44 protein-coding genes (1 of these 44 cut by a window edge) are annotated in these 54,400 nt (G+C 73.2%); 30 read left to right on the top strand and 14 right to left on the bottom strand.

What is annotated here, in order from left to right:
* Positions 1–415: 415 nt before the first annotated feature.
* From ACZ66Z_RS26230 to ACZ66Z_RS26200, 7 genes are read left to right on the top strand one after another with little or no spacing between them, the layout of a single operon-like run.
* Positions 416–2,122 carry a class I adenylate-forming enzyme family protein gene (locus tag ACZ66Z_RS26230; RefSeq protein WP_469937822.1) on the top strand — a complete coding sequence of 569 codons (1,707 nt, stop codon included), beginning with the start codon at positions 416–418 and terminating at the stop codon, positions 2,120–2,122.
* A gap of 10 nt (positions 2,123–2,132) precedes the next feature.
* Positions 2,133–3,563, top strand: a complete 1,431-nt coding sequence (locus ACZ66Z_RS26225; RefSeq protein WP_469937821.1) for a KamA family radical SAM protein — start codon at positions 2,133–2,135, stop codon at positions 3,561–3,563.
* Complete coding sequence (locus ACZ66Z_RS26220; protein ID WP_469937820.1) at positions 3,560–4,603, top strand: ATP-grasp domain-containing protein; 1,044 nt, start codon at positions 3,560–3,562, stop codon at positions 4,601–4,603. Before ACZ66Z_RS26225 ends, ACZ66Z_RS26220 begins: the two co-directional genes overlap by 4 nt.
* 5 nt (positions 4,604–4,608) lie before the next feature.
* A complete protein-coding gene (locus tag ACZ66Z_RS26215) occupies positions 4,609–5,826 on the top strand; it encodes a phenylacetate--CoA ligase family protein (RefSeq protein WP_469937846.1) in 1,218 nt (405 codons plus the stop codon).
* Positions 5,823–7,124, top strand: a complete 1,302-nt coding sequence (locus tag ACZ66Z_RS26210; RefSeq protein ID WP_469937819.1) for an MFS transporter — start codon at positions 5,823–5,825, stop codon at positions 7,122–7,124. The genes ACZ66Z_RS26215 and ACZ66Z_RS26210 overlap by 4 nt, the downstream gene beginning before the upstream one ends.
* The gene (locus ACZ66Z_RS26205; RefSeq protein ID WP_469937818.1) at positions 7,121–8,020 is read left to right on the top strand and encodes an SDR family NAD(P)-dependent oxidoreductase; all 900 of its coding nucleotides are present in this window, start codon (positions 7,121–7,123) and stop codon (positions 8,018–8,020) included. The genes ACZ66Z_RS26210 and ACZ66Z_RS26205 overlap by 4 nt, the downstream gene beginning before the upstream one ends.
* Entirely contained in the window at positions 8,020–9,276 is a 1,257-nt protein-coding gene (locus ACZ66Z_RS26200; protein ID WP_469937817.1) for an AMP-binding protein, read from the top strand. The genes ACZ66Z_RS26205 and ACZ66Z_RS26200 overlap by 1 nt, the downstream gene beginning before the upstream one ends.
* A 107-nt stretch (positions 9,277–9,383) precedes the next feature.
* Here ACZ66Z_RS26200 and paaI read toward each other — a convergent pair whose 3' ends face one another.
* On the bottom strand, positions 9,384–9,827 hold the full coding sequence (gene paaI / locus ACZ66Z_RS26195) for a hydroxyphenylacetyl-CoA thioesterase PaaI (protein WP_469937816.1): 444 nt from the start codon (positions 9,825–9,827) through the stop codon (positions 9,384–9,386).
* A 196-nt stretch (positions 9,828–10,023) separates the two neighbouring features.
* On the opposite strand from paaI, the gene ACZ66Z_RS26190 reads away from it, so the two are divergent.
* Positions 10,024–12,441 (top strand): SpoIIE family protein phosphatase, encoded by a 2,418-nt coding sequence (locus ACZ66Z_RS26190; protein WP_469937815.1) that lies wholly within the window; start codon positions 10,024–10,026, stop codon positions 12,439–12,441.
* A 67-nt stretch (positions 12,442–12,508) separates the two neighbouring features.
* Here the strand turns inward: ACZ66Z_RS26190 and ACZ66Z_RS26185 are convergent, their stop codons facing one another.
* From ACZ66Z_RS26185 to ACZ66Z_RS26170, 4 genes are all read right to left on the bottom strand, one after another.
* Positions 12,509–13,600, bottom strand: coding sequence for a PP2C family protein-serine/threonine phosphatase (locus tag ACZ66Z_RS26185; protein WP_469937814.1), 1,092 nt, complete (start codon positions 13,598–13,600; stop codon positions 12,509–12,511).
* Positions 13,601–13,744: 144 nt separating this feature from the next.
* Positions 13,745–14,662 (bottom strand): DMT family protein, encoded by a 918-nt coding sequence (locus ACZ66Z_RS26180; protein WP_469937813.1) that lies wholly within the window; start codon positions 14,660–14,662, stop codon positions 13,745–13,747.
* 441 nt (positions 14,663–15,103) lie between these two features.
* The gene (lanKC, locus tag ACZ66Z_RS26175) at positions 15,104–17,704 is read right to left on the bottom strand and encodes a class III lanthionine synthetase LanKC (protein ID WP_469937812.1); all 2,601 of its coding nucleotides are present in this window, start codon (positions 17,702–17,704) and stop codon (positions 15,104–15,106) included.
* Between the two features lie 337 nt (positions 17,705–18,041).
* Positions 18,042–18,425: a hypothetical protein gene (locus ACZ66Z_RS26170; protein ID WP_469937811.1), complete on the bottom strand. Its 384-nt coding sequence runs from the start codon at positions 18,423–18,425 to the stop codon at positions 18,042–18,044.
* A gap of 261 nt (positions 18,426–18,686) precedes the next feature.
* On the opposite strand from ACZ66Z_RS26170, the gene ACZ66Z_RS26165 reads away from it, so the two are divergent.
* From ACZ66Z_RS26165 to hypE, 15 genes are all read left to right on the top strand, one after another.
* Positions 18,687–20,387, top strand: a complete 1,701-nt coding sequence (locus tag ACZ66Z_RS26165; RefSeq protein ID WP_469937810.1) for a hydrogenase maturation protein — start codon at positions 18,687–18,689, stop codon at positions 20,385–20,387.
* 57 nt (positions 20,388–20,444) lie between these two features.
* Positions 20,445–21,527, top strand: a complete 1,083-nt coding sequence (locus tag ACZ66Z_RS26160) for an NADH-quinone oxidoreductase subunit B family protein (protein ID WP_469937809.1) — start codon at positions 20,445–20,447, stop codon at positions 21,525–21,527.
* 91 nt (positions 21,528–21,618) lie between these two features.
* Complete coding sequence (locus tag ACZ66Z_RS26155) at positions 21,619–23,403, top strand: nickel-dependent hydrogenase large subunit (protein WP_026057905.1); 1,785 nt, start codon at positions 21,619–21,621, stop codon at positions 23,401–23,403.
* Positions 23,400–23,957, top strand: a complete 558-nt coding sequence (locus tag ACZ66Z_RS26150; RefSeq protein ID WP_469937808.1) for a hypothetical protein — start codon at positions 23,400–23,402, stop codon at positions 23,955–23,957. Before ACZ66Z_RS26155 ends, ACZ66Z_RS26150 begins: the two co-directional genes overlap by 4 nt.
* A complete protein-coding gene (locus ACZ66Z_RS26145; protein WP_469937807.1) occupies positions 23,954–24,613 on the top strand; it encodes a DUF5947 family protein in 660 nt (219 codons plus the stop codon). The genes ACZ66Z_RS26150 and ACZ66Z_RS26145 overlap by 4 nt, the downstream gene beginning before the upstream one ends.
* On the top strand, positions 24,610–25,248 hold the full coding sequence (locus tag ACZ66Z_RS26140; protein ID WP_469937806.1) for a DUF6084 family protein: 639 nt from the start codon (positions 24,610–24,612) through the stop codon (positions 25,246–25,248). The genes ACZ66Z_RS26145 and ACZ66Z_RS26140 overlap by 4 nt, the downstream gene beginning before the upstream one ends.
* Positions 25,245–26,642 carry a hypothetical protein gene (locus ACZ66Z_RS26135; RefSeq protein ID WP_469937805.1) on the top strand — a complete coding sequence of 466 codons (1,398 nt, stop codon included), beginning with the start codon at positions 25,245–25,247 and terminating at the stop codon, positions 26,640–26,642. The genes ACZ66Z_RS26140 and ACZ66Z_RS26135 overlap by 4 nt, the downstream gene beginning before the upstream one ends.
* A complete protein-coding gene (locus ACZ66Z_RS26130) occupies positions 26,639–27,169 on the top strand; it encodes a hydrogenase maturation protease (RefSeq protein WP_469937804.1) in 531 nt (176 codons plus the stop codon). The genes ACZ66Z_RS26135 and ACZ66Z_RS26130 overlap by 4 nt, the downstream gene beginning before the upstream one ends.
* Positions 27,166–27,306, top strand: coding sequence for a DUF6893 family small protein (locus ACZ66Z_RS26125; protein ID WP_469937803.1), 141 nt, complete (start codon positions 27,166–27,168; stop codon positions 27,304–27,306). Before ACZ66Z_RS26130 ends, ACZ66Z_RS26125 begins: the two co-directional genes overlap by 4 nt.
* Positions 27,307–27,443: 137 nt before the next feature.
* Positions 27,444–27,839, top strand: a complete 396-nt coding sequence (locus ACZ66Z_RS26120) for a hydrogenase maturation nickel metallochaperone HypA/HybF (RefSeq protein WP_469937802.1) — start codon at positions 27,444–27,446, stop codon at positions 27,837–27,839.
* Between the two features lie 2 nt (positions 27,840–27,841).
* Positions 27,842–28,537, top strand: coding sequence for a hydrogenase nickel incorporation protein HypB (gene hypB, locus ACZ66Z_RS26115; RefSeq protein ID WP_469937801.1), 696 nt, complete (start codon positions 27,842–27,844; stop codon positions 28,535–28,537).
* Positions 28,534–30,972 carry a carbamoyltransferase HypF gene (gene hypF / locus ACZ66Z_RS26110; protein WP_469937800.1) on the top strand — a complete coding sequence of 813 codons (2,439 nt, stop codon included), beginning with the start codon at positions 28,534–28,536 and terminating at the stop codon, positions 30,970–30,972. The genes hypB and hypF overlap by 4 nt, the downstream gene beginning before the upstream one ends.
* A gap of 10 nt (positions 30,973–30,982) precedes the next feature.
* Positions 30,983–31,300: a HypC/HybG/HupF family hydrogenase formation chaperone gene (locus ACZ66Z_RS26105; protein WP_469937799.1), complete on the top strand. Its 318-nt coding sequence runs from the start codon at positions 30,983–30,985 to the stop codon at positions 31,298–31,300.
* Positions 31,297–32,481 (top strand): hydrogenase formation protein HypD, encoded by a 1,185-nt coding sequence (gene hypD, locus ACZ66Z_RS26100; RefSeq protein WP_469937798.1) that lies wholly within the window; start codon positions 31,297–31,299, stop codon positions 32,479–32,481. Before ACZ66Z_RS26105 ends, hypD begins: the two co-directional genes overlap by 4 nt.
* Positions 32,482–32,530: 49 nt before the next feature.
* On the top strand, positions 32,531–33,571 hold the full coding sequence (gene hypE / locus ACZ66Z_RS26095) for a hydrogenase expression/formation protein HypE (RefSeq protein WP_469937845.1): 1,041 nt from the start codon (positions 32,531–32,533) through the stop codon (positions 33,569–33,571).
* A gap of 216 nt (positions 33,572–33,787) precedes the next feature.
* Here hypE and ACZ66Z_RS26090 read toward each other — a convergent pair whose 3' ends face one another.
* The 6 genes from ACZ66Z_RS26090 to ACZ66Z_RS26065 form a co-directional block, all read right to left on the bottom strand.
* Positions 33,788–34,045: a DUF6400 family protein gene (locus tag ACZ66Z_RS26090; RefSeq protein ID WP_469937797.1), complete on the bottom strand. Its 258-nt coding sequence runs from the start codon at positions 34,043–34,045 to the stop codon at positions 33,788–33,790.
* 263 nt (positions 34,046–34,308) lie between these two features.
* The gene (locus ACZ66Z_RS26085) at positions 34,309–35,268 is read right to left on the bottom strand and encodes an ABC transporter substrate-binding protein (protein WP_469937796.1); all 960 of its coding nucleotides are present in this window, start codon (positions 35,266–35,268) and stop codon (positions 34,309–34,311) included.
* 1 nt (position 35,269) lies between these two features.
* On the bottom strand, positions 35,270–37,264 hold the full coding sequence (locus ACZ66Z_RS26080) for an ABC transporter permease subunit (protein ID WP_469937795.1): 1,995 nt from the start codon (positions 37,262–37,264) through the stop codon (positions 35,270–35,272).
* Between the two features lie 214 nt (positions 37,265–37,478).
* Positions 37,479–38,576: a quaternary amine ABC transporter ATP-binding protein gene (locus ACZ66Z_RS26075; RefSeq protein WP_469937794.1), complete on the bottom strand. Its 1,098-nt coding sequence runs from the start codon at positions 38,574–38,576 to the stop codon at positions 37,479–37,481.
* Positions 38,573–40,099, bottom strand: a complete 1,527-nt coding sequence (locus tag ACZ66Z_RS26070; RefSeq protein ID WP_469937793.1) for a GMC family oxidoreductase — start codon at positions 40,097–40,099, stop codon at positions 38,573–38,575. The genes ACZ66Z_RS26075 and ACZ66Z_RS26070 overlap by 4 nt, the downstream gene beginning before the upstream one ends.
* Positions 40,096–41,607: an aldehyde dehydrogenase family protein gene (locus ACZ66Z_RS26065; RefSeq protein WP_469937792.1), complete on the bottom strand. Its 1,512-nt coding sequence runs from the start codon at positions 41,605–41,607 to the stop codon at positions 40,096–40,098. Before ACZ66Z_RS26065 ends, ACZ66Z_RS26070 begins: the two co-directional genes overlap by 4 nt.
* 413 nt (positions 41,608–42,020) lie before the next feature.
* Between ACZ66Z_RS26065 and ACZ66Z_RS26060 the strand changes: the two genes are divergently transcribed.
* From ACZ66Z_RS26060 to ACZ66Z_RS26040, 5 genes are all read left to right on the top strand, one after another.
* Positions 42,021–42,275: a zinc finger domain-containing protein gene (locus ACZ66Z_RS26060; RefSeq protein WP_469937791.1), complete on the top strand. Its 255-nt coding sequence runs from the start codon at positions 42,021–42,023 to the stop codon at positions 42,273–42,275.
* 286 nt (positions 42,276–42,561) lie between these two features.
* A complete protein-coding gene (locus ACZ66Z_RS26055) occupies positions 42,562–43,200 on the top strand; it encodes a hypothetical protein (protein ID WP_469937790.1) in 639 nt (212 codons plus the stop codon).
* A gap of 112 nt (positions 43,201–43,312) precedes the next feature.
* Entirely contained in the window at positions 43,313–43,537 is a 225-nt protein-coding gene (locus ACZ66Z_RS26050; RefSeq protein WP_469937844.1) for a ferredoxin, read from the top strand.
* Positions 43,494–44,918: an NAD(P)/FAD-dependent oxidoreductase gene (locus ACZ66Z_RS26045; RefSeq protein ID WP_469937789.1), complete on the top strand. Its 1,425-nt coding sequence runs from the start codon at positions 43,494–43,496 to the stop codon at positions 44,916–44,918. The genes ACZ66Z_RS26050 and ACZ66Z_RS26045 overlap by 44 nt, the downstream gene beginning before the upstream one ends.
* Before the next feature lie 24 nt (positions 44,919–44,942).
* A complete protein-coding gene (locus ACZ66Z_RS26040; protein ID WP_469937788.1) occupies positions 44,943–46,178 on the top strand; it encodes a cytochrome P450 in 1,236 nt (411 codons plus the stop codon).
* Positions 46,179–46,284: 106 nt separating this feature from the next.
* Here the strand turns inward: ACZ66Z_RS26040 and ACZ66Z_RS26035 are convergent, their stop codons facing one another.
* Both ACZ66Z_RS26035 and ACZ66Z_RS26030 read right to left on the bottom strand, forming a co-directional pair.
* Positions 46,285–47,571, bottom strand: a complete 1,287-nt coding sequence (locus tag ACZ66Z_RS26035; RefSeq protein WP_469937787.1) for a phytase — start codon at positions 47,569–47,571, stop codon at positions 46,285–46,287.
* A gap of 225 nt (positions 47,572–47,796) precedes the next feature.
* Positions 47,797–49,932, bottom strand: a complete 2,136-nt coding sequence (locus ACZ66Z_RS26030; RefSeq protein WP_469937786.1) for a M4 family metallopeptidase — start codon at positions 49,930–49,932, stop codon at positions 47,797–47,799.
* Positions 49,933–50,111: 179 nt separating this feature from the next.
* On the opposite strand from ACZ66Z_RS26030, the gene ACZ66Z_RS26025 reads away from it, so the two are divergent.
* Both ACZ66Z_RS26025 and ACZ66Z_RS26020 read left to right on the top strand, forming a co-directional pair.
* Positions 50,112–52,847 (top strand): helix-turn-helix transcriptional regulator, encoded by a 2,736-nt coding sequence (locus tag ACZ66Z_RS26025; protein ID WP_469937785.1) that lies wholly within the window; start codon positions 50,112–50,114, stop codon positions 52,845–52,847.
* 292 nt (positions 52,848–53,139) lie between these two features.
* Positions 53,140–53,964, top strand: a complete 825-nt coding sequence (locus ACZ66Z_RS26020; RefSeq protein ID WP_469937784.1) for a S1 family peptidase — start codon at positions 53,140–53,142, stop codon at positions 53,962–53,964.
* Between the two features lie 37 nt (positions 53,965–54,001).
* Here the strand turns inward: ACZ66Z_RS26020 and ACZ66Z_RS26015 are convergent, their stop codons facing one another.
* On the bottom strand, positions 54,002–54,400 hold the 3' end of the coding sequence (locus ACZ66Z_RS26015; protein WP_469937783.1) for a glycoside hydrolase family 64 protein. The gene runs 1,269 nt beyond the window's last position; the window shows 399 of its 1,668 coding nt (coding positions 1,270–1,668); its start codon lies off the right edge, out of view; the stop codon is at positions 54,002–54,004.

Here is a 54,400-nt window from a genome sequence, read left to right as displayed (position 1 = left end):
AGGTACTGGGGCCCCTCCCAAAACACACCCACCCCCCCCCCCCCGCCGCCGGAGAACCGCTCCCCCCGTCCCGTCCTTCCGGCGACCGCCGCCGGGAACCCGTTCCGCCGGTGTCCCCCGTCCCCGCCGGGCCCCGGCCCCGCATGCGCGCGTCCTCCGAACCGCCGCCGGTCGCCCCCGCCGGTGGTCGCGGCGCCGCCCGAATCCGCCGACCCCCTCACCGCGTTCCCGGGTTCCCGCGAACCGACCGCGACGCGTCACGACGCCCCCGCGCTCAGCCCGTGCGCCGTACCTCACGACCGCACGGAAAAGGCAGCCGAACCACGAGTTCCGCAGAGAAAAGCAAGCCTTCGAACAGTCGCCGGGCCCCGGCCCCACCAGGATCCGTCCCGGCGACGCCCAACGGGAGACCCTCATGAGCGACCACACGCCCATCGCCCCTCTCGCGGCCAGACAAGGGCTGATGACCGAGCCCACGCTCGGAGCCGGCAACTTCCTCGACCACGCCATCGCCGTCAACCCGAACCGCGCGGTCCCGTACGCCTACACCCACCGCCTCGACCACCGGGGCGCGGTCGAACTGCGCGGTCACAGCCTGCTCGACATCGCCGCCCTGCGCGACCACTACGCCACGTGGTACCGGGCCAACGGCGTCCGGCCCGGCGACCCGGTCGGCGTGGTGGTCGGCGAAGGCCTGGAGCCCCTGCTCCACTTCCTCGCGCTCGCCGCGCTGGGAGCCGTCCCCGCCCTCGTCAACGACGCCATGCCGCACGAGGTGATGGTGCGCTACCTGGACCACGTGGGCGTCGTGGGAGTGGTCGCGGACGACCCCACGCGTCTGGCCGCCGCCTACCGCGAGACCCCTCGCCGCCGCCCCCGCTTCCTCGCCATGGCCGCCGAACTCCAGGCCTTCGACGCCACGTCCGCGGAGCTCCCCGCCGTCTACCCGTACCGGCACGCCGCCGACGACGTGGTCGCGCTCATCCACTCCTCCGGGACCACCGGGACGCCGAAGTCCACCAAACTGGCGCACCGCCAGTTCTGGGAGGGCAAGCAGCCGCGCATGGTGCGCTTCCCCGCCGAGGACGACGACCGGCTGATGTCGCTCATGCCGCACACCCATGCGGGCGGACTCAGCTACTTCCTCACCGCCACCCTGCTCGGCCTGCCGACGGTGGTCATGTCCGACTGGCGGCGCACGGTCGTCGAGCCGGTGATGAAGGCCTTCCGGCCGACCATGGTCGCCTCCTTCCCCCGCACCTTCGTGGAGCTGGCCACCGGCGAACTCCCGGTCGAGGGCGCGGCGAAGGTGCACTCCTGGTTCAACACCGGAGACAGCGCCCACTACGGACACATCCGCCGGCTGGTGCGGCTCGGCGAGCGGCCCGCCGGCCTCGTCCGGCCCTGGCTGCTCCCCAGCGAGAAGGAGGAACAGCCGCCGCTGCCCGGCTCGCAGTTCATCGACGGCCTGGGCTCGTCCGAGATGGGCATGGCCCTGTTCGGGCAGATGACCACGCCGGAGAGCGGCCGGGACGACCGCTGCGTCGGCAGACCCCTGGAGGTCGTGGAGAAGGCCGCGGTGCTCGACGAGGACGGCCGGGAGGTCCCCGACGGCACGGTGGGGCTGCTCGGCGTGATCACGCCTTCCCGCACCCCCGGATACTGGAACGACGACAGGCTCACCAGCACGTTCGAACGGAACGGCTACTGGCTCACCGGCGACGTGGCCAGGCGTGACGCCGAGGGGCGGTTCTACCACCTCGACCGTACGGTGGACGTCATCGACACCGCGGACGGTCCGGCGTACAGCCTGCCGATCGAGGAGGTGCTGCTCGCCGACTGCGCCGCGCTGGTCCGGGACTGCTCGGTGGTCGGCGTTCCCGCCGGCCCGGGAAGGGGCCAACTCCCGCTCGCGGTGGTCCGGTTGCAGGAGGAGGCCGCGGAGAGCACCGCGGAGGAGGTCCAGGAGGCGGCCAACAAGGCCCTGACCGCAGCCGGGCTGACCCCCCTGGCCGCGGTGAGCATCGCCCGCACGCCGGAGGACTTCCCGCTCGGCCCCACCGGAAAGGTGCTCAAACGAGAGCTCCGGACGCGCTTCGCCACCCTCCTGACCGGCCGTTAGGCGGGCCCGGATGATCCCGCAGCCGTACCCGTACGCGCGGACCCCGCTGACCGAGCCGGACTGGCGACGGCTGCCGGGATGGCGAGGCGTCACGGAACGCGACTGGCGCGACGCCCAGTGGCAGAGGGCCCACTGCGTGAAGAACCCGCGTCAGCTCGAGTCCGTCGTCGGCGACCTGCTCACCGACGACTTCTACGGCGACCTCGCCGCCGACCGGGCGGAGTTCGCCACGATGGCGATGCTGATCACGCCGCAGATGCTCAACACCATGGCGCCCCGGGCCGCCCTGGAACCGGGGGCGTTCACCGAGGCGTTCCTCGCCGACCCGATCCGCCGGTACATGCTGCCGGTGCGCTCGGACCGGCACCCGCGGTGGCCGAGCCACCCGAAGGCGGGACGGGACTCGCTGCACGAGGCCGACATGTGGGTGGTGGAGGGCCTCACCCACCGCTATCCGAACAAGGTCCTGGCCGAGCTGGTCGCCACCTGCCCGCAGTACTGCGGGCACTGCACCCGGATGGACCTCGTCGGCACCTCCACCCCCCAGGTCACCAAGGCCAGGCTCGTGCTCCGCCCGCGGGACCGGCAGGAGCAGATGCTGGACTACCTCAAGCGGACCCCCACCGTGCGCGACGTGGTGGTGTCCGGCGGAGACGTCGCCAACGTGCCCTGGCCCCAGCTGGAGGCGTTCCTCATGCGACTCCTCGACCTGGGATCGGTCCGTGACATCCGCCTGGCCAGCAAGGCCGTGATCGGCCTGCCCCAGCACTGGCTCCAGCCCGAGGTCGTCGAAGGCGTGGGGCGGGTCGCCTCGGTCGCCGCCCGACGGGCGGTCAACCTCGCGGTGCACACCCACGCCAACCACGCGCAGTCCGTCACCCCCCTGGTCGCCGAGGCCGCCCGTGCCCTCCTCGACGCGGGCGTCCGGGACGTCCGCAACCAGGGGGTGCTGATGCGCGGGGTCAACGCCACCCCCGAGGACCTGCTCGACCTCTGCTTCGCCCTCCAGGGCGAAGCGGGCGTCCTCCCCTACTACTTCTACCTCTGCGACGTGATACCCCACGCCGAGCACTGGCGGACCCCCCTCCACCAGGCCCAGCGGCTCCAGGAGGCGATCATGGGCTACCTCCCCGGCTACGCCACCCCGCGGATCGTGTGCGACGTACCGCACGTCGGCAAGCGCTGGGTGCACCAGGCCGTCGCCTACGAACGCGAACGCGGCATCTCGTACTGGACGAAGAACTACCGGACCGGGCTCGAAGTCCGGCAGTCGCCCGACGCGAGCCTCGATGACGCGCTGGCCAGGCGCCACCCGTACTACGACCCGCTGGACACCCTTCCCGAATCCGGCCGCCGCTGGTGGGCGGAGCGAACCCCCGCCCAGGGCGGTCGGACCGGCGCCCCGCACCCCCGCCCCACCGCACCGGAGGTCACCCCGTGAACCCCTCACCGGCCCGCCCCGCCACCGGCCCGCTGCGCCGGATGTGCTGGATCTTCCCCGACCGGGAATCGACCCGGACGGCCGAGATGTGGCACGCCGTGTTCTGGGGCCTCTACGCCGAGGCCGCCGAGGACCTGGGCATGAGCTGGACCCGGCACTCCCCCGACGCGGTGACGGTGGACTGCACGGAACCCGGACGCCCCCGGGTCTACGTGGACGACGAGCCCGTCACGCCCCGTGACACGCTCTTCGTCACCGCGCTCTACTCGCTGCCGTACCAGCAGGCGGACGTCTTCAACCAGTACGCCCTGTGCTCGGTGCTGCAACAGGCCGGCTTCTACCTGCCCTTCCCTCCCGAGACCTCGCTGATCGGCAACGACAAACTCGCCACCCTGCTCCACCTCGGCGGTTCCCCGGTCCCCCCGATCCCGACCGTCCGCATCGGCACGGGACGGGACGTGAGCAGGCACCTGTACGAGGTGGCCCTCGGGAACATGACGTACCCGGCCATCGTCAAGCCGGCCGGCTGGTGCGGCGGCGGCGGCATCAACCTGGCGCGGAGCAAGGAGGACATCCGGGGCCTGGCCAGCCTCGCGCAGGGCGGCGACACCACCCTCGTGGTCCAGCCGTACCTCGGCGACGGCACGGTCGACCACCGGGTGTACGTGATCGACGGCGCGCCCCACACGGTCCTGAAGCGGACCCCGCAACCCGGCTCGGCGGTCGCCAACATGAGCCACGGCGGCACCATGGAGTTCACTCCGGTGCCCGAGGAACTGGCGAAGGCCACCGCCCACTTCGCCGAACGGCTGCGCATCCCGTTCTTCTGCCTCGACTTCCTCCACGACGGACAGCGGTTCTGGTTCTCCGAGCTGGAGCCCGACGGCGTCATACCCCGCGTCCCCGGAGATCCGGACCGGACGGTCCAACGGGACATCACCCGGGCCCGCTTCGCCGCCTACCGGGACGCCCACGCCAGGCACCTCGCCGACGCCGACGGCGGAGCGTCCCCGTTCACCTCACCGACGGAAACGAGTTGACCACGATGTTCTCGCTCACCCCGGAGGCGGCCGAGTCGCGGCTGCCGGTCGCCCGCAGGACACTGGAACGCCTGCGGCAGGTGCCGGAACTGGCCCCGCGCTACCGCGACTCCGAGGACGTCCGCACCCTCGACGACATCGCCGCGCTCCCGCCCCTGCTCAAGGACGACCTCAACGTCGCCCTCGCACACCTGCGACCGCGCGCCGAGCACGGCGCCACCTGGCTCTTCCAGAGCGGCGGCAGCACCGGCGCGCCCAAACTGGGCCACGCGCCCACCGGCTTCTACATGGCCGGGGTGCACGCCCACTGGCAGCCCCTGGACCGCGAGGACGTCTTCGTCAACGCCTGGGGCGCCGGCCGCATGTGGGGCGCGCACTTCCTGGTCGCCGCCCTGGCCGACCTCTCCGGCTGCCAGGTGATGGCGCTGGGCTCGGTCACCAAGGACGAGTACGGCGAGTGGCTGGCCTTCTTCGCGGCACGCGGGGTGACGGCGATCGGCGGCACCCCGAGCGTGCTGAGGCTCTGGTTCGCCCACGCCCGGGCCGCCGGCCTGGAACTGCCGGCCCTGCGCAAGGTGCTCTGGCTCGGCGAGGCGTGGCAGCCGCAGCTGGAGGAGGACATGGCCGCGGTCGCGCCGGCGGCCCGGCGCTGGGGCATGTTCGGAAGCACCGAGACCTGGGTGGTCGGGACCAACACGCCCCACTGCCCCGCGGACACCTTCCACGTCCTGCCCGACCAACTGGTCCACGTGGGCGAGGACCAGCTCCTGGACTTCACCACCCTCGACCCGGAGGTGCTCAACCCGGTGCTGCGCTACCGCACCGGGGACGCGGGACGACTGGTGGAGTGCCCGTGCGGCAGGCCCGGGCGGGCCATGCGGGTGCTCGGCCGCCGCGACAGCGTGGTCCAGGTCCGGGGCCTGGGCCTGCACGTCGACGAGGTGATCACGCGCGTGGAGCGGGAGGCCGGCGTCGCGCGCGCCCAGGTGGTGATCTCCGAGACCGGCGGGCGCGCCGGATCCGTGGAGGTGCTGCTGCTCACCGCCCCCGGGGCGACCGTGGACGTCGAGCGGCTGCGCAAGGAACTCCTGACCGAGACCTTCACCCTGAGCACCGCCTTCCAGCACGATCCGGAGAACTTCCGGGTGCGCCCCGTCACGGACCTGATCAGCAACGACCGGACCGGCAAGACCTCCGGCCTCGTGGTGCTGGAGGAGCGGTGAAGCCCTGGCGGCCGGCGTCCCTGGGCTCCGAGTTCAACCGTTTCTGGATCGGCCAGTCGGTGAGCACCGTCGGCGACCGCATCACCGTCTTCGTGGTGCCGACCGTCATGATCTTCGCCCTGGACGCCTCCGCGTTCCAGGTGGGCGTCGTGGCCATGGCGCAGTACCTGGGCATCCCCCTCCTCGGTCCGCTGGCCGGCGTCCTGGTGGACCGGTGGGACAACCGCCGCACCCTGCTCGTCTGCGACCTCGCCCGGCTGGCGGCGGTGGCCGTCATCCCCCTGGCGTACTGGCAGGGCCTGCTCTCCACCCCCCTGCTGTTCGCCTGCGTCGTGGTGATCAGCGGCGCCACGATCTTCTTCACCGTCGGCTACCTGGTCGCCGTCCCCGCCGTGGTGCCGAAGGACGACCTGGTGCGCGCCTACTCCCGGCTGGAAGGCAGCCGCTCGGTCTCCGAGGTCTCCGGCCCCTCCCTGGCCGCAGGCCTCTACGGCGCCCTGGGCGTGGCAGCCCTGCTCGTCGACGCCGCCAGCTACCTGGTCTCCGCCCTGTCCATCCGCTCCATGCGGCCCTGGGGCGAACGGGCCGTCGCCGAGGGAACGGTGTGGCAGCGGCTGACGGCGGGCTTCCGGCTGAACTGGTCCGACCCGGTGCTGCGCCGGGTGGTGGTGGCGGCCGTGACGCTCAACTGCGGCGGTCCCGTCTTCGTCACCGTGCTTCCGATCCTCGCCTACCAGGGACTCGGCGTCTCCGTCGGGGTCTTCGGCGCCGCCATGTCCGTGGCGGCGGTGGGCGCCCTGGCCGGCGCGGCCCTCGCGCCGAAGGCCGGCGAACGGCTGGGGACGGGACGGACGCTGGCCTGGGCGCTCCTCCTGCACTGTCTGGTGGGCCTCGGCGTGCTCGCGGCGCCCGCCCTCCCGGCCGGTGCCGTGATCGCCGTGACCATGGGCTGCTACGGCTTCTTCATGTCCTTCATCAACGTGTCCAGCGCGCCCATCCGGCAGTCCCGGATGTCCGCACGGAACCAAGGGGTGATGCACGCGGCCTTCCGCACCGCGACCTGGGGCGTGATCCCCCTGGCCGCCCTGGCCGGAGGCCTGGCGGTCAGCCTGCTCACCGGCCCGCTCGGCGTACTGGACGCGGCCCGGGTCACCATGGCCGGGGGGACGCTGCTCGCGGCCTGCTCCTTCCTGCCGGCGCTGCGGGTCCAGCGCCTGCTGGACGAGGCCGAACGGCGACGGACGCCGGATGCGGACGGCGGGAACGCCGAACCGGCCCTGGCCGAGGGCGCCTCATGACCGCGGCGGACCGGGAACCCCGGGTCGTGCTGATCACCGGAACGTCCTCGGGCATCGGCAAGGCCACGGCGATCGCCGCGGCACGGGCCGGCTTCGCCACGGTCGCCACCCTGCGCGAGCCCGGCCGTGCCGGGGCGCTGCGGGAGGAGGCGGACCGGGCGGGCGTCCCCCTGGACATCCGCACGCTGGACGTCACCGACCCCGACTCCGTGGCCCGCTGCGTCGACGGCGTGCACCGGGCGTACGGGCGGCTGGACGCCGTGGTCAACAACGCCGGCGTCTCCAACTCCGACCCGACCCTGGAGATGTCCACCACGGAGGCGCTGCGGGCCAACCTGGAGGTGAACTTCTTCGGGGTGGTCGAGGTGAGCCGGGCCGCGATGCCGCTGCTGCGGGCCGCCCGGGGGCGTCTCGTCACCATCGGCAGCGTCCACGGAGTCGTCGGCCAGCCCTTCAACGAGGCCTACTGCGCCGCCAAGTTCGCCGTCGAGGGGTTCATGGAGAGCCTGGCCCCGGTGGCGGAGGCGCACGGGGTGAAGGTGTCCGTCGTGGTCCCCGGTTTCGTCAGGGGCACCTCGTTCGGGATCTTCCCCGACGTCAACCGCAAGACCATCGAGGCCGCCTCCGGACCCTACGGCCCGACCTTCGCCGACTACGTCGACTGGGTCGTCCACCACGGGTGGGAGGGAGCCGGGCAGGACGCGTCCGAGGTGGCGGAGGTCGTGGTGCGGACGCTGCGGGCCGAGCGACCGGCCTTCCGCGTTCCCACCGACCCCTGGGCGGCCGCCTACCTGGAGAACAAGCTGGCCGACCGCGACGGCTCCGTCGTGCGGGAACTCGCGCGTACGTGGATCGGGCGCCGGCCGGAATCCGACGACACAGAGCAGGAGAGGTAGTGCCCGCCAAATCCCTTCAAGAACTGGTCGACTTCGTCCGCACCCACTCACCCTTCTACGCGGAGGCGTACCGGGACGTGCCGCGGACGGTCTCGCACCTCACCCAGCTCCCCGTCATCGACCACGCGGAGTTCTGGGCGGCCAACACCTGGCCGGACAACCGGGTGCTGACCGGCCCGCTGACCGACGCCGGGGTCTACCGGACCGGCGGCACCACCGGCACGCCCAAGCTGTCCGTCTGGTCGAGGTCGGAGCACGCCGACTCGGTCACCGCGTTCGGCGCCGGCATCGTGCGGGCCGGGCTGAAGCCGGGGCACCGGGTGGCCAACCTCTTCTGGGCCGGCGAACTGTACGGCGGGATGCTCTACATCGAGCACGCCCTGCACGCGGCCCCCGTGGAGAACGTCCGCCTGCCCGTCGGTGCCGGCGCCCCCAACGAGTTCGTCGCCGACCTGATCGACGACTTCGGCGTGAACGTCCTCGCCGGCGTCCCGATGAAGCTGGCCGCCGTGGCGGAATGCCTCGTCCGGCGGGGCCGGACCGCCGACTCGGTGGAACTGCTGCTCTTCGGCGGTGACCTGCTCTTCACCGATCTGCGGCCCATCCTGCTGCGCGCCTTCCCCAAGGCGGCCGTCGCCTCGGTCGGCTACGCCTCCATCGACGCGGGACTCGTCGGGCGGCCCGTACCCGGGGAGGACGTACGGGTGCACGAGGCGTTCCCGCACCGGACGGTGGTGGAACTCGTGGACGACGCCACCGGCGAGCCGATCACCACGCCCGGAGTTCCGGGCCGCGTCATGGTCACCAACCTGTTCCGCACCCTCATGCCGGTCATCAGGTTCCCGACGGGCGACCGCGGCGAGTGGGTCGACCCGCGGTGCCGGCGGTTCCGTCTCCTCGGCCGGTCCATGGAGGGCGGACGGGTCGGCACGGTCTCCATGCCGATCGAGGACGTCCGCGCGGTGCTCGTGGAGGCGGACCCGGACCGGCACATCGCCGGCATGCAGATGGTGCAGCGCCGCTGGGACGGACGGGACGGCCTGATCCTGCGCCTGGGGTACGTCGAAGAGCCCCCGGCGGACCTGGGCGCCCGGCTCGTCGAGGCGGTCTACGCGGCCCGGCCGCTCTTCCCCGCGGAGGTCGCGGACGGCGCCATCCACGAGCTGGGCATCGAGTGGGTGCCGCGCTCCGAGCTGGTCACCAACCCGCGGACGGGCAAGCTCAGGCAGGTGGTGGACGAGCGTCCGGCCGACTGACCGGGCGGGCGCCCCGGCCCCGAGCCCCCGGCGGCGGGCGGTCGCACGTCCCGTGCCCGCCGCCGGTGTCCGCCCGCCGCCGGGGTCCGCCCGGAGCCGCGCGCCCGTCACCCGCGCTGTGGCTGCGCCCTGCCGGCGAGCATCACGCTCTGTCCACGGAACTCCGCCACGACCGTCCCGTCCGTCCGGCGGACCGTCACGTCGTAGATCCCGTTGCGGCCCGAGCGCGTCCGCTCCACGGCCTCGGCGAGCAGTTCGTCGTCCACCGCGGCCGGCAGCAGAAAGGCGACCTGCGCGGACTGCGCCACGGTGACCGGCCCGTAGCCGTTGCAGGCGTAGGCGAACGCCGCGTCGGCGAAGAGGAAGAGGAACCCTCCGTGAGCCGTGCCGTGGCCGTTCACCATGTCCTCGCCCACCCGCATGCGCATCAACGCCCGGCCCGGCGCGACCTCCTCCAGCGCGATCCCCAGGCTCCGACACGTACGGTCCCGCTCGTACAGCTCGGCGATCCCGGCCGGTGCGTCATCCGGCACGCCGGTGTGCACGCCCACGACTGCGCCCCTCCCTCGTGACCGGACCGTACGGGCCCGATGGCTACGGGTCCGCATTAGACCGACCGAGCCCGACGGCTGTCAACGACGGGAAGCGGCGAGTGGCCGGCCAGCGGGTTCTTCGGACGTCGGCCGTACGGTCCCGGACCGGATCGAGCGCACTGCGGTCGCGACCGCTCGGAAGGATGATGGGAGCATGGAAGGGACACCGTTCATTCCTCCCGCCGGGGCGGACGAAGGCGGGCCCCTCGGCCCGCCCCCGGCCGCTTTCGCCCTGGTCGCCGCGGACGGGGTGCTCGTCGGGTGGAGCCGTGAGGCCGAGGCCCTCCTGGGATATCCGGCTTCGCAGGTGCTGGGACGCCGGGCGGCGGACCTGATCGCGACCTCGCCCGCCGATCGCGGCAGGGACGGACGCGGCAGGGACGGACCGGAGGAGTCGCGGTCGGACCAGCGGCTGAGGCTCGACGGGACACGCAGTGCCGTCGTGGACGTGCGCCACGGGAGCGGGGGCACGGTACGCGTGGCGGTGACCCTGCACCCCCTGACCCCCGCCTCCGACGGGGCCTCCTCCGGCCGGGCCCCCTCCGCCGTCCTCATGGCGGCTGAGCTGGAGGGGCTTCGCTGGTGGGAGACCCGACAGGCGATGCTGCAGGGGCTCGTGACCCAGTCGCCGGTGACACTGACCATCTACGGTCCCGGCGCGCGCCTCCTGTGGGCCAACGCGTCCAGCGTCCGGGAGCTCGGCGGCGACCTCACCGCACTGCTCGGCCGCTCCATGACCGAACTCTTTCCCGGCGACGTCCTCACCACCCAGCACCTGGCACCGCCGGAGGACCTCTTCCGACAGATCCTCGAGACCGGTGAGCCGGTCATCGACGTGCATTTCCGAGGGCGCTCCCCGGCCGATCCACGGCGCGAGCACGTCTGGTCCTCGTCCTACTTCCGACTGCTGGACGGCCGGGGAGAGCCGGTGGGCGTGTGCGAACAGTCCATCGACGTCACCGACCACTACCGCGCGCAGCAGCGCCTCGCGCTCCTCGCGGAGGCCGGCGCGCGGATCGGGTCGACGCTCGACCCGTCCGGAACGGCGGCGGAGCTCGCCAGGATCGCCGTGCCGCAGTACGCCGATGCCGTGCTCGTCGACGTGGCGGCGGAAGTGCTGGAGGGAGAGGAACCGAAGCCCGCCGCGGCATGGGACCTCGTACGGGCGGCGGATTCCGGCGGGGAGCCTTCCCGGGCGGGCCGGCGGGTCGCGTATGCCGCCGGATCGCCGCAGGCCGAGAGCCTGGCCGGGGGCCGGTCGACCACGGACGCCGAGGTCGCGCCCACACGGCTGTACGTCCCGATGATCGTGCGGGGGACGCCGTTGGGCCTCGTCACCTACGTGCGGGGCGACGACTCGGAACCCTTCGACGACGGCGATCGGGCAGTGGCCGAGGAGCTGGCGTCGCGTACCGCCGTGTGCATCGACAACGCCCGGCGCTACCGCCGGGAGCACACCGCCGCGTTCACGCTCCAGCGCAGCCTGCTGCCACGGTCGCTGCCCGAGCTGAGCGCGGTCGAGGCGGCGAGTCGCTACCTGCCGGCCGACAGCCACCTCGGCGCCGGCGGGGACTGGTTCGACGTCATTCCGCTTTCGGGGGCACGCGTCGGGCTCGTCGTGGGGGAGGTCGTCGGCCACGGACTCGGGGCCGCCGCCACCATGGGGCGCTTGCGCGCGATGGTGCGCACCCTGGCCGAGCTGGACCTCGCGCCCGACGAACTCCTGGCCCGGCTGAACGATCAAGTCGGCAAGGACGCGTCGGACCAGGACGGGACGGGCGCGGACGGCAGCGGCGCCGTCGGAGCGACGTGCGTCTACGGGATCTACGATCCGGCTTCCCGGACGAGCACCTGGGCGGCGGCGGGACACCTGCCGCCGGCCGTGGTGCAGCCGCACGGCCCCGTCGGCTTCCTCCGTCTGCCCCCGGGGCCTCCCCTGGGCGTGGAACGGCTCCCGTACGAGGGCGCGGAAGTGGAGCTCGCCGAGGGAAGCCTGGTCGTCCTCTTCACCGACGGCCTCGTGGAGGCCCGCGGGAAGGGCGTCGACGCGGGGTTGGGCCGGTTGGCGGCCGTACTCGGCGAGCAGCGGGGATCGCCGTCCGACCAGCTGTGCGCCCAGATCGTCGCGGAGCTGGCGTCGGACCAGGTCCAGGACGACGCGACGCTCCTCGTCGTGCGCACCCGTGCGCTGGGGACACGTCAGGTGGCGACCTGGGAGCTGCCCTCCGACCCCGCGCTCGTCGCCCGCGCGCGTGCGATGGCCGCGGAACAGCTGGAGCGGTGGGGACTGGACGATCTGACCTTCACCACGGAACTGGTGGTCAGCGAACTGGTCACCAACGCGATCCGTCACGCCTCCGGCCCGATCGGCCTGCGGTTGATCCGGGACCGTTCCCTCATCTGCGAGGTCTCCGACTCGCAGCACACCTCGCCGCACGCCCGGTACGCCGGCAACGACGAGGAGGGCGGACGCGGACTGTTCATGGTCGCCCAGCTCACCGAGCACTGGGGGACGCGCTACATGCCGACGGGGAAGACGATCTGGGTGGAACAGGCCCTGCCCGTGGCGTGACGGCGCCGCGTCGAGCACCTGCCCGAGGCGAACGGCTCGCGGCTCACGACCCCTCCGTACGCACGGCTCACGGCCCGTGCAGGCGTACGGCCAGGGCGGCGATGTCGTCGTCGAGGCTGCCCCTGCTGTGCCGGAGGAGGTCGTGGTGCAGGGCCGTGAGCAGCTCACGGGGAGGTACGGGGAGCTGTCGACGCATCCACTCCGTCAGCGGGAAGAACTCGCCGTCCCGGGCACGGGTCTCGGCGATCCCGTCCGTGTAGAGGAGGAGGAGCTCGCCGGGAGCGAAGTCGAAGGCGTCCGCACGGTACTGGTCGCCCATCAACTCCGCGAGGCTGAGCAGGGGCGAGGGAGCGGACGGCTCCAGGGCGCGCACGCTCCTCAGGCCGTGGACCAACGGTGGGGGGTGCCCGCAGTTGACGATGGTGATGCGGCTGCCCTGGTGCGGGATCTCGACGAGCAGCGCGGTGGCGAAGCGTTCCATCGGCGCCTCGGGCGGATGGGCGACGTTGTGCCGGGCGCAGCTGGCGTCGAGCCTGCGGGCGATGTCGGCCATGGAGGCCTCGCCGTGCGCCGCCTCCCGGAAGGCGTTGACGATCGCCGCGGCCGCCCCCACCGCCGGCAGTCCCTTGCCCCGCACGTCGCCGATGAGCAGCCGTACCCCGTACGGGGTGTCGACCACCTCGTAGAAGTCGCCGCCGATGCGGGCCTCCGCGGCGGCCGCGAGGTACAGCGACTCGATCTCGACGTTCCGGAAACGGTGCGGCAGGGGCCGCAGCACCACCTGCTGGGCCGCGTCGGCGACCAGCCGCACCTGAAAGAGGGTGCGCTCCCGCTGGAGCCGGACGTGGCTTCCGTACGCGGCGGCCACGGTGACCGCCACGATCCCCCCGCACGTCCACCACGTCCCCAGATCGGGGAAGACGAGGCTGAGGCCGATCATCAGAAGGAGGCAGACGGTCCCGAGCAGGACGGTCGGGAGGACCGGCCACATGGCGGCGGCCAGGGCCGGCGCCGCGGGCAGGAGGCGGCTGAAGGCCATCTCCGGCGGGGTGGCGTAGGCCAGGCCGGCGATCACGACGGTCAGAATCACCGGCGACAGCCGCACGAGCCTGCCGTAGCCGTAGCTCCGACGGAGCCGCAGCCGTCCGGACTCGATCATGAATCCCAGAGTATCCGCGGGGCGCCCGCTCAGCGACGTGGCGAGCGGTCCGCGGGGGACACGGAGCGCGTCCGCCGGCTCGTGAGGGAGCGACCGCGTGATCGACCGGCGGCCGGCACCGAGCGGTGCGGTCGGCGGCCGGGACTACGGAACGCGTGCGGGCTCCGGCCGACGGTCGGGCTCCGCCTCCGCCCCGTGGCTCTCCGGGGCACCGAACCACGCCACCGCCACCGCGCCCGTGACGGCCAGCACGAAGCCGAGGACGGCGAGCCAGGCGAAGCCGGGGCGGGAGGCGTCTCCCAGCCACCACACCCCGATCGTTCCCGGCAGCACGGTCTCGCCGACCACGAGCGCCGCCGTCGCCCCGTTCACCGAGCCGACCTGCAGCGCGACCGTGTGCAGGTACATGCCGCCGACGCCGGCCACGAGGATCGCGTACAGCGCCGGGTCCGTCAGGACGGCGCCCGGGTCGAAGGGGTCGATGCCGTTCAGGATCCGCACCCCGACCCCGAGCGCGCCGAAGCCGAGACCCGACAGGAGGCCCGCGAGGATCGCCGACCGGGCGCCGAGCACCCGCACGAGGACCGTGCCCCCGGCCATCAGCAGCAGCGAGACGGCGAGCAGCCACCAGTGCGTGGCCATCGGGGTGCGTCCGCCGCCCTCCGGGCCCGCCGCGCTCGCCAGGAGCACCAGGGCCGAGCAGACCACGCCGATCGAGGCCCGCTCCGCGCGGGTCAGCCGGATGCCGAGCAGCCGCACGCCGAGGACGGCCGTGATGACCAGGTTGGCGCTGATCACCGTCTGGGAGAGGAAGAGCGGGAGCATGCGGGCGGCGAGCGCGCCGAGGCCGAAACCGACGAAGTCCAGGATCGTACCGACGATGAACTCCCAGGTCATCGCGGCCTTCGCGGTCGACGACAGGCTCGGCCCGCCGTGCTGGGTGATCTGCCCCGCCGCGGCCGCCTCGCGCCGGGCGGACCTGCGGGAGCCGACGGCCTGCAGCACTGATCCCGTGCCGTAACAGATCGAGGCGGCGACGGCGGTCAGCAGTCCTATGAGCACCAGCAGGTCCCTTCGCACGGCACGGACCGGTCCGCGCCCGTTCGTCATCTGCTTGGCAGACGTCGGATCGGGCCCCCGCGTTGCCTCCGACCCGACCCGACCGCCTTGTCGGCGCCGCCGGGCTCGGTCGGTGTCCCGCCTCCCGGAGGCCGTGACGCAGCGGGCCGGGTCCGGTGAGGGGATCACCGGACCCGGCCCGCGCGGGTGGCCGGGGCGGTTACATCGGCTCGGGGAAGATGTCGCTGATGCTCCAGGCGACGCTGAAGCAGGGGGCGAAGGCGTCGGTCTCCTGCTCGGTGTCCAGGGTCTGGAGCGCGAGGATCTGGCTCATGGATGATCTCCTCATTCCTGTCGGGTTCGTGTCGGTCGGTCACTGCGCGCCCCGGCGCGAAGGCGTTCGCCGCCGCGCCGAGGGGGTCGTGGGAGGCTCGTCCGGTGGCGTCAGACGGTTGCCGGGAGCCGGGGACGCGCGGGGCGGGGCCCCGCCAGGAGCGGGCCGGTCAGCAGGCGGTGCAGGGTCAGCAGGACTCCGGCCCCGCCGCTGGACAGGTCGGCGGTGAACCGCTGCGAACCCGCCCCGAGGAAGCGGACACCGCGCCGGTACGGGACGGCGTACTTCAGCAGACCGGTCGCGGCGCGCACGGCGTCCCGGCGGGCGGCGTACGTGCCGGTCAGCTCGGCGTGCTCGGTCAGGAACCACGTCAGGCCGGCCAGCCCCCGGTACAGGCCCGCCTCCTTCGTGGCGCAGGAGACCCGGATGCCGGCGACCAGCCGTGGCAGTGCCGCGGCGCAGCGCTCGTCCGGCGCGGTGGCCACGTAACGGGTGAGCGCCGTCGCGAGACCGGCCGCGCCCGTCGCCAGGTACGGCATGGCACGGGTGAGCCGCGCGTCGTCGGAGAGGGACAGGGCGCCGTCGTCCAGCGGGAAGGTCCGGTCCAGCTCCTGGTGGAGCAGCAGCCGGCCCGCCTCCAGGAAGCGGACCTCGCCGGTGGCGCGGGCCAGGCGGTGGAGGAAGAGGGCGAGCCCGGAGCGGCCGTGCAGCAGGCCGCGGGCGTCGTGCTCGCCGAGGGCGGCCGGCAGGTCGGGGGTGCGCAGCAGGGCTTCCCCCGCCGCGGCGGCCCGTTCCAGGTGGCTGCTCTCACCGGTCAGCCGGTGCAGGGCGAGCCAGCCCAGGCCGACCCCGGCCCGCCCGCCGGCCAGCGTGGCGCAGGAGGCGGTGAGCGGATGGCCGTCGGCGTCCCGGAGCAGGTCGACGGCCTCGTCCGGCCGGCCGAGGCCGGCCAGCACCCGGGCGATGCCGGCCGAGCCGACGAGCAGCCCGGGGGGCAGCGCGTCGCGCAGCGCCAGCGTGTCGCGGCGCAGCCTTTCGAGGATCTCCTCCGGCACCGCCGCGCCGGCTCGGTGCAGGGCGTGGACCACCCCGGCCGTGCCGTGGGCCAGGCACACGTTGTTGGTCCGGAACGCCTCGTGCGAGGGCGGGAAGGCCCAGTCCGGCCGGTCGGCGTCGGCCGTCTCGAGGAGACCCGCGGTCACCTCCCCGGCCAGCCGGGCGAGGCAGCCGCGCGGATCGGCGTCCAGTTCGGCGGGGGAGGGCGGGCGGTCGGGACCGTTCCGGTCCCGCGTCCGGTCCTCCGCCGGGTGGAAGGCGGTCGCCCGCCGCCACAGGTCCTGCGGCGGCGCCACGTCCGCCAGGTCGCGGCGCAGGAGCGCGAGGTTGGCGGGCGCGTGCTCGGCGACCTCGTGGAACGGCGCCAGGAAGGCGAGCGCGACCGCCGCCGTGCCGTAGCGGTCCTGCAGCAGCGGATCGGTGTGGGTCCGGCGCAGGCCGGGCGGCGGCGTGAACCCCGGGGTGCCCATTCCGGACGGGGGCGAGGTCAGCGCCGAGGCCGCCTCGAAGTCCACCAGGCGGACCCCGCCCGACGGCGTGACCAGGACATTGCCCAGGCTGAGGTCACCGAACCGGTAGCCGGCGGCGTGCAGCCGCTCGAGCGAGGCGTCCAGCCCGGCCAGCAGCTGCCGACAGGCCGCGAAGTACGCGGCGACGGACCCGGCCGTGCGGTCGGCGCGGGCCAGCGGGGAGGACCGGCTCAGCCAGCCCACCAGCGGCTGTCCCGCGACGTACTCGGTGACGAGGAAGTCGTGCTCCCACTCCGTGAAGTGGTCCAGCGGCTCGGGGCCCGCCCCCGGGGCGGCCGCGTGCAGCTCGCGCAGCACGTCGTACTCGTGCCGCAGCCGCTGCTGCGCGTCGGTCCCGTCGAAGACGAGGCCGTTGTGGGCGCGGGCCTCCTTGAGGAAGACGGTGCGGCCGGTCCGCCGGTCGCGGGCCTGGTAGGCGCCGCCGGCGTTGCTCAGACGCACCGCGCGGGTCACCTCGTAGTCGCGGATCAGGATCGGGCCCGCGTGCGGCTGCTCCTCCTGCTCGACGAAGGGGTCCGTGATTCCCGGGGGCAGGTGGAAGCCGGGCAGCCGCGCGTCCATGACCTCGCGGCCGGAGCCGTCGCGGACCAGCCCCTCCCGGGTGCCGTCGGCCCGCAGCCGGCTGCGGGCGCCGCCGAAGGAGCCGTAGCGGTAGTGGACCGTCCGCGAGTCGCGGAAGCGCCGGTCGGTGAGGACGTACGGCCCTTCCTCCCCGTCGAGCGCGTCGCGCAGCCGTTCGAGGAGTCGGCGGGCGGTCGCCGTGTCGGGCGGGTAGACGGCGCAGAACTTGCCCGCCTGGGCCCGTGCGGCGTGCTTGTGATGGAGGAACAGGAAGAAGAGCCGGGCGCTCAGGTGCTTGAACGGCACGCCTTCGGAGAAGCAGATCCCGGCGACCGTGTCGAGCACGTGCTGCGCCCGGTCGAGGCGTGCCGACACGTGGATCTTCCAGCCCTGCTCGGCGAGCCCGGACCGCGGACCGCCCCAGACCGTCCAGATGCCCCGGGCGGAACCGCGCAGACCCGGCGGCACCTCGCCGGGAGCGAAGCGCGGCCCGGGATCGGCCACGCTGGACAGCGACACGTAGTACTCCCGGTCCGCGAGCGCCTCGCCGAAGCCTTCGAGCACGGGATCTCCTCATCGGGGGGAATGGGCCGCCCCAACGGTCCCGCGCCCCGGACGCCGGAACCGGCAGACACGGAGGCGGTTCGGGCGGCGGTGTGCGACCCGAACCGGGCGGGAGCACCTCCGGGGCGACCCACGGGGCACGGGTGAACCGTCGCAGGTCCGACGAGCGGGTTCACCCGCGTGCCGCGCCCGTCCCGCCCGGGCCCGGTCCCCGGCGCCCCGGTACGGCACCGGCCCTGTGCACCGCGGCCGGATGCCCCCCGTCGGGACGGGAACGGCCGGAGCGGCGACGAAGGGCCCCCGCACGGCGCGGGGGCCCTTCGTGCTCGGTGCCGCGTCAGCCCGGCCGGGGGCCGGAGGCGTCGTCGTCCGGGTCCACGCCCGTGAACGCCGAGTCGTCCTTCGTGCCGCTGGGACGCTGTGACCGGCCCCTTCGGCCGGTGTCGCGCATGCCCCTGTCCGACGAGCGGCCGTGCTTCTCGCCCCGGGTCGTGTCGCTGTGAACGGTGTCACCGGGGACGTCCCGTTCCTCCTCCTCGGAGACCTTCCGGCCCTTGCCGGGCGGGGGCGCGTGCTTCTCGGGGTGGAAGGAACGCGAAGCGCTCGGATTCTCCTGCTGTCGCGTCTCGTCCACATCGGGGGACCATCCGTGGTGCCCGGCCATGCCGTCGCGGCTCGGCTCGCCGCGCGAGGGCCCGGAGGACTTCGGTTTCTCGGTCATGAGGTGACCTGCCTGTCCGTGCGAGAGGCATGCGTCCGCACACCCGTCGAACTCCGATTTTCCCACGGTACACAGGGCGCGTCTCCCGGACCGCGCACCACGGCGATCAGGCCGCCAATCGGACGGACGTACGTCTCGAACGGGTGAGGCGCGGGCTCCGTCACCCCGCTGCCCGGCTCGCGCTGCCCGATGATCGCAGGCGGTCGGTGGACCGAGGTCCCCGGGGCCGCACCCCTCCACCGCAATCCGGAAAGGCCGCCCATGCGCATCCTGCTCGTCGCCAGCAGCTTCAACAGCCTCACCCAGCGCGTCCTGGTCGAGCTGCGCGACCGCGGGCACACCGTTCCCGTGGAGGTCACCCCCGACGGGGCCGCCGTGCGCGGGGCCGTGGCGCGCCACGCGCCCGATCTGGTCGTGGCCCCCATGCTGAGGGCCGCCGTGCCCCGCGACGTGTGGACGGCGCACCGCTGCCTGATCGTGCACCCGGGGCCCGTGGGCGACCGGGGGCCGTCCTCGCTGGACCACGCGATCCGCGACGGGGTCGAGGAGTGGGGCGTCACCGTCCTCCAGGCCGACGACGAGATGGACGCGGGCGACGTCTGGGCGTCCGCGACCTTCCGCGTCCCGGAGGTCGGCAAGAGCGATCTGTACCGCAACGAGCTGTCCGACGCCGCCGTGGCCGCCGTGCTCCTCGCCGTCGAGAGGGTCGCCGCCGGGGCCACACCACGTCCGCAGACCGGCGGGATCCGCGTCCGTCCCCTTCTCCGCCAGGAGGAGCGCCGGATCTCGTGGGACGAGGACACCACCGAGACCGTCCTGCGCGCCCTGCGGGCCGCCGACTCGCAGCCCGGCGTACCGGACCGGCTGCTCGGCGCCGAGTGGTTCCTGCACGGCGGCCACCCGGAGGACGGTCTGCGCGGGCGGCCCGGCGCCCTCCTCGCCACCCGGGCGGGCGCGGTCTGCCGCGCCACCGTGGACGGCGCGGTGTGGATCCCCGAGCTCCGCGCCCGCACCGGCCCCGGCAGGCCGCGCGCCTGCAAGCTCCCCGCCACCCTGGCCCTCGCGGACCGGTTGCCGGAGCTCCCCGAACTGCCGGCGCCCGTCGACCCGGCGGCAGGCCGGCGGACCTGGTCCGACATCCGGTACCGCGAGCAGGGACCGGTCGGCGTGCTGTCCTTCGCGTTCCCCGGCGGGGCGATGAGCACCGACCAGTGCCGCCGCCTGCTGGACGCGTACGAGACCGCCCGCGGGCGCCCCACCTCCGTCCTGGTGCTCGGCGGGCAGCGCGACTTCTTCTCCAACGGCATCCATCTGAACGTCATCGAGGCCGCCGCCGACCCCGCCGCCGAGTCCTGGGCCAACATCAACGCCATGAACGACCTGGTCGAGGCGGTCCTCACCACGACCGACCGGCTCGTCGTGAGCGCGATCGGCGGCAACGCCGCCGCCGGCGGAGTGATGCTCGCCCTCGCCGCCGACGAGGTCTGGTGCCGTTCGGGGTCGGTGCTCAATCCGCACTACCGGCGCATGGGGCTGTACGGATCGGAGTACTGGACCCGCACCCTGCCCGGGAAGGTGGGAGGGACCCTGGCCGCGCGCCTCACCGAGGAGGCCCGGCCGGTGTCCGCGGCGGCGTCGCTCGACATGGGTCTGATCGACCGGGTCGTCGGCTGCGGACCGGAGGAGTTCGCCGCCGAAGTCACCCGATCGGCCCTCCGGCTGGCATCCCGTGACGGTCTCCAGCGGCGGATCGCGGCGAAGAAGGCGGAGCACGAGCGCCTGGAGTCCGTCGCTCCCCTTGCGGCCCACCGGGAGCGGGAGCTCTCCCGGATGCGGTCGATCTTCGACGATCCCGCCGCGAGCTACCACGCACGGCGCCGCGCCTTCGCCCGGAAGGAGGATCCCCGGGCACCGCTTCCCGACGGTCCGGGTGCGGGAGCGGCCACAACGGCCGACTGTTGAGCAAGACCCAGGCCCGACACGAGGCCTTCGCCCCATCCCCTCCTCAGGAGGCGACCCATGAGCGCAGTGAAGCCGGCCCCGGCCGAGGACCGGGGTGCCGCACCCGGCAGCGAAGAGAAGCCGATCCACATCCTCTGGATCAACGCGGGTCTGAGCTGCGACGGCGACTCGGTGGCCCTGACCGCCGCCATGCAGCCCAGCATCGAGGAGATCGCCCTCGCGGGGCTGCCGGGGCTGCCCAGGATCGCGGTCCACTGGCCGTTGATCGACTTCGAGTGCGGTCCGGTGGGCGGCGCCGACACCTTCATCGAGTGGTTCTTCAAGGGGGAGCGGGGAGAGATCGACCCGTTCGTGCTGGTCGTCGAGGGATCCATCCCGAACGAGGCCATCAAGCAGGAGGGGTACTGGAGCGGCTTCGGCGACGACCCGGAGACCGGCCAGCCCATCACCACCAGCGAGTGGATCGACCGGCTGGCGCCCAAGGCCCTCGCGGTGGTCGCGATCGGCACCTGCGCCACGTACGGCGGCATCCACGCCATGGCGGGGAACCCGACCGGCGCGATGGGCCTCCCGGACTACCTCGGCTGGGACTGGAAGTCGCACGCCGGCATCCCCATCGTGTGCGTGCCCGGCTGCCCCATCCAGCCGGACAACTTCGCGGAGACGCTGACCTACCTGCTCTACCAGGCGGCCGGCTCCGCGCCCATGATCCCGCTGGACGACAAGCTCCGTCCGACCTGGCTGTTCGGGGCGACCGTGCACGAGGGCTGCGACCGGGCCGGCTACTACGAGCAGGGCCAGTTCGCCTCGACGTACGACTCGCCCAAGTGCCTGGTCAAGCTGGGCTGCTGGGGCCCCGTCGTCAAGTGCAACGTCCCCAAGCGCGGCTGGATGAACGGCATCGGCGGCTGTCCGAACGTCGGCGGCATCTGCATCGCGTGCACGATGCCCGGCTTCCCGGACAAGTTCATGCCGTTCATGGACGAACCCCCCGGCGGCAAGGTCTCCAGCACCGCCAGCGGCGTGTACGGCTCCGTCATCCGCCGCCTGCGGACCATCACGGCCAAGACCGTGGACAAGGAGCCGAAGTGGCGGCACACCGGCGACCGCATCACCACCGGCTACCGGCCGCCCTGGTGACCGTGACGCCGTCGCGCCGCCTCAGCAGCAACCCCCCATCCACCCCACTGTTCGCGAAGACGAAGAGTTGACGAAGGGCATCACAGCGACCATGGCATCTCCGGCGAAGACGACGGGTGACGGCTCCGGCCTTGTGGAGATGGCCTGGGACCCCATCACCCGGATCGTGGGCAGCCTCGGCATCCACACGAAGATCGATTTCAAGCAGAAGCGCGTCGCGGAGTGCTACAGCACGTCCTCCGTCTTCCGCGGCTACAGCGTCTTCATGCGGGGCAAGGACCCCCGCGACGCGCACTTCATCACCAGCCGCATCTGCGGCATCTGCGGTGACAACCACGCGACCTGCTCCGTGTACGCGCAGAACATGGCGTACGGCGTGAAGCCCCCGCACCTCGGCGAGTGGATCATCAACCTCGGCGAGTCCGCGGAGTACATGTTCGACCACAACATCTTCCAGGAGAACCTGGTCGGGGTCGACTACTGCGAGAAGATGGTCCGCGAGACCAACCCCGGCGTCCTGGAGCTGGCCGAGCGCACCGAGGCGCCGCACGCCGCCGAGCACGGCTACCGCACGATCGCGGACATCATGCGCTCCCTCAACCCCCTCGAAGGCGAGTTCTACCGCGAGGCGCTCCAGGTCAGCCGCTACACCCGGGAGATGTTCTGTCTCATGGAGGGGCGGCACGTCCACCCCTCCACCCTCTACCCCGGTGGTGTCGGCACGGTCGCGTCCGTGCAGCTGTTCACCGACTACATGAGCCGACTCATGCGCTACGTGGAGTTCATGAAGCGGGTCGTCCCGCTCCACGACGACCTCTTCGACTTCTTCTACGAGGCGCTGCCCGGCTACGAGGAGGTCGGCCGCCGCCGCGTGCTGCTCGGCTGCTGGGGGGCGCTCAACGACCCCGAGCACTGCGACTTCACCTACGCCAACATGACCGACTGGGGCCGGCGGATGTTCGTCACCCCCGGTGTCGTCGTCGACGGCAAGCTGGTGACCAACGACCTCACCGAGATCAACCTCGGCATCCGCATCCTGCTCGGCAGCTCGTACTACGAGGACTGGCAGGGACAGGAGCAGTTCGTCACCCACGATCCGCTCGGCAACCCCGTCGACCCGCGCCACCCGTGGAACCAGCACACCATCCCGGCCCCGCAGAAGCGGAACTTCGACGACAAGTACAGCTGGGTGATGTCCCCGCGCTGGTTCGACGGCAAGGACCACCTGGCCCTGGACACGGGCGGCGGCCCCATCGCGCGCCTGTGGTCCACCGCGCTCTCCGGCCTCGTCGACATCGGCTACATCAAGGCCACCGGGCACAGCGTCGTCATCAACCTGCCCCGGACGATGACCAAGCCGGAGACCACCTTCGAGTGGAAGATCCCGAAGTGGAGCAACGCCCTGGAGCGCAACCGCGCCCGGACCTACTTCCAGGCGTACGCGGCCGCCGTCGCCCTGCACTGCGCCGAGAAGGGCCTGGAGGAGGTCCGCGCCGGGCGGACGCAGACGTGGGAGAAGTTCGAAGTGCCGGACGAGTCCATCGGCGTCGGCTTCACCGAGGCCGTACGGGGCGTCCTCTCGCACCACATGGTCATCAGGGACGGCAAGATCGCCAACTACCACCCCTATCCGCCGACGCCGTGGAACGCCTCCACGCGGGACACGTTCGGGACCCCCGGCCCGTACGAGGACGCGGTCCAGAACACCCCGATCTTCGAGGAGAACACGCCCGAGAACTTCAAGGGCATCGACATCATGCGCGCCGTGCGCAGCTTCGACCCCTGCCTGCCGTGCGGCGTCCACATGTACACGGGCAACGGCAGGACCGTGAAGCAGATGCACGTGCCCACCGGCCTGAGCGGTCTGGCCGGATGAGCGCGACCACCGCCGAACAGGCGGGCCGGCGGGTCGAGGAGGTCCTCGACCGGCTGGCCGAGAACGGCGACGCGGAGGCGTGCGCGGCCGCGGAGGAGGTCGTACGCGTCCTCATGGAGTTCTACGGAAGCGGCATCGCCCGCGTCGTCGAGCTCCTCGGGCGCCCCGCCGCCCGTCCGCCCGCCGACCCGCTGGGCCCGCTGCTCGCGGACGAACTCGTCGCGAGCCTCCTCAACCTCCACGGACTGCACCCCGAGGACGCGCCGACCCGTATCGACCGCGCCCTGGCCGCCCTGCCGCAGCCCGTGGAGAACGCCGGATTCGACCCGGCGACGGGCGTGCTGCGGCTGCGGGTCACCGCCTCGACCGGCTGCGGCTGCTCCGGCACCCCGGAGTCCGTCCGGCAGGCGGCCCTGGACGCCCTCGCCTGCTTCGCCCCCGAAGTGACCGGCGTGGAGCTGGAGGACGGCGCCCCGCGCGAACCGGCGCTGCTCCAGATCGGCACCCGTCCGTCGCTCGCGGGCGCGGACGGCCGCTCATCGGCCGCCCGGTGAACGGGCCGCCGACGAGGGCCGTGCGCCCCCCGGGGCCCACCGGCCTGCGCCGGTTCACCGCCCCCCGACCGCCCCGCGAGGAGCGCTGCGAACTGTGCGGCGCCCCGCTGGCGGCGGAGGAGCGCCACCCGCATCTCGTCGACACGGACAAGCGGGCCCTGGTCTGCGCCTGCGGCCCGTGCGCGCAGCTGATGGACCGCTCCGCGGCCTCCGCGGGGCGGTTCCGGGCGGTCCCCGGCCGCTTCCTGAGCGACCCGGGCCACCGGATCGACGACCGGGCCTGGGAGGCCTTGCGGATCCCGGTCTCGGTCGCGTTCTTCTTCCACAACTCCGCCCTCGACCGGCCGGTGGCGCTCTACCCGAGCCCCGCCGGCGCCACCGAGGGCGAACCGGACGAAGAGGCCTGGCGGACCGTCCTCGACGCCACCCGGCTCGCCGCCCTCCTCGAACCCGACGTCGAGGCCCTGCTGCTGCGCCGCCACGAGGGCCGCACCGAGTGCTTCCTCGTGCCGATCGACCTCTGCTACGAACTGGTGGGCCGCATGCGACTGCACTGGCAGGGCTTCGACGGAGGCGCGGAGGCGCGGGCGGACCTCGACGACCTCTTCGCCCACGTCCGCGGCCTGGCCCGCGAGCCCCGGGGGAGCCGGCCGTGACCGAGTTCTCCTTCAGCTGCACCGACGTCCGCGCCGACGCCTACGCGGCCGGGCCCACGCTCGTGTTCCGGCTGCGGATCACCGCCACCGAAGGCACCCGGGTCCACGCCATGGCCCTGCGCTGCCAGATCCGCATCGAACCCGCCCGGCGCGGTTACGACGACCACGAGGCCGCGGCCCTGGGCGACCTCTTCGGCGAACGCTCCCGGTGGGGCAGCAGCCTCAACCCGGTCCAGTTCGCCCAGGCCTCCGTCATGGTGCCCGGCTTCACCGGCGAGATCGAGACCGACCTCGTCGTGCCGTGCACCTACGACACCGACATCGCCGCGTCCCGCTACTTCCGGGCGCTCTCCGACGGCGACGTCCCGCTGCTCCTGCTCTTCTCCGGCACCGCCTTCACCGGCGCCGGCGGCTTCCACGTCGAACCCGTCCCCTGGGACAAGGAGGTCTCCCACCGCATGCCCGTGAAGGTGTGGCGCGAGATGATCGACCAGCACTTCCCCGGCTGCGGATGGATCCGGCTCCCGGGCGACGCGATGGACGCCCTGCTCGCCTACCGCTCGCGCCGGGCCCTCCCGTCGTGGGAGGCCGCCGTCGAGTCCCTGCTCGAAGCGGCGGGGGAGAGGACACGATGACCACCGTCGCCTTCACCCCGGGCACCGAGGCGCGCTTCGCCGTCGCCCGGCACGTCGCCGACGCCGTCCTCTTCGAGGGGTACGTCCTCTACCCGTACCGCGCGTCCGCCGCGAAGAACCGGCTCCGCTGGCAGTTCGGGGTCCTGGTCCCGCCGTCCTGGAGCGCCGCCGCCGAGGAACACGACTTCCAGCTCACCGAGTGCCTCATGGAGCCCAGGACCGGCGCCGAACTCGCCGTGGAGGTCCGCTTCCTGCGGGCACAGCGGCGTACCGTCGAGGAGCTCCGTGAGGACGGGACCTTCGCGCCGACCGGCGAACTCCGTCTGACCGACCGGGTCCTGGTGGCCTGGGACGAGGGCGTCGAGGAACGCGTCACCCTCGTCGCCCCCGTCGCCGGACTGCGGGGCGACGGCACCGTCCTGCCCTTCACCCGCCCCGCCGCCGAGGAGACGGAGGAGGTCACCGACGCCGACGGCCGCGTCCTCGGCCGACTCGTGCGCCGCCGCGAGGAGATCAGCGGCGCCCTGCGGGTCTCGGCGGCCGAACTCGACGGCCCGTACCGCGTCGAGCGCCTCTCGGTCACGGTGGAGAACACCAGCGACTGGACCGCCGAGCGGGACGCCGACCGCCACGCGGCCCTGCCGCACTCCCTCGTCGCCACCCACACGTTGCTCCGCATCGACGGCGGCTCGTTCCTGTCGATGACCGACCCGCCGGAATGGGCCAAGGGCGCCGTCGCCGCCTGCCGCAACCTGCACACCTGGCCCGTCCTGGCCGGCGAACCCGGCCGCGACGACCTGATGCTCTCCTCGCCGATCATCCTGGAGGACCATCCGGCCATCGCGCCCGAGAGCCCGGGAGCCCTCTACGACGCGACCGAGATCGACGAGATCCTGGCCCTGCGCACGGCGGCCCTCACCGACGAGGAGAAGCGCGAGGCCAGGGGGACCGACGCCCGCGCCGCGGCCGTGATCGAGCTGGCGGACACCATGCCGCCCGAAGTCCTGGAGCGCCTGCACGGAGCGGTACGCAGCCTCCAGAGCGTCACCGGGCCCCCGAAGCCGACCGGAAACGTCCTCGAACCGGAGACGCCCTGGTGGGACCCGGGCGGCGACACCGCAGTCGATCCGGGCAGCGACCACGTCCTCGTCGACGGACGCCCGGTCCGCGCGGGCAGCAGGGTCGTCCTGCGTCCACGACTGCGCCGCACGGACGCCCAGGACCTGTTCCTCGACGGGCGCAGCGCCCTGGTCGAGGCGGTCCTGCACGACGTCGACGGCGGAGTCCACATCGCGGTGACCGTGGAGGACGACCCGGGCGCCGACATCCGCCGCGAACAGGGCCGGTTCCTCTACTTCCAGCCCGACGAGGTCGAAGCCCTGGAGGACGTGTGAACGGCCCCGCGCCCGAGGCCCGGGCGTCCGGCACGCCCCGCACCCTCGTGGCCGGGGTGGGCAACGTCTTCCTCGGCGACGACGGCTTCGGCGTGGAGACCCTGCGGAGGCTCACCCGCGAGGAGCTCCCCGCCTCCGTCGAACTGGCCGACGTCGGGGTCCGGGGCGTCCACCTCGCCTACGAGCTCCTCGACGGCTGGGACACCCTCGTCCTCGTCGACGTCACCGCCCGCGGCGGTGCACCGGGAACGCTCTACCTGATCGACGCCTCGGCGACCGCGGACCGCGCCCCCGGCACGGGGCCCGCGCCGCTCGACGGTCACCGGATGACGCCCGACGCCGTCCTCGCCCTGCTCGACACCCTGTGCGCGGGAACCGGGGCCGCGCCGCCACGGCGGATCCTCGTCGTCGGCTGCGAACCGGCTTGCCTCGACGAGGGCATCGGGCTCAGCCCACAGGTCGCCGCGGCCGTACCCGAGGCGGTGCGCATGGTGACCGAACTGGTCCGCCAGGAAGCCGTCGTATGAAGACCGAAACGGAGAGCACCATGCAGAGGAACGTCCTCGGCGTCGCAGCCGCCGCCACCGCCGCCCTGGCCGTCGTGGCCATCGTCGTCGGATCCCTCCCCGACCTCCGGCGCTACCTGCGCATCAGCAGGATGTGACGCGCCCGCGGATCCGGTGGCGGCGGCTGCACCGAACGGACGACACCGTCGTCCGGTCCCGGCGTGCCGGGCGTGCCCCCGCCACCCCCCGTTCTCTAATGGCGCCCGAGACCACCCCGCGCCCAGGACGGAGACCGATGCACGAGATGTCCCTCGCGGTCGCCGTCGTCGACCAGGTCGAGGCCGCGGCCAAGTCCCGCGGGGCCGTCGGGGTCAGCAGCATCGAGCTGGACGTGGGCGAGCTGGCCGGCGTCGTCGCCGACGCCCTGGCCTTCTGCTTCGAACTCGCCTGCGCCGGAACCCTCGTCGAGGGCGCCGAGCTCATCACCCGTACCGTCCCGGGCACCGCGCGCTGCGCACCGTGCGCCGAGGACTGGGCGGTCGGCATGCCGCCCCGGCTGCTCTGCCCCGGCTGCGGCGCGGCCGCCGACGAACTGGTCTCCGGCCGTGAGCTCCAGATCCGGGAGGTCCGCTGGGCCCGCCCCGGAACGACGCACGAACGACATCGCCGACCGATCACCGAGGAGAGCTGAGCATGTGCCGAGCCGTCGACCTCCAGCGCGCCGTCCTCGCCAAGAACGAGGCCGCGGCACACATCCTGCGCACCGAGCTGAGCGCCCGCGGCACCACCGTGATCAACCTGCTCTCCAGCCCCGGCAGCGGAAAGACCGCCCTGCTGGAGCGCGAACTGCGCCTCGCCGGCGAACGGGGCGTCAGCGCCGCCGCGCTCACCGCCGACCTGGCCACCGAGAACGACGCCCGCCGCCTGGCCCGCTCGGGCGCCCCGGTCAAGCAGGTGCTCACCGACGGCCTCTGCCATCTGGAGGCCGACATGGTCGCCCGGCACCTGCACGACTGGCTCCCCGAGTCCGTCCGGCTGCTGTTCGTCGAGAACGTCGGCAACCTCGTCTGCCCGGCCGGCTACGACCTGGGGGAGTCGCTCCGCGTCGTGCTCGCCTCGGTCACCGAGGGGGAGGACAAGCCGCTCAAGTACCCCACCGCGTTCGGCCTCGCCCAACTGGTGATCGTCACCAAGACCGACATGGCCGAAGCCGCCGAGTTCGACGAGACGGCCTTCCGCGCCCACGTGCAGCAGGTCAATCCCGGCGTCGAGGTCGTCCTCAGCTCGGTGCGCGACGGCCGAGGAGCCGGCGCACTCCTCGACCGGGCCCTCGCCACGGCCGAGGGGAACCGCGTCCACACCCCGGCGATGGCCCGGGCCGGCGCGTGACCACGGCGCGGCCCGCATCCGGCCCCGTCACGACCCCGCGGCGCAGCCGTGTGGTCGTCCGCGGTGTCGTGCAGGGCGTGGGCTTCCGGCCCTTCGTCTACGCCCTCGCCACCGGGCTGCGCCTGTCCGGCCACGTCACCAACACGGCGGACGGCGTCGTCGCGGAGGTCGAGGGGGACCCGGCGGACGTCGCGTCCTTCTGCGCCCGCCTCGCGCCCGACGCCCCGCCCCTGGCCCGGGTGGAGTCGGTCGAGACGGCCGAGGTGACCGCGAACGGCGGCAGCGGATTCACAATCGTGCCCTCCCGTCACGGCGGCGCCGTCCGCACCCTCGTCCCGCCGGACACCGCCACCTGCGACGACTGCCTCGCGGAGCTCGCGGACCCGACCGACCGGCGGTACCTCCACCCCTTCATCACCTGCACCAACTGCGGCCCGCGGTTCACGATCGTCACGGGACTGCCCTACGACCGGGCCCACACCACCATGGCCGGCTTCCCGATGTGCCCGGACTGCGCCCGGGAGTACGCGGACCCGGCCGACCGGCGCTTCCACGCGCAGCCCGTCGCCTGCCCCCGCTGCGGCCCCCGGCTGCGGCTGGTCACGGCACCGGACGGACCGCCCCCCTCCGGCACCGGGCCGAACGCCGGCGTCGCCCCCGACCCCGGCGACGACCCGGTCGCCGCCGCGCGCGGGATGCTCGCCTCCGGCGCGATCCTCGCCGTCAAAGGCCTCGGCGGCTACCACCTGGCCTGCGACGCGACGCACCCCGACGCGGTCGCCGAACTGCGCCGCCGCAAGGCGCGCGGTGACAAACCGTTCGCGATGATGGCCGCGGACCTCGCCGACGTCGAGCCCCTCGCGCACCTCGGCCCGCTCGAACGCGAACTCCTCACCGGCGCCGTCCGGCCCGTCGTCCTGCTGCGCCGCCGCGACGACCCCCGGCCGCGCCACGGGGCCGCGCCGGCGCCGGCGGTGGCGCCGGGCAGCCCGGACCTCGGCTTCATGCTCCCGTACACCCCGGTGCACCATCTGCTCCTCGGCCTCGGTCCGGCGGACCGGGAGGGGCCCCGGCTGCTGGTGATGACCAGCGGCAATCTCGCGGGCGAACCCATCGTCACGGACGACGCGGAGGCACTGACCAGGCTCGCCGGCCTGGCGGACGCCTGGCTGCTGCACGACCGGCCCATCCACGTGCCCTGCGACGACTCCGTCGTCCGCGTCTGCGACGGCGAACAGCTGACGCTGCGCCGCTCCCGGGGCTATGCGCCGCTGCCGGTCGCGCTGCCCGTCGAGGTCGCCCCCGCCCTCGCCGTCGGAGGCGACCTGAAGAACACCTTCTGCCTCGGCGACGGACGCCAGGCCTGGCTCTCCGCCCACATCGGCGACATGGACGACCTCGCCACCCAGCTCGCCCACGCCTCCGCCGAGCGGCAGCTGGAGTCCGTCACGGGCGTACGGCCCGGACTGCTCGCCGCCGACCGCCACCCCGCCTACCGGTCCGCCCGCCGGGCCCGCGAACAGGCGGCGGGCCGGCCCGTCGTCCCCGTGCAGCACCACCACGCGCACGTCGCGGCGGCGATGGCCGAGAACGGTCTCGACGGCACGCGTCCGGTGATCGGCGTGGCCTTCGACGGCACCGGATACGGTCTCGACGGTGCCGTGTGGGGCGGTGAGTTCCTCCTCGCGGACTACGCCGGGTTCCGACGGTTCGCACACCTGGCCTGCGTACCCCTGCCGGGCGGTGACGCGGCCGTACGGCGGCCGTACCGCATGGCGCTGTCCCACCTGCGGGCCGCGGGCCTCGCCGCCGACCGCGCCCTGCCCTGCACACGAGCCTGCCCGTCCGGGGAACTTCCCCTGCTGGAGCGGCAGTTGGCACGCGAGCTGAACTGCGTGCCCACGTCCAGCATGGGGCGCCTCTTCGACGCCGTCTCCTCGATCGCGGGGATCTGCCAGCACGCGGGATACGAGGCGCAGGCCGCGATCGAGCTGGAGGCCGCGGCCCTGCGCGCACCCGCCGTGGCCGAGGACGGACGCTACGCCTTCCGCCTCGGCCCGCCGCGGGCCGGTGCCCCGCTCACCGCCGACCCCGCACCCCTGCTGACGGCGGTGGTCGCCGACGTGCTGGACGGGACCCCCGCAGCCGTCGTCGCGGCGCGGTTCCACCGCGCCGTGGCCCGACTGGTGCGCGAGGTCTGCGCCGCCGCCCGCGACGAGACCGGCGTGGAGACCGTCGCCCTGACCGGGGGAGTGTTCGCCAACACGGTGCTCTCCTCGGCCTGTGCCGAAGGGCTGCGGGAGGACGGCTTCACCGTCCTGCGCCACCGCCGGATCCCGCCGAACGACGGCGGTCTGGCTCTCGGCCAGCTCGTCGTGGCCGCCCGGATCACGGACCGGACGGCCACCGGCACACCACGACGAGAGCGACAGTGAGGAGACACCCATGTGCCTGGCGGTACCCGGAAAAGTGCTGGACGTCGAGGACCGGGACGGCACCCGGATGGCCACGGTCGACTTCGGCGGCGTGGTCAAGGAGGTGTGCCTGGAGTACCTGCCGGACCTGAAGCCCGGCGAGTACGCCATCGTGCACGTGGGCTTCGCCCTCCAGAGGCTCGACGAGGAGTCGGCCAAGAGGACGCTGGAGCTGTTCGAGACCCTCGGCCTGCTCCAGGAGGAGTTCGGAGACCCGTGGGAGGCCGCCGAGGCCGCGGTGGACGAGTGGCGGACGCAGGACGACGTCCCCGGAGAGGTGCGGTCGTGAAGTACATCGACGAGTTCCAGAACCCGGAGCTGGCGGGCCGGCTGCTCGCCGAGATCCGCGCGACGGTCACCCGCCCCTGGGCCCTGATGGAAGTCTGCGGCGGCCAGACCCACAGCATCATCCGGCACGGCATCGACCAGCTCCTGCCGCCCGAGATCGAGCTGATCCACGGCCCGGGCTGCCCGGTCTGCGTCACTCCGCTGGAGATGATCGACAAGGCCCTGGAGATCGCTTCCCGGCCAGGGGTGATCTTCTGCTCCTTCGGCGACATGCTCCGGGTCCCCGGCACGGGCCGCGACCTGTTCCAGGTCCGCGGACAGGGCGGCGACGTCAGGGTGGTCTACTCCCCGCTGGACGCCCTGCGCATCGCCGAGCAGAACCCGGACCGGGAGGTGGTCTTCTTCGGCATCGGCTTCGAGACCACGGCGCCTCCCAACGCGATGACGGTCCATCAGGCGCGCAAGCGGAACATCCGCAACTTCAGCATGCTCGTGTCCCACGTCCGCGTCCCCCCGGCGATCGAAGCGATCATGCGGTCCCCGGACTGCCGCGTCCAGGGCTTCCTCGCCGCCGGCCACGTCTGCAGCGTGATGGGCACGGCCGAGTACCCGGACCTCGCACAACGCCACCAAGTGCCGATCGTGGTCACCGGATTCGAGCCGCTGGACATCCTGGAAGGCGTACGCAGGACCGTGCTGCAGCTGGAGCGGGGCGAGCACAGGGTCGAGAACGCCTATCGGCGTGCCGTGACGGCCGAGGGCAATCCGGCGGCGCAGGCGATGCTGAGCGACGTCTTCGAGATCGCCGACCGGGCCTGGCGCGGCATCGGCGTCATCCCGGACAGCGGCTGGCGCCTGTCCGAACGCTACCGTGACCACGACGCCGAGCACCGCTTCTCCGTCGGGGGGATCGACACCCGCGAGCCCGCCGAGTGCCGCAGCGGCGAAGTCCTCCAGGGCCTGTTGAAACCCCACCAGTGCGAGGCCTTCGGCACCACCTGCACCCCCCGCTCCCCGCTCGGCGCCACGATGGTGTCCAGCGAAGGAGCCTGCGCCGCCTACTACCTCTACCGGCGGCTCGACGCGGCACCCCCGGGGCACCGACCCCCCGAGCCGGCCCGCGCGGCCTCCGGCAGCCCGCTTCCGGTCACCGCCTCCCTGGAGGGCAGCCCCCTTGCCTGACACCGTCAGCACCACCCCGGCGGCCGACGCCGCACAGCCGGCACCCGACATGCTCGGCTGGACCTGCCCGGCCCCCCTGCGCGACCGGCCGCGCATCGTCATGGGCCACGGCGGCGGAGGAACACTGTCCGCCGAGCTCGTCGAGCACGTCTTCGCACCCGCCTACGGCGGACCGGCCCTCGCGCACACCGCCGACGCGGCCGAGATCCGGATCGGCGGCGCCCGCCTCGCGTTCTCCACGGACTCCTTCGTGGTGCGCCCCCTGTTCTTCCCCGGCGGCGGCATCGGCGACCTCGCCGTCAACGGCACCGTGAACGACCTCGCCATGAGCGGCGCCCGGGCGAGCCACCTCTCCTGCGGGTTCATCCTGGAGGAAGGCGTCGAGACCGACGTGGTCGCCCGCGTCGCGCAAGCCCTCGGCGCGGCGGCGCGCACGGCGGGCGTCCAGGTCGTCACCGGTGACACCAAGGTCGTCGAGGCCGGTCACGGCGACGGGATCTACATCAACACCTCCGGGGTGGGGCTGATCCCCGACGGAGTCGACCTGCGTCCGCAACGGGTGGTGCCCGGAGACGTGGTGATCGTGAGCGGTCCGATCGGCATGCACGGCGTGGCGATCATGAGCGTGCGGGAGGGCCTCGAATTCGGAGTCGAGATCAGCAGCGACTGCGCACCGCTCGGCGGCCTCGTCGAGGCGATGCTCGCCGTCACGAAGGACCTGCACGTGCTGCGCGACCCCACGCGCGGGGGGCTGGCCGCCTCGCTGAACGAGATCGCGGCGGCGTCGGGCACGGGAGTCGTCATCCAGGAGCGTGCCGTCCCGGTGCCCGAGGCGGTCGGCAACGCCTGCGCGGTGCTCGGACTCGACCCCATGTACGTGGCGAACGAGGGCAAGCTCGTGGCCTTCGTCCCGCGTGACCGCGCCGACGCCGTACTGGCCGCGATGCGCGCCCACCCCCTGGGCGCCGGAGCAGCGGTGATCGGGGAGGCGGTCGAGACCCACCCGGGCATGGTGGTGGCCCGCACCGGACTCGGAGGCACGCGCGTCGTGGACATGCCGCTCGGAGAGCAGCTGCCGCGGATCTGCTGAGCTCAGGCCCGGCGGCCGCGTCGCCCACGGGAGGTGTCGAGGGTCCACACGTGGGTGCAGTTCGGGCACTGCAGGTGGACCCGGGGCCCGTTGTTCCCGATCAGATAGCGCCAGTGACTCCGACAGTTCCGGCGGTCCAGACAGTTCCCGCAGTCGCGGGCGTCGTCGCAGCCGGGGCACGCGACCCAGGCCCGTCGAGCCGGGTCGGCGTGGGGATCAAGCGGAAGACGCACGGCCCGGCGCCTCCCCGGGCAGCACACCGGCCGCGACCAGCATCGCGTGAACCCTCTGCTGCTCCTCGTCCAAGCCCGAGTACAGCAGGGCGTGCGCCGCCTCCTCCTCGCGCAGAACGGCCACGGGGTCCCAGTCGGGCCCGAGGGCCGCCACGACTTCGGCACGGCGACGCGCCTCCTCGACGGTGAGGTCGATGCCGAAGTCGACCAGGTCGGGACGGGGGTCGGGGTCGTGGTCCATGCGCGGGGCCTTCGGGAGGAATCGAACACGTACGCCACCACGTCTACCAGAGCGCACAGCGCGTACGGAAGTGCCCGACCCGCCCTCGACGGCCCCTGTGGCGCACCTCATGCCGACCGGGTGGAGGCCGCTGCGGGGCGGTACGGCAGCGATCGGCTTCCGTGAGGACGGAAAGGGTGCCGGGCGGACGCCCGGCACCCGTGACCGACGGCCGCGGTGGTCGAGGGGGAGGGACCGGCGTTCGCGGCCGCACCCCGTCCGCGTCAGGACGGGAGCCACGCCCGCCAGGTGGACTCGTTGTCCTTCACCCATCGGCCGGCCGCCTCCTGCGGCGACAGCTTCTGTTCGGCGATCATCAAGGCGACGTCGTTCTGCATGTCGGTCGTCCACCGGAACCTCTTCAGGAAGGCGGCGGCGTCGCCCCCGCCCTCGGCGAAGCGGGCGTTGAAGAACTTCTGCAGCGGCGTGTGCGGGTACGCGCAGGACACCTTCTCCGGGTCGGCGTCACAGCCCTCCTCGTGGGCCGGCAGCTTCACCTCCGTCATCGGGACCTTCTCGAACAGCCACTGGGGTCTGTACCAGTAGGTCAGGAACGGCTTGTGCTCCTTGGCGAACTGCTTGATCTGGGTGATCTGCGCCGCTTCCGAGCCCGCGAACACGACCTGGTAGTCGAGGCCGAGGTTGTCCACGAGCGCCTTGTCGTTCGTGACGTAGGACGGGGAGCCGTCCATCAGCTGGCCCTTGCCGCCGCTTTCCGCGGTGCGGAACGCCTCGGCGTACTTGTTCAGGTTCTTCCAGTCGGTGACGTCCGGGTGCTGCTCGGCGAAGTACGTGGGCACGAACCAGCCGATGTGACCGGTCACCCCGAGATCGCCGCCCCGTGCGATCGTCCCCTTGTCGTCGATGTACCGCTCCTCCTGGTCCGGGTGGCCCCAGTCCTCCAGGATGGCGTCGACCCGGCCCTGGCTGAGCGCGTCCCAGGCCGGCACCTCGTCGATCTGGACGGTGTCGACCCGGTAGCCGAGCTCGTGCTCCAGCAGGTACTGGGCGACGGCGACGTTGGCCTGCGCGCCCACCCATGACTGCACGGAGAGCGTCACCGTGCGGGAGCCCCCGGCAGCGGCGTACGGGGAGGCCTGGCGGGTCATGTCCGCCGCGCCGCAGCCGGTGAGTGCCGTCAGCGCGACGGCGGCCGCGAGAGCGGCGAGACGTGTGCGAGCCATCTCAGGCCCCCTTTCCGGCGAGCTCACGGCGTTCCGTCGGCTGGGTCACCCGGTCCAGCGCCAGACCGAGGCAGACGATCGCCGCACCGGCCACCAGACCGGTCGCCAGGTCGCCCCGGGCGAGACCGAAGACCGCGTCGTAACCGAGTGCGCCACCGCCCACGAGGCCGCCGATGACGACCACGGCGAGGACGAGCACGACCCCCTGGTTCACGGCGAGCAGCAGCGCGGGCCGGGCCAGCGGCAGCTGGACCTGGAAGAGCTGCTGACGGCCGGTCGCCCCGAGCGACCGGGCGGACTCCAGGGCCGCCGGGTCCACCGCGCGTATGCCCTGGGCCGTGATCCGCACCACCGCGGGCAGCGCGTAGACCACGGCGGCCGCGACCGCCGGGGCGCGGCCCACTCCGAACAGGGCGACCACGGGGATCAGGTACACGAACTGCGGCAGCGTCTGGAAGACGTCGAGCACCGGACGGAGCACGCGCCCCAGCCGGGTGCCACGGGCCGCGGCGACCCCGAGGGCGACGCCGAGCACCAGGGTCACGGCGACGGCCGCCAGGACCTGGGACAGCGTGTCGAGCGCCGGAGTCCAGACCCCGAGCACACCGATCACGCCCATCGCGAGGACGGCGGTCGTCGCGGTGCGCCAGGTACCGATGAGCAGGGCGAGCGCGCCGACGCCCAGGAGGACCGCCCACCAGGGCAGCCACTGCAGCCCGTCACGCAGCGGGTTGAGGACCCAGGTGGTGAACCGCCCCGCCCAGTCGGCGGTGCCCCCGACGACGGGCACGCCGGAGTACAGGTGGGAGGTCATCCAGTCCACGGCCCGGTTGACGGGCCCGGCGACGTCCACCGTCCACGCGGCGGGCCAGGACAGGCGGCCGGACAGGCGGCCGGCGACCGCGACGGCGACGGTCGCCACGAGGGCGACGGCCCGGCCGAGCCCGGCGCGGGGGACCGGCGGCGCACCGATCCGCGCTCCCGCCGCGGCGGTGACGCGGTCCAGGACGACGGCGAGCAGCACGACCGGCACACCGGCGGTGAGCGCGGCACCGACGTCGACCGAGGCCAGCGCCTGGTACACGCGGTCGCCGAGGCCGCCCGCGCCGATGACGGACGCGATCACGGCCATGCCGAGGGCCATCATGATCGACTGGTTGACGCCGAGCATCAGCTCCTTGCGGGCCAGGGGCAGCCGGGCGGTCAGCAGCCGCTGCCTCGCGGTGGCGCCGAGGGACGCGGCCGCCTCCATGACACCGGCGTCCGCGCCGCGCAGCCCGAGCGCGGTGAGCCGGGCCATGGGCGGGGCGGCGTAGACGACGGTCGCCAGGACGGCCGCGGGCACGCCGATGCCGAAGACCAGGACGACGGGCAGCAGGTACGCGAAGGCCGGCAGCACCTGCATGGTGTCGAGGACCGGCCGCAGGATCCGGTGCATCCGGTCCGACAGGCCCCCGGCGAGGCCGAGGAGACCACCGAGCAGCACCGACGCGGCGACGGCCACCACCATCAGCGCGAGCGTCTGCATGGTGGGCACCCACATGCCGAGAAGCCCGCACACGGCGAACGCGGCGGCGGAGGCCAGCGCGAGCCGGACACCGGCGACACGCCAGGCCACCAGGCCGGCGGCCGCGGTGACGCCGGCCCACCCGGCGGCCAGCAGCGCCAGGTACACCGCGCGGACCGACACGACCACCAGGTCGCTCACGTGGCCGAGGAAGTAGAGGAACAGCGGGTGGCTGTCGCGGTTGTCGACGATCCAGTCGCTGCCCCGCGCGAGCGGCGCGGACACGTCGACGGCCAGCGCCCCCGGCCAGCCGCCGCCGCCCAGGAGGACGGCGCCGAGGAGCAGGCCGAGGGCCGTGCCGGCGCCGATCAGGCGGCCGCGGTGCCGCGCGAGCGCGCGCAGCGCGCCGGTCCGGGTGCCACCGGTCGCGGCGCCGGCGGCACCGGCGGTCGTCCGGCCGGAACGGGCGGGGGTGACGGTCACGGTCATCGCACCCACCGCCCCGGGCCGCGCGTCCGGCCCGCGGGCCGGACGGGGCGGCGGCAGGCGTCCCCGGGGGCCGGAGCGGCGCCGGCGCGTCCGGCGTCGCGGGCGGAACGGGGGACGCCGGAGGACGGGCGGGGGCGTCCGGTGCCGCGGCGCTCTCCCCGGGCTCCGGCACCGGTCGTGCCGCACGGCGGCGGCCAGGTCGTGGGGGAGTGCATCAGGCCACCGCCTTCCCCGCCGCGGACGGCACGCCGGCGACGACGCCCAGGAGCCCCGCGTGGTCCACCACGCCGAGGCACCGGCCGTTCTCGACCACCCGCGCGTTCTCGCCCGTCCGGGCGACCGCTTCGATGGCCTCCTGGACGGTGGCGCCGGGGGCGAGCGCCGGGCCGGCCCCGTGTTCCTCCGCGAACGCGGGGCGCATCGCCGAGCGCACGGTCAGCACCTGTTCGCGCGGCACGTCACGGACGAAGTCCCGGACGTAGTCGTCGGCGGGGGAACCCACGATCTCCTCCGGCGTACCGAGCTGCACGATCCGGCCGTCGCGCATCAACGCGATGCGGTCGCCGAGCTTCAGCGCCTCGCTCAGGTCGTGCGTGATGAAGACCATCGTGCGCCCCTCCTCCCGGTGCAGGCGCACGACCTCCTCCTGCATGTCCCGGCGGATGAGCGGGTCCAGCGCGCTGAACGGCTCGTCGAACAGCAGCACTTCGGGATCCACGGCCAGAGCGCGGGCCAGACCGACCCGCTGCTGCTGACCGCCGGACAACTGGCCCGGCCTGCGCTGCTCCATGCCCGCGAGGCCGACCTTGGCGACGAACTCCGCCGCCCGCTCGCGCCGTTCGCCGCGACCCACGCCCTGGATCTCCAGGCCGTACGCGACGTTGTCGAGCACGGTGCGGTGCGGCAGCAGGCCGAAGTGCTGGAAGACCATCGCGGCCCGGTGCCGGCGCAGTTCGCGGAGCCGGCCGGAGTCCATGGACAGGACGTCCTCGCCGTCGATGGAGACCGTGCCCGACGTCGGCTCGATCAGCCTGGTCAGACAGCGCACGAGCGTCGACTTGCCCGAGCCCGACAGGCCCATGACGACGAAGACCTCACCCTTCGCGACGTCGAAGGAGACGTCGCGGACGGCGGCGGTGCAGCCGGTGCGCTCACGCAGCTCGGCCGCGTCGAGCCGCGCGAGGTCCCGGTCGCCGGGCACGCGCCCGGCCCTGGGCCCGAAGACCTTCCACAGACCGCGTACGGAGAAGACGGACCCGTCGGCCGTCGGGGACGGCGTGGTGGTGCGGGTCGGGGCGGACGGAGTGCTCATCGGGTCGTACCTCCCAGCAGGTCGGCGCATTTCTCGCCGACCATGAGCACGCCGATCATGGGGTTGACGGCGGTCATGGTCGGGAAGACGGACGCGTCGGCGATCCGGATGCCGTCGAGGCCGCGGATCCTCAGGTCGGGTGCGACGACGGCGAGTTCGTCGTCGACGGCACCCATCCGGCAGGTGCCGGCCGGATGGTAGACGGTGTGCGCGACGTGCCGGGCGTAGGCGCTGAGCTCCTCGTCCGAGGTGACCTCCGGCCCCGGGCACACCTCGCGCTTCAGCCAGCCGGCCAGGGGTTCGCTCGCCGCGATCCGCCGGGCGATGCGGATCCCGTCGACGAGGGTCCGGCCGTCGTAGTCGTCCTCGTCGGTGAAGTACCGGAAGTCCAGCGCCGGCTTGTCCTCGGGGTCGGCGCTCGTCAGGTACAGCCGGCCGCGGCTGCGCGGCTTGGGGATGTTCGGTGTCATCGACACGCCGTGCGCGGGTCGTTCGTAGCCCAGCCGCTCCGGGTTGTCGGTGAAGGGGATCTGGTAGAAGTGGAACATCAGGTCCGGCCCCTCGGACTCCGGGTCCCGGCGGACGAAGAGCCCGGCGTCGGAGTCCATCGCGGAGTTCTCCGGGATCGGGCCGTGGGTCTCCCACACGATGACCGACTCGGGGTGGTCGAGCAGGTTCTCCCCGACGCCCGGCAGGTCGTGCACGACGGGGATGCCGAGCTTCTCGAGATCGGCGCGCGGCCCGACTCCGGAGTGCAGCAGCAGGCGCGGGGTGTCCACGGCGCCCGCGCACACCAGGATCTCGCGCCGGGCGCGCACGACGTGTTCCGTGCCGTCCTTCGCGCGGATGTGCACGCCGGTCGCCCGGGTGCCCTCGAACTCCAGCCGGAACGCCCAGGTCTCCAGGGCGATGTGCAGGTTCGGCCGGTCCAGGAACGGGTGCAGATAGGCGACGGAGGCGGACGACCGCTTGTTGTCCTCCGGGTGGTAGGCGAGGTCGAAGAAGCCGACGCCCTCGTGGAACGGCTCGCGGTTGAAGCCCTCGACGCGGGGCACCCCGAGCGCGGCCTGCGCCGCGTCGACGAAGTCCCGCGCGATCGCGTTCCGGTCCGCCTCGTCGACGGGCACGATGTTGTTGCGCAGCCGGGCGAAGTAGGGGTCCATGGCGGCGGCGTCCCAGCCCTCGGCACCGGCCTCGGCCCACTCGTCCCAGTCGGAGGGAAGGGGCTTGAAGGCGATGAGGGTGTTGTGCGAGGAACAGCCGCCCAGCACGCGGGCCCGGCTGTGCCGGATGTGCGAGTTGCCCCGGGGCTGCTCGGTGGTGGGGTAGTCGTAGTCCAGCTCGCCCCCGAGCAGGCCCATCCAGCGGCGCAGGGTGAGGACGTCGTCGCGGCCGACGTCGCTGGGACCGCCCTCGATGACGGCGACGGTGACGTCCGGGTCCTCGGTCAGCCGGGAGGCGACCACCGACCCCGCGGTGCCGCCGCCGACGACGACGTAGTCGTACACGTGCTGGTCGTTCATGCCTGGTCCTTCTGCGCCTCGCCCGCGAACCAGCGCACGGGGCGCGGGGCGAGGTTCCGGTAGATGTGCTTGGTCTCGCGGTACTCGGCGAGACCGCTGGGGCCCAGTTCCCGGCCGATGCCGGACTTCCCGAAGCCGCCCCATTCCGCCTGCGGCAGGTACGGGTGGAAGTCGTTGATCCAGACGGTGCCGTGGCGCAGCCGGGCCGCGACGCGCCGGGCGCGGTCCTCGTCCGCGGTCCACACCGCTCCGGCGAGGCCGTACTCGGTGTCGTTGGCGAGGGCGACGGCCTCGTCCTCGGTCTCGAAGGTCTCCACGGTGAGGACGGGGCCGAAGACCTCCTCGCGGACGGCCCGCATGCGCCGGTGGCAGCGGTCGAGGACCGTGGGCCGGTAGAAGTAGCCCGCCCCGGCGGGTCGCTCGCCGCCCGCCCGCAGCACCGCGCCCTCGTCGAGGGCCGAGGCGACGTACTCCTCGGTCCTCGCCAGCTGTGCCGCGGAGACCAGCGGACCGCACTCGACGCCCTCGTCGGTGCCGCGTCCGAGCCTGATGCGGTCGGCCCGGCGGGCGAGTTCGGCGACGAAGCGCTCGCGCAGCGACGCCTCGACGATGAGGCGGGAGCCGGCGGAGCAGACCTGGCCGCTGTGGATGAACGCGGCGTTGAGCGCCTGGTCGACGGCGGTGTCGAATCCTTCGGGCGTCGAACAGGCGTCGGCGAAGACGACGTTGGGGTTCTTGCCGCCCAGTTCGAGGGCGACCTTCTTCACGCTGTCGGCAGCCGCCCTGGCGACCTTCGTCCCGCTGACGAGACCGCCCGTGAACGAGACGAGGTCGACGTCGGGGTGCTCGGCGAGCCGCGCGCCGACGGTGTCGCCGGGCCCGGTCACGATGTTGGCCGCGCCGAGGGGCAGTCCGGCCTCCAGGAGCAGTTCGACCAGGACGACGGTGCTCAGCGGGGTGATCTCGCTGGGCTTGATCACGAACGTGTTGCCGGCGGCGAGGGCGGGCGCGATCTTCCAGCTGGCCTGGAGCAACGGGTAGTTCCACGGCGTGATCAGGGCGCAGACCCCGACCGGCTCGTGCACGACGACGCTGCGGATCTCGTCCGATCCGGCGTCGACGACCCGCCCGCCGCCGTCCTCGTTCGCGACGAGGTCGGCGAAGTACAGGAAGGCGTCGCGGACGCAGTCGACGTCGACACGGCCCTCCTCCAGCGTCTTGCCCGCGTCCTGGCTCTCCAGGGCGCCGATCCGCTCGCGGTCGCGCTCCAGCAGGTCGGCGACGCGCCGCAGCAGGTCGGCGCGCTCGGCGACCGGCGTACGGGGCCAGGAACCGTCGTCGAAGGCGGCCCGCGCCGCGGCCACGGCGTCGTCCGTGTCCTGGACGCCGCCCTCGGCCACGACCGCGAAGGCGGTCGCGTCGGCGGGGTCGATGATCTCGCGCGTGGCCCCGGACAGGGCCGCGCGCCACTCTCCGCCCACATGGATGGTCTGTTGTGCTGCCGTCACGTCGCGTCTGGCCTTCCGCTCTCCGAGTCCCCCTGCCGGTTGTCCGGCGGTCCGGCCGCCTGCCCCGGCGTCCGCCACCCATGCGCAATGCCTTACGGAGAGTGATCCGCTTCACTGGCGATAAAGGGCGAAAAGGGGCATTGAGGATATGTGGATGAGCGAGGTTCGACGGACCGGCGAGTGCTGCCGCGCCCGGCCGAAGGGAACGACAGGACGGCGGTCGGGCCGGAGCCGGGGCCCCCGGAACCGGCTCCGGCCCTCACTGTCAGACCCATCCCGTAGAACGGTGCTCATCGCAGTCGAGTCGTGAACCAGGACTCCTTTCCGTGCCGCCGGGTAGACGACGGCAAGACCGAAGTCCGGGGGCGACCTGACGACGCCGTCCTCCGCCGAACTCAGGGAGATCGCCCGCCATGAGCATGACTCTCACGCCGCGCCGCGCACCGTCCTTCGGAGACCGGACCGCCGACGCGGTCCTGGATGCCGCGTACGAGACGCAGCGGCTGTACGGCCACGGCGCGTTCGGTGTCCCCTGCCCCACGTGCGGAGTGCCGGCCGGGACGCTGTGCCTGGCCCGCCGCAGCGTGCACACCGAGCGGCGCGGGGCGTACCGGCAGGCCCTGGAGGGCCGCACGCTCGTCCCGCTGCTCGTCGCGGCCGGCCGCTGACCTCCACGCCGGCAGCCCGGGCGCCGGGACCCGGTCCGCCTCCGGCACCCCCCGCCCGGTGACCGGCACCGCCCTCGGCCGACCCTCCCCGACGACGGCCTCCCCCTGACGGACAGCGCACGGGATCACGACGGGCGCACGGCTGCGGGACGGCGGCCGGGCGGGCCGCGGCCCCCGCCATGGCCTGCATGGCGCATCGAGACCTTCCTCCCGGGTGATCCCGGTGGCGCCCGCCCCACGACCCCTGCTGTCTGGACGGAGAAGCACACGCAGAAAGCGGGAGACCATGGACCGGAAGCGCGAGCGCCTCGCGACCCCCTGGGCCGCGGGGGCGGCAGGAGTGGTGTTCGCGATCCTGACGGCCACGGCGATCATCCTGGTGCGCATCACCCTGCCGGGCGGCGCCGACGGGGAAGACGTGACCGTCGACGCGGGACAGCGGAACGCCGTACGCACGGCGCTGGAGCTGATCCCGTTCGCCGGGATCGCGTTCCTGTGGTTCATGGGGGCCCTGCGCGAACAGGCGGGCGAGCGCGAGGACAAGTTCGTCTCCACGGTGTTCCTGGGGAGCGGTCTGGTCTTCGTCGCCACGCTGTTCGGCGCGGCCGCGGCGGCCTGGACCGTGCTCGGGGACGGCCGGCAGGACTCCTCCTTCGGCCGCGGCGTCGCCTACGCCCTGTTGACCACGTACGCCATGCGGATGGCGGCGGTGTTCGTCATCACGGCCTCGACCATCGGCCGCAGGCTCGGCGTCCTCCCGCGCCCGCTCACCGTCCTCGGCCATCTGGCGGGCCTGACGCTGCTCGTGGTGGGAGCGAGCGTGCCGTGGTCCGAACTGGTCTTCCCGGCCTGGGTGCTGCTCCTCGGCCTGCACATCCTGTGGGGCCGGCGTCCCGGCGCGTCACGCCCCCCGGCCCCGACCTGATCGGGCCCCACCGCTCACTCGAACGGTCCGCTCTCCGTCGCTGTGACCCTTCCGGCCGACGAGAGTGGGCGCAGGGGGCTTGAGCGGGCCGTTGGAGAGGACCGATACCGTGGTGAGCATTGCCGTCGATCTGAACCGCTGCCAGGGGTACGCGCAGTGCGCGTTCCTGGCTCCCGAGATCTTCACGATGCACGGCGACGAGGCGCTGCTGTACGACCCGGACGCCGACGAGGCACAGCGCGAGAAGCTGGCCCAGGCCGCCGCGGCCTGCCCCGTGCAGGCCATCCTCGTCGATGACGTGGACGAGCCGGCCGAGGCGGTGCCCGGTGCTCGGTGACGGCGCCCTGGAGAGGTTCAAGCGCGAGGGCCGCATCGTCGTCGTCGGTGCCTCGCTGGCCGGCCTGCGGGCCGCCGAGACCCTGCGCGCCAAGGGCTTCGCGGGGTCACTGACCATGATCGGCGACGAGCCCTGCGAACCGTACGACCGGCCCCCGCTGTCCAAGGGCGTGCTGCTGGGCAGGGCGCGCGCCGACCGCACCGCACTGCCCAGGCTCCGGTCCGTCGACGCGACCTGGCGGCTCGGCGTGCCGGCCGCAGGCCTGGACATGGCCGCCAGGCGGGTGCGGCTGGCCGACGGCGACGAGGTGCCGTACGACCGGCTGCTGATCGCCACCGGGGTCCGGGCGCGCCCGTGGCCGCGCGAGGAGGAGGCGGAACTCGACGGCGTCTTCGTGCTGCGGACCCGCGACGACGGCGCCGCGCTCGCCCGGCGGCTCGCCGAGGGACCCCGACGCGTCCTCGTCATCGGCGGAGGCTTCGCCGGCTCGGAGATCGCGTCCGCCTGCCGCGAACGCGGGCTCGCCGTCACCCTCACCGAACGCGGCGCCGCGCCCCTGGTCGGCGCACTCGGCGGGGTGGTCGCCGAGGTGGCCGCCGGCCTCCAGCGCGAACACGGTGTGGACCTGCGGTGCGGGGTCATGGTGACCGCCCTGGAGGGCGACGCCTCGGGACGGGTGCGCGCGGCGCACCTGTCCGACGGCTCCACCGTGGAGACCGACGTGGTGATCGTCTCGCTCGGCGCGCTCCGCAACACCGAATGGCTGTACGGTTCCGGGCTCGGGGCCGGCCCCCGCGGCATCGCCTGCGACGCCGGCTGCCGCGCGTTCGACGTCCGCGGAATCGTCACCGACGACATCTTCGCGGCGGGCGACGTCGCCCGCTGCCCGCACCCCCTGTTCGGCTACCAGTTCCTGTCCCTGGAGCACTGGGGCAACGCGGTCGCGCAGGCGGGGATCGCGGCGCACAACATGGTCAGCGAGAGCATCGACCGGCTGCCGCACATGGACGTGCCGGCCTTCTGGTCCTCCCAGTTCGGCGTCAACATCAAGTCGGTCGGAGTGCCGTCGATGGCGACGGAGATCCTCATCTCGCAGGGCTCGCTGGACAGCCGCCGTTTCGTCGGCGTCTACGGATACCAGGGGCGCGTCATCGGTGCCGTCTCCTTCGACCAGGGCCGGTGGCTGCCGTTCTACCAGGAGCTCATCGAGAAGACCGCGCCGTTCCCGCCGTCGTTCCCCACGGTCGACAGGCACGCGGACGGACGGCGGCCGACGGACGCGGACTTCCCCGACCCCTCGGTCCCCAGCCACGGTCCCACCGTGACCCTCAGCGGTTACTCGCCGACCGACCGCCGGATGACGTTCACCCCCGCACACTGACCCGCACGGCCACGAGGACCTGCCATGACGCAATCCCTGCTGCACCAGATCCTGGACCACGCCAACCGGGCCGACCCGTACCCGATCTACGAGGAGCTCCGGAAGACCCCGGTCCACCACACGGGCGACGGGCCCTACGTGATCAGCACCTACTACGAGATCCGCAGCCTCCTGCACGATCCCCGGATCAGCTCCGACGCCCGCAACCTGGCCTCGAACGGCGCCGATCCGCTGGCCGAGGAGACCCCGCAGGAAGGCGCCCTGCCGCCGGGCTTCCTGCGGCTCGACCCGCCGGAGCACGACCGGATGCGGCGCATGACCAACCGGCACTTCGGCCCGCCCCACTCGCCCCGCCGTGTCGACGGAATGCGCCCGGAGCTCCACGACATCGTGACCGGCCTCATCGACGGCCTCGCCGACCCCGGCCGCATCGACCTGGTGGAACAGTTCTCGTACCCCTTCCCGGTCACGGTGATCTGCAGGCTGCTCGGAGTGCCGCGCGAGGACGAGGCGCGCTTCCACACCTGGGCGGACACCCTCGCCGCCGGCCTGGACCCCGACCCGGACGCCGATCCCGCCGAGCGCGGCAAGGGCTCGCACGAGGCCCGGATGCAGCTGGGCATGTACCTGGCCGGCCTGATCGAGGAGCGCCGCAAGAACCCCGGGGACGACATGCTCTCCCAGCTGGCCACGGCCAAGGGCCAGGACGGCCCGATGACCACGATGGAACTGCTCAGCACCGCGGCCCTGCTGCTGATCGCGGGACACGAGACCACGGTCAACCTCATCACCAACGGAATGCTGACCCTGCTGCGCAACCCCGACGTCCTCCGGCGACTGAGGGCCGAACCGCGCCTGGCCGTGCCCATCGTCGAGGAACTCCTGCGCTTCGAGCCGCCGGTGCAACTGCTGCCGCAGCGCACCACCCTCGCCGACATCGAGGTTCGCGGCGTCACCATCCCCGAGGCGTCCACCCTCTGGCTGGTCCTGGCGTCCGGCAACCGCGACCCCCAGCGCTTCGAGAACCCGGACCGCTTCGACCCGGACCGCCCGGACGTCCAGCACCTGGGCCTGGGCAGCGGCATCCACAGCTGCTTCGGCGCACCCCTCGCCCGGCTGGAGGCCCAACTCGCCCTGTCGGAGCTGGCCCGGAGACTGGAGAACCCGCGCCTCCTCGAGGACCCGCCCCCGTATCGCCAGAACGCCGTACTGCGCGGCCCGCGACGCCTGAGGATCGCCTGCGACGGGATCCGGCCCTGAGGCGTGGTGCGGAAGGCCGTGTCCGGGCGGGCCCGCCCGTCCCGTCGGGGTTCCACCGTACGACGGGCGCACGGTGGTGACACCGTGCGCCCGCGGCCTTCACGCGTCAGTCGATGGCGTCGACGACCTCGCCGAGGTCGACGAACTTGAAGCCGGTGGCCTCGCGGTCGCCGTCACCGGGGGTCTCCTCGCCGTCCTGGACGACGAGGAGACCGTTGGGGTAGCGCGTGCCGAGCGGGGCGTCGAGGGCGGCGGCGCCGTCGCAGACCTCGGAGCCGTCGAGGGTGGTGGAGGCCGCGGCGATGCGGAAGGCGTTCTCGTACTCGTTGTCCTCGTCGCGCTCGCGGTCGTAGGCGACGAAGGTGTCGTCACCCTGGCTGGAGGCCAGCAGGTAGCCGTCGCCGTCCGGCTCGGTGACCAGGGTCAGGCCCTCGACGTCGGCGCTGAGGTGCGTGCCGCCGAAGCCGGGGTCGGCGCCTGGTGTGCACTCCTCGGTCTGCTCGTCGTACGTGCCCGGGACGCCGTACTCGCGGACCTTGTCGATCAGGATCGGCGTGCCGGTCAGGCCCGCGTCGATGCGCCAGATGCCGACGTCCTCCTGCCCCGCGTACAGGGTGCCGTCCGCGGGGTCGACGACCATGCCCTCGACCTGCGGCAGTTCGCCCGGCTCGGCGCAGGGCGTCCAGACGGCGCCGTTCGGCATCCGGAAGGAGGAGGGCAGGTCCAGGGTGCGCACCTGGCGGTAGTCGACGGTGCCGGCCGGGGTGGCGACCAGTTCCAGCAGGGCGATCCGGGTGCGGTTGCGCCGGCTGACCAGGGCGTAGGAGCGGCCGGTGGTGCGGTCGGTCCAGGTGGCCAGGCCGTACGCGGTCTTCTGCTCGTTGATCTCGGCCTGGTCGGCGGAGAACACGGGCCGCGCTCCCGGGGCGGTGACGTCGGTGAGCGGGCCGCCGGGCTTGTCCCGGTCGATGCGGTAGATCCGCAGCCGGTCGTTGCCGCGGTCGCTGACCACCGCGACGTCCGTGCGCACGCCGCCCAGGCGCAGGCCCCGCACCAGGTCGACGTTGTTGAAGCGGCCGGGCTTGTCGTCGGCGCCCGGCCCGGCCGGGGCGGGGATGGACTGCACCTGGCGCGCGTCCAGGTCGTAGGCCCGCAGGCCGCCTTGCTTGGCAGTGGCGATCACCAGGCTGCGGCCCGGGTCGGCGGCGTTGCGCCAGATCGCCGGGTCGTCCGCGTTGGCGTTGCCACCGGCCTCGTCGTCGAACAGCGGCGCGGTCTCGGCCTTCGGTCGGACGCTGTCGATCCCGGATGCCTGTGCCGGGAGGGTGAAGGAGGTCGCCAGTGCCGTGCAGAGAACGAGCGCGGAGGTGCGAGATGCCAGACGTATCGTCATCTTTCTTCCTTGTATGAGGGGGTTTGCCCTGATGAGGAAGACCTTCGCGGTCGTATCTGTCATGTCCACAGCAGAAAGGTGGACGGCGGTTGAACACCCCACGAAACCCGCGGAGTGGAGGCCGGACCGCCCCTGCCGACCCCCTCGCGCCTGCGGCGGCTCCCGCGGCCGGAGCGCCCGAGCAGGGCGTCCGGCCGCAGGAGCACCGGTGGTGAGCGGGACCGGTCAGCCGATGGTGACGTCGTCGACCAGGAAGACGGTCGACAGGTAGGCGTCTTCGGTACCGGCGAACTCCAGCTTCACCGTCTGGCCCTTGTGGGCGGACAGGTCGACGGTCCTCTGGACGTATCCCGCGCTCGCGTTCGCGTTGGAGTAGGTGGCCAGCGTGGTGCCGTTGACCTTGACCTTGAGGGTGTCGTAGGCGGTGGAGCCGGACTCCTGGGTGGAGACCTTCAGCCAGAAGGTGAGCTTCGGGGTGCCGGTGGAGGGCACCGCGATGTTCGACTGGGACAGGGACTCGACGGCGTCGGTGCCGTAGCCCATCATCCAGGCGTACCAGGAACCGCCGTGCGCGGCCTGCAGGGTGGAACCGGTGATGATGCTGTCGCTCTGGGTCCAGGCGCCGGTGCCCTGCTCGAAGGTGCCGTTGGTCAGCGCGTTCCCGCTCGGCGTCGGCGTCGGCGTCGGGGTCGGGGTGCCGGTTCCCGGGTCGGGCAGCGCGGTGCCGACGCTGACGGCTGCCCACGCCTTGGAGACGAGGTACCGCTCCTGGGAGTTGGTGCCGTACAGGTCGGCGGCGGCCTGGAGGGTGGCGGTGCGGGCGCCCGCGTAGTTGGTGGTGGAGGTCATGTAGGCGCTCAACGCCCGGTACCAGACCGCTGCGGCCTTGTCCTTGCCGATGCCCGCGAAGGTGTCGTCGTTGCAGGTGGTGCTGTTGTGCGCGCGTCCGCCGATGGTCTTCGCCCCGGTGCCTTCGGCCGCCAGGTAGAAGAAGTGGTTGGCGATTCCGGAGGAGTAGTGGACGTCCACCGAGCCGGCGTTCGAGGTCCAGCAGGACAGCGAGTTGCCGTCGGCGGAGGGGTTGTCCATCCGCCGCATGTAGCCGCTCGACATGTTGAGCTTCTCGCCGATGTAGTAGTCGCCCGGGTCGCCGGTGTTGCCGGAGGAGAACTCGACCATGGTGCCGAAGATGTCGCTGGTGGCCTCGTTGAGGCCGCCGGACTCGCCGGAGTAGTTGAGGCCGGCGGTGGCGGCGGTGACGCCGTGGCTCATCTCGTGACCGGCCACGTCGAGCGCGGTGACGGGGGTGTTGCCGTTCTGCGAGGAGCCGTCGCCGAAGAACATGCAGAAGCAGTCGTCGTCGTAGAAGGCGTTCAGCAGGCTGCTGTCGACGTGCACGTAGGCGGGGGCGCCGCGGCCGTCGTTGCGGATGCCGGAGCGGTTGAAGGCGTTCTTGTAGTAGTCCCAGGTCTTGGCCAGGCCGTAGGAGGCGTCCACCGCCGCGCTCTCGCGGCTCGACGCGGAACCGTTGCCCCAGGAGTTGGTGGTCCTGCTGAAGGCCCGGGCGTTCTGCTTCGGGTTCGACTGCGGGCTGTTGTAGGCGTCGTAGACGATGGTGGAGCCGTGTGCCGCGTCGGTGAGGGTGTAGCCGCTCCCGGACTGGGTGGTCTCGATGCCGACCTGGCCGACGGTGACGCCGTTGCCGGTGCCCGTGACGCTCTGGTGCAGCTCGTACTGGTCCAGCGGCGCGCCGCTGGTCGCGTCGACGATCACCGCCTGGCGCGAGGCCGGGCCGGCCTCGCCCGCACCGGTGACCGTCGACCGGTAGGCGAGGACCGGCACCTTGCCGACCGCGTACACCACCAGGGTGCTGCCGTCCGAGCCCTTGGTCTTCGCGTTCTTCACGTGCTTGGCGTGCCTCACGGCCGCGGCCGAGGCGTCGGCCGCCGTCAGCTTCGGCGAGGTGTCGGCGACCCTGATCGCACCCTGGTGCGCCAGGTCCGAGCCGGTGATCCTGCCGTCCTCGGCGAGGTGCACCACCAGGTCGCCGCCGATGACGGGCAGGCCGCCGTAGGTGCGGTCGTAGCGCACGTGCCGGGCGCCGTCGGCGTCGATCAGCACGTCCTCGGCCACCAGGCGCTCGGCGGGGCCCAAGCCGAGCGCGCGGGCGGTTGCGGTCGCGTTCCGGCCGGCCGTGCGTATCGCCTCGCCGCGCGCGTCGGCCGTCATCGCCCGGAACCCGGCGCCGGGTCGGGCCGCGGAGTTGCCGGTGGCCGCGGTGGACTGGGTGGCCGCCACGGTCACGGTGCCCAGGGCGAGGGCCGCCGCGACAGCGGCTGCCAGGGCGTTCTTGCGGTTCATCGAGATCCTTCCGCCGAGCCTTGTCGGGGATTGCCGCAGGACGTCATCTGGGGTGCGGGGGGCGTTCGGCAGCAGTTGGCTCGGCTGTGGCCATGAGGCTAGGGACGCGGGGGGGCGGCCGACATCAGGGCAACCCCTTGACCTGGACCGAGGGGGCACGGCTGGCCCACCATGGCCCGATGCCAGACTCTGCGATGTGGATGAGCGCGTTCCACGAGGCCGGTCCCGTACTGCCGGTGGTGCCGGAAGACGCGCAGGGCACCCGCCGGACGGTCCTGTTCGGGCCGCCCGGAAGCGGCAAGACCACCGCGGCCGGGACCCTGGGGCGACGACTGGGCCTGCCCGTCCTGCGGCTGGCCCCGCGTCCGCAGGACGCCCGGGTTCCCCATGCCGGGCTGCTCGAACTCGCGCTGGCCCTCCGCACCCTGCCTGCCGCACGGGAGTTGACGGCGGGGCTGGACCGGGCCGCCGACCAGCCGGGCTCCCCGGACGATGCCGGCTCGGCCCTGCGGCTTCGCCGGCAGACCGCCGCTCTGCTGGGGGAGGCACCACCCATGACGCTGGTGGTGGACAACGCCCAGTGGCTGGACCCGGCCAGCGCGGCCGTCCTGGGATGGGCCCTGCGCCTGACCCCGGACCTCCCCGTCATCGCGGCCGAGCGCACCTGGCGCCCGGGGGCCGCAGGCCACTGGTGCGGGGAGGACGCGTGCGCGGTGCGCATCCCGCCCCTGACGGCCCCCCAGGTCGGGGCCCTGCTGTCCCCGTACCGGCTCGTCCCCCGCGAGGTCACGCGCATCCACACCCACAGCGGCGGGAACCCGGCGCTGGCCCTGGCCCTCGCCCGGGCCGGCGGTCACACCTCCGCCGTGCCGCTCGCCCCGGATGCCGAGGCCGATCCGGTCCTCCCTCCTCCTGCCCGCCGGTTGCTGGGCGAGTGGCTGGGAACCGTGCCGGAGGAAGTCCAGGAGCTGCTGACGTTCGCCGCACTCGACGACCGGCCCGGCCTCGACCTGCTGAGCGATCTCGTCGGCCCGGCAGCCGAAAGCCTCCTCGCCGAGGCCGAGGCAGCCGGACTCGTCGACCTCGGACAGCCCGGCGGGACGATGCGGTTCACCGCCTCCGCGATCGGCACCGAACTCGTGGCCCGGCTGCCGGGCCACGCGCGCAGACTCCTGCACGCCCGCCTGGCCGAGGCCAGCCGTGACGGCGTCCGCCGCGACCGGCACACCGCGCTGGCGGCCGACGACACCGACCCGCGGTCGGCCCGCCACGCCGCCCGCGCAGCCGTACGCGCCCGGCTGCGCGGCGAACACGCGCTCGCGGCCGAACTCTCCCTCCTCGCCGCCCAGCGCACCCCGCACGACGACGGCGACCTGCTCACCGAACGGGCCCTGACCGCCGTACGTGCCGCCGCCCACTACGGCGATCTCCCCCGCGGCCGGGCCGCCGCCCGTCTCGTCCTGGGCCACGACACCACCCCTGCCCAGCGCGTCGACGCCCTCATCGCCCTGATCGACGCGAGCGGCCGGCACCTGCACAGCGCGGACGAACTGTTCGCCGACGCGTTCCACGCGGCGGCTGGACGGTCCGACCTCACCGCGCAGATCCTCATCCGCCAGTCCGTCTGGGCCAACGTCAACGAGGGCGACCCCCAGCGGGCGTGCACACTGGCCGGCCGGGCCGCCGCCCTCGCCGAGACCGTCGGCGACGCCACCACCACCGTCATGGCCCTCACGATGCAGGCCCGGGCCCAACGCATCCTCGGCCACTCCGACGCCGAGACCACGCTCGGCCGCGCCCTGTCCCTGCCGCCTGCCGCCCCCCTCCACGTCAACGGCACACCTCAGCACCTCGCCGCCCGGCACGCCCTCTTCGACGACCGCCCCGAGGAGGCCCGCACCGCGCTGCTTCCCCTGCTCGTCGAAGCCGAGCGGACGGGAGACGCCGAGGCGACCGTGGACATCCTGCGCTGCCTCGCCGAGGCCGAACTCCGCGCCGGACGGTGCGCCAGGGCGCTCCAGCACGCCCACCGCGCCCAGGAGCTGACCGACTCAACCTCCCTGTCACCCGCGCCGGCGTGCTACACCTCCGCACTCGTCGAAGGCACCGCCCGGCGCACCGACCTCGCCCTCGTCCACGCACGCCGCGGGGCCGACGCCGCCCGGCAGGAGGACAACAAGGTCTTCCTCTCCCGCAACCTCTTCGCCCTCGGGCACCTCCTCCTGGTCACCGGCCGCCCCAAAGAAGCCCTGGAGACACTGGAAGAGGTCCGCACCCTGGAGGAACTCCAGCAGGTCCACGACCCGTCCGTCCTGCGCTGGCACGCCGACCTGGCCGAAGCCCTCGTCACGCTGGGGCACCTCGAACGGGCCCGCGAACTGCTGACCGGCACCCGCCGCACCGCGACCGACCTCGGCAGGCACGGCGTCCTCCCGTCCCTCGAACGCGTCCAAGCCCTCCTGGACGCCGCACAAGGCGACTACGACACGGCCGCCCGCCGGCTCACCGACGCAGCCGACCGCCTCCTCCACCTCCCCGTCGAACGGGGCCGGACACTGCTGGCGCTCAGCCACACCGAACGACGCGGGCGCCGACGCGCCAGCGCCCGCGCGGCAGCACGGAGTGCCGCTGACCTCTTCACCGCCCACGGCGCGCATCCTTGGGCCGAGGCCGCCGCACACGCCCTCCACCGGCTGGAGCACAACCCCCCGGACGACGGTGCCCGCCCCCGCCTCACCCGGGCCGAACAGCGCTGCGCCCAGCTCGCCGCCGGCGGAGCGAGCAACCGCGACATCGCCGCGGCCCTCACCGTCAGCGTCAAGACGGTCGAGGCGACCCTCACCCGCGTCTACCGCAAACTCGGCCTGCACTCACGCGTCCAACTCGCGCACACCGTCGTCCCGGCACGCGAGTGACCCGCCGGCACGGTTTCGGGAGCGTCGGGGCGGCAGCAGCGAGGCCCGTCATGCACACCGGCCACGCCCGCGCGACCGCCTCCGGCATCCGGCCCCGTGCCGACCGGCCGCCGAGGTGGTCCACGGCGGTCCACGCGTACAGCGACGAGGCCTGGACACCGCATCGGCCTGATGCCGAACGCTTCGACCTGGGGTTTTCCCCACCTCGGACGGGCCCGTTGACCGGATGGACCGGTCTCTCCCGATGGCGGAGGCTGAGCGTGTCGCAAACGCTCGTCCGATCGGAGAGTCAATGTTCAACCTGAAATCCTCGCGCCCCGTGGTGGCGCGCACCGCCGCGGTGATCCTGGCGGGAGCGGTGTGCGCCGCCACGATGTCCGGGAGCGCCGAGGCCATCGTCAACGGTGAGGAATCCACGCAGCGCTACCCGTTCATGGTGTCGATCCCGGTGACGGGCGCGGACGACCCCACTTTCAAGGGCGTCTGCGGGGGATCGCTGATCGACTCGAAGTGGGTGCTCACAGCGGCGCACTGCGTGGACCCGGAGCTCGTCACCTTGGACGGCACCGTCCGGATCGGCAGTGAGTGGAAGAGCTCCGGGGGCACGGTCCGGTCCGTGGCGAAGACGGTGGTCCACCCGCGCTACAGGAACGGTGAGAACGCCGGTCCCAACCACAACGACATCGCTCTGGTCCGTCTGGACCGCTCCGTCACCGAGAAGCCCGTCCGCATCGCCGACGAGCCGGGACGGCCCGGCACGGCGACCCGGATTCTGGGCCTCGGTACCGTCGACGACACTCCCGACCTCAGCAAATGGGTCTTTCCCGAACGGCTGCAAGAGCTCGACACGCGCAGGGGAGCGGTCTCCGAGTGCGCGCCGGGCTACGCGAGCAACACCCGTCTGTGCACGATCAGCCAGGTGCCGAAGGCCATGGCGTGCAACGGCGACTCGGGCGGACCCCAGATCCGGCGGGACCGGAGGGGACGCTGGGAACTCGTCGGCGTCACCTCCGGCCCGGGCGCCCGGGGCGTGCGGTGCAGCGAGGGCCCGGGGCTTTACACCAGTGCGCCCGCCTACGCGGACTGGATCCACAAGGCGATGATCCGCAACGGTTGATCGTGGAAGCCGCCGCGGTGTCGGCGTGCTCGCTCCGCTAGGCGAAGACGAACCAGTTGATGTTGACGAAGTCGGCGGGTTGGCCGCTGTCGAAGGTCAGGTAGACGTCGTGGGTGCCGGTGGTGCGGCCGATGTCGGCGGGGACGGTGCGCCAGGCCTGCCAGCCACCGGTGTCGGCGACGGCGAAGCTGCCCACCGGGGCGGCCGTGGGACTGCCGAGGCGGACCTGGACCAGACCGCTGACTCCGGCGGCGGCGCCGGACGCGACACGGGCGTTGAAGCGGGTGGCGCCGGTGGCGCCGAAGGCGACGGACGAGAACTTGAGCCAGTCTCCGTTCGACAGCCGGCCGACGTCGGAGCCGCCGCCGCTGTCGGAGCAGGCCTCGACCTGGGCTCCCGACTGGGCGGTGAACGCCTCGGCCTGGATGGTGGCGAA

This window comes from Streptomyces sp. NPDC107498, assembly GCF_055582805.1.
The sequence above is the reverse complement of the archived record's forward strand: the minus strand, read 5'-3'. Positions and strand labels throughout refer to the sequence as shown.

Coding starts and splice junctions, on each gene's coding strand:
- ACZ66Z_RS26230 (WP_469937822.1), top strand. CDS start 416: ATGAGCGACCACACGCCCATCGCCCCTCTCGCGGCCAGACAAGGGCTG.
- ACZ66Z_RS26225 (WP_469937821.1), top strand. CDS start 2,133: ATGATCCCGCAGCCGTACCCGTACGCGCGGACCCCGCTGACCGAGCCG.
- ACZ66Z_RS26215 (WP_469937846.1), top strand. CDS start 4,609: ATGTTCTCGCTCACCCCGGAGGCGGCCGAGTCGCGGCTGCCGGTCGCC.
- ACZ66Z_RS26205 (WP_469937818.1), top strand. CDS start 7,121: ATGACCGCGGCGGACCGGGAACCCCGGGTCGTGCTGATCACCGGAACG.
- ACZ66Z_RS26190 (WP_469937815.1), top strand. CDS start 10,024: ATGGAAGGGACACCGTTCATTCCTCCCGCCGGGGCGGACGAAGGCGGG.
- ACZ66Z_RS26185 (WP_469937814.1), bottom strand. CDS start 13,600: ATGATCGAGTCCGGACGGCTGCGGCTCCGTCGGAGCTACGGCTACGGC.
- ACZ66Z_RS26170 (WP_469937811.1), bottom strand. CDS start 18,425: ATGACCGAGAAACCGAAGTCCTCCGGGCCCTCGCGCGGCGAGCCGAGC.
- ACZ66Z_RS26165 (WP_469937810.1), top strand. CDS start 18,687: ATGCGCATCCTGCTCGTCGCCAGCAGCTTCAACAGCCTCACCCAGCGC.
- ACZ66Z_RS26160 (WP_469937809.1), top strand. CDS start 20,445: ATGAGCGCAGTGAAGCCGGCCCCGGCCGAGGACCGGGGTGCCGCACCC.
- ACZ66Z_RS26155 (WP_026057905.1), top strand. CDS start 21,619: ATGGCATCTCCGGCGAAGACGACGGGTGACGGCTCCGGCCTTGTGGAG.
- ACZ66Z_RS26150 (WP_469937808.1), top strand. CDS start 23,400: ATGAGCGCGACCACCGCCGAACAGGCGGGCCGGCGGGTCGAGGAGGTC.
- ACZ66Z_RS26135 (WP_469937805.1), top strand. CDS start 25,245: ATGACCACCGTCGCCTTCACCCCGGGCACCGAGGCGCGCTTCGCCGTC.
- ACZ66Z_RS26125 (WP_469937803.1), top strand. CDS start 27,166: ATGAAGACCGAAACGGAGAGCACCATGCAGAGGAACGTCCTCGGCGTC.
- ACZ66Z_RS26120 (WP_469937802.1), top strand. CDS start 27,444: ATGCACGAGATGTCCCTCGCGGTCGCCGTCGTCGACCAGGTCGAGGCC.
- hypB (WP_469937801.1), top strand. CDS start 27,842: ATGTGCCGAGCCGTCGACCTCCAGCGCGCCGTCCTCGCCAAGAACGAG.
- ACZ66Z_RS26105 (WP_469937799.1), top strand. CDS start 30,983: ATGTGCCTGGCGGTACCCGGAAAAGTGCTGGACGTCGAGGACCGGGAC.
- hypE (WP_469937845.1), top strand. CDS start 32,531: ATGCTCGGCTGGACCTGCCCGGCCCCCCTGCGCGACCGGCCGCGCATC.
- ACZ66Z_RS26090 (WP_469937797.1), bottom strand. CDS start 34,045: ATGGACCACGACCCCGACCCCCGTCCCGACCTGGTCGACTTCGGCATC.
- ACZ66Z_RS26085 (WP_469937796.1), bottom strand. CDS start 35,268: ATGGCTCGCACACGTCTCGCCGCTCTCGCGGCCGCCGTCGCGCTGACG.
- ACZ66Z_RS26080 (WP_469937795.1), bottom strand. CDS start 37,264: ATGACCGTGACCGTCACCCCCGCCCGTTCCGGCCGGACGACCGCCGGT.
- ACZ66Z_RS26075 (WP_469937794.1), bottom strand. CDS start 38,576: ATGAGCACTCCGTCCGCCCCGACCCGCACCACCACGCCGTCCCCGACG.
- ACZ66Z_RS26070 (WP_469937793.1), bottom strand. CDS start 40,099: ATGAACGACCAGCACGTGTACGACTACGTCGTCGTCGGCGGCGGCACC.
- ACZ66Z_RS26060 (WP_469937791.1), top strand. CDS start 42,021: ATGAGCATGACTCTCACGCCGCGCCGCGCACCGTCCTTCGGAGACCGG.
- ACZ66Z_RS26055 (WP_469937790.1), top strand. CDS start 42,562: ATGGACCGGAAGCGCGAGCGCCTCGCGACCCCCTGGGCCGCGGGGGCG.
- ACZ66Z_RS26045 (WP_469937789.1), top strand. CDS start 43,494: ATGACGTGGACGAGCCGGCCGAGGCGGTGCCCGGTGCTCGGTGACGGC.
- ACZ66Z_RS26040 (WP_469937788.1), top strand. CDS start 44,943: ATGACGCAATCCCTGCTGCACCAGATCCTGGACCACGCCAACCGGGCC.
- ACZ66Z_RS26035 (WP_469937787.1), bottom strand. CDS start 47,571: ATGACGATACGTCTGGCATCTCGCACCTCCGCGCTCGTTCTCTGCACG.
- ACZ66Z_RS26030 (WP_469937786.1), bottom strand. CDS start 49,932: ATGAACCGCAAGAACGCCCTGGCAGCCGCTGTCGCGGCGGCCCTCGCC.
- ACZ66Z_RS26025 (WP_469937785.1), top strand. CDS start 50,112: ATGCCAGACTCTGCGATGTGGATGAGCGCGTTCCACGAGGCCGGTCCC.
- ACZ66Z_RS26020 (WP_469937784.1), top strand. CDS start 53,140: ATGTTCAACCTGAAATCCTCGCGCCCCGTGGTGGCGCGCACCGCCGCG.